44 protein-coding genes (2 of these 44 running past the window's edge) are annotated in these 57,671 nt (G+C 70.5%); 24 read left to right on the forward strand and 20 right to left on the reverse strand.

Going from position 1 to position 57,671, the window contains the following annotated elements:
- From ACX114_RS36220 to ACX114_RS36260, 9 genes are all read left to right on the forward strand, one after another.
- Positions 1-43 carry the end of a DUF2381 family protein gene (locus ACX114_RS36220; RefSeq protein ID WP_459292018.1) on the forward strand. 884 nt of this gene lie to the left of the window's left edge, so 43 of the gene's 927 nt are visible here — the last part of the coding sequence; its start codon lies off the left edge, out of view; the stop codon is at positions 41-43.
- A 104-nt stretch (positions 44-147) separates the two neighbouring features.
- The gene (locus ACX114_RS36225) at positions 148-1,977 is read left to right on the forward strand and encodes a serine/threonine protein kinase (protein WP_459292020.1); all 1,830 of its coding nucleotides are present in this window, start codon (positions 148-150) and stop codon (positions 1,975-1,977) included.
- A gap of 30 nt (positions 1,978-2,007) precedes the next feature.
- Positions 2,008-2,274 (forward strand): hypothetical protein, encoded by a 267-nt coding sequence (locus ACX114_RS36230; RefSeq protein ID WP_459292022.1) that lies wholly within the window; start codon positions 2,008-2,010, stop codon positions 2,272-2,274.
- 435 nt (positions 2,275-2,709) lie between these two features.
- The gene (locus tag ACX114_RS36235) at positions 2,710-3,408 is read left to right on the forward strand and encodes an RNA polymerase sigma factor (protein ID WP_459292024.1); all 699 of its coding nucleotides are present in this window, start codon (positions 2,710-2,712) and stop codon (positions 3,406-3,408) included.
- On the forward strand, positions 3,405-4,214 hold the full coding sequence (locus tag ACX114_RS36240; RefSeq protein ID WP_459292026.1) for a hypothetical protein: 810 nt from the start codon (positions 3,405-3,407) through the stop codon (positions 4,212-4,214). Before ACX114_RS36235 ends, ACX114_RS36240 begins: the two co-directional genes overlap by 4 nt.
- A complete protein-coding gene (locus tag ACX114_RS36245; RefSeq protein ID WP_459292028.1) occupies positions 4,211-5,941 on the forward strand; it encodes a caspase family protein in 1,731 nt (576 codons plus the stop codon). Before ACX114_RS36240 ends, ACX114_RS36245 begins: the two co-directional genes overlap by 4 nt.
- A 92-nt stretch (positions 5,942-6,033) precedes the next feature.
- Positions 6,034-7,365 (forward strand): hypothetical protein, encoded by a 1,332-nt coding sequence (locus tag ACX114_RS36250; protein ID WP_459292030.1) that lies wholly within the window; start codon positions 6,034-6,036, stop codon positions 7,363-7,365.
- 61 nt (positions 7,366-7,426) lie between these two features.
- On the forward strand, positions 7,427-9,124 hold the full coding sequence (locus ACX114_RS36255) for a DUF6311 domain-containing protein (protein ID WP_459292032.1): 1,698 nt from the start codon (positions 7,427-7,429) through the stop codon (positions 9,122-9,124).
- A 109-nt stretch (positions 9,125-9,233) separates the two neighbouring features.
- Entirely contained in the window at positions 9,234-10,001 is a 768-nt protein-coding gene (locus tag ACX114_RS36260; protein ID WP_459292034.1) for a VOC family protein, read from the forward strand.
- Here the strand turns inward: ACX114_RS36260 and larC are convergent.
- From larC to thiL, 8 genes are all read right to left on the reverse strand, one after another.
- Positions 9,979-11,157 (reverse strand): nickel pincer cofactor biosynthesis protein LarC, encoded by a 1,179-nt coding sequence (larC, locus tag ACX114_RS36265; protein ID WP_459292036.1) that lies wholly within the window; start codon positions 11,155-11,157, stop codon positions 9,979-9,981. The two genes, ACX114_RS36260 and larC, sit on opposite strands and share 23 nt — an antisense overlap.
- Before the next feature lie 6 nt (positions 11,158-11,163).
- Positions 11,164-11,916, reverse strand: coding sequence for a nickel pincer cofactor biosynthesis protein LarB (larB, locus tag ACX114_RS36270; RefSeq protein ID WP_459292038.1), 753 nt, complete (start codon positions 11,914-11,916; stop codon positions 11,164-11,166).
- Between the two features lie 44 nt (positions 11,917-11,960).
- The gene (locus tag ACX114_RS36275; protein ID WP_459292040.1) at positions 11,961-12,551 is read right to left on the reverse strand and encodes a chemotaxis protein CheC; all 591 of its coding nucleotides are present in this window, start codon (positions 12,549-12,551) and stop codon (positions 11,961-11,963) included.
- A complete protein-coding gene (locus ACX114_RS36280) occupies positions 12,548-14,935 on the reverse strand; it encodes a chemotaxis protein CheW (RefSeq protein ID WP_459292042.1) in 2,388 nt (795 codons plus the stop codon). The genes ACX114_RS36275 and ACX114_RS36280 overlap by 4 nt, the downstream gene beginning before the upstream one ends.
- 68 nt (positions 14,936-15,003) lie before the next feature.
- Positions 15,004-15,372 (reverse strand): response regulator, encoded by a 369-nt coding sequence (locus ACX114_RS36285; RefSeq protein ID WP_014400067.1) that lies wholly within the window; start codon positions 15,370-15,372, stop codon positions 15,004-15,006.
- Between the two features lie 71 nt (positions 15,373-15,443).
- Positions 15,444-15,866: a chemotaxis protein CheW gene (locus tag ACX114_RS36290; RefSeq protein ID WP_014400068.1), complete on the reverse strand. Its 423-nt coding sequence runs from the start codon at positions 15,864-15,866 to the stop codon at positions 15,444-15,446.
- A gap of 48 nt (positions 15,867-15,914) precedes the next feature.
- The gene (locus ACX114_RS36295) at positions 15,915-17,288 is read right to left on the reverse strand and encodes a methyl-accepting chemotaxis protein (protein WP_459292045.1); all 1,374 of its coding nucleotides are present in this window, start codon (positions 17,286-17,288) and stop codon (positions 15,915-15,917) included.
- Positions 17,289-17,352: 64 nt separating this feature from the next.
- The gene (gene thiL, locus ACX114_RS36300; protein WP_459292047.1) at positions 17,353-18,324 is read right to left on the reverse strand and encodes a thiamine-phosphate kinase; all 972 of its coding nucleotides are present in this window, start codon (positions 18,322-18,324) and stop codon (positions 17,353-17,355) included.
- Positions 18,325-18,440: 116 nt separating this feature from the next.
- Here thiL and ACX114_RS36305 point away from each other — a divergent pair, with 116 nt between their 5' ends.
- Both ACX114_RS36305 and ACX114_RS36310 read left to right on the forward strand, forming a co-directional pair.
- Complete coding sequence (locus ACX114_RS36305) at positions 18,441-19,574, forward strand: aquaporin (RefSeq protein ID WP_237726461.1); 1,134 nt, start codon at positions 18,441-18,443, stop codon at positions 19,572-19,574.
- A gap of 409 nt (positions 19,575-19,983) precedes the next feature.
- Positions 19,984-21,309 carry an MgtC/SapB family protein gene (locus tag ACX114_RS36310; RefSeq protein ID WP_459292049.1) on the forward strand — a complete coding sequence of 442 codons (1,326 nt, stop codon included), beginning with the start codon at positions 19,984-19,986 and terminating at the stop codon, positions 21,307-21,309.
- 3 nt (positions 21,310-21,312) lie between these two features.
- On the opposite strand, the gene ACX114_RS36315 is transcribed toward ACX114_RS36310, so the two are convergent.
- Both ACX114_RS36315 and ACX114_RS36320 read right to left on the reverse strand, forming a co-directional pair.
- Positions 21,313-22,806 carry an ATP-binding protein gene (locus tag ACX114_RS36315; RefSeq protein WP_459292051.1) on the reverse strand — a complete coding sequence of 498 codons (1,494 nt, stop codon included), beginning with the start codon at positions 22,804-22,806 and terminating at the stop codon, positions 21,313-21,315.
- A complete protein-coding gene (locus tag ACX114_RS36320) occupies positions 22,803-23,528 on the reverse strand; it encodes a GTP-binding protein (RefSeq protein WP_459292053.1) in 726 nt (241 codons plus the stop codon). Before ACX114_RS36320 ends, ACX114_RS36315 begins: the two co-directional genes overlap by 4 nt.
- Before the next feature lie 270 nt (positions 23,529-23,798).
- Here ACX114_RS36320 and ACX114_RS36325 point away from each other — a divergent pair, with 270 nt between their 5' ends.
- From ACX114_RS36325 to ACX114_RS36345, 5 genes are all read left to right on the forward strand, one after another.
- Positions 23,799-24,338, forward strand: coding sequence for a GNAT family N-acetyltransferase (locus ACX114_RS36325; RefSeq protein WP_459292055.1), 540 nt, complete (start codon positions 23,799-23,801; stop codon positions 24,336-24,338).
- A gap of 179 nt (positions 24,339-24,517) precedes the next feature.
- Positions 24,518-26,416 carry a type IV pilus twitching motility protein PilT gene (locus ACX114_RS36330; RefSeq protein ID WP_459292057.1) on the forward strand — a complete coding sequence of 633 codons (1,899 nt, stop codon included), beginning with the start codon at positions 24,518-24,520 and terminating at the stop codon, positions 26,414-26,416.
- Between the two features lies 1 nt (position 26,417).
- Positions 26,418-27,524 (forward strand): type IV pilus twitching motility protein PilT, encoded by a 1,107-nt coding sequence (locus ACX114_RS36335; RefSeq protein WP_459292059.1) that lies wholly within the window; start codon positions 26,418-26,420, stop codon positions 27,522-27,524.
- A 116-nt stretch (positions 27,525-27,640) separates the two neighbouring features.
- Entirely contained in the window at positions 27,641-28,060 is a 420-nt protein-coding gene (locus tag ACX114_RS36340) for a DUF5684 domain-containing protein (RefSeq protein WP_459292061.1), read from the forward strand.
- Positions 28,061-28,189: 129 nt separating this feature from the next.
- Positions 28,190-30,337 carry a TonB-dependent receptor gene (locus ACX114_RS36345; RefSeq protein WP_459292063.1) on the forward strand — a complete coding sequence of 716 codons (2,148 nt, stop codon included), beginning with the start codon at positions 28,190-28,192 and terminating at the stop codon, positions 30,335-30,337.
- Here ACX114_RS36345 and ACX114_RS36350 read toward each other — a convergent pair.
- From ACX114_RS36350 to ACX114_RS36360, 3 genes are all read right to left on the reverse strand, one after another.
- A complete protein-coding gene (locus ACX114_RS36350) occupies positions 30,291-32,288 on the reverse strand; it encodes an ATP-dependent DNA helicase (protein ID WP_459292065.1) in 1,998 nt (665 codons plus the stop codon). The two genes, ACX114_RS36345 and ACX114_RS36350, sit on opposite strands and share 47 nt — an antisense overlap.
- Positions 32,289-32,438: 150 nt before the next feature.
- Entirely contained in the window at positions 32,439-33,206 is a 768-nt protein-coding gene (locus tag ACX114_RS36355; RefSeq protein ID WP_459292067.1) for a hypothetical protein, read from the reverse strand.
- Positions 33,203-34,204 (reverse strand): site-2 protease family protein, encoded by a 1,002-nt coding sequence (locus ACX114_RS36360; protein WP_459292069.1) that lies wholly within the window; start codon positions 34,202-34,204, stop codon positions 33,203-33,205. The genes ACX114_RS36355 and ACX114_RS36360 overlap by 4 nt, the downstream gene beginning before the upstream one ends.
- A gap of 215 nt (positions 34,205-34,419) precedes the next feature.
- Here ACX114_RS36360 and ACX114_RS36365 point away from each other — a divergent pair, with 215 nt between their 5' ends.
- From ACX114_RS36365 to ACX114_RS36375, 3 genes are all read left to right on the forward strand, one after another.
- Positions 34,420-34,767 carry a hypothetical protein gene (locus tag ACX114_RS36365; protein WP_120551649.1) on the forward strand — a complete coding sequence of 116 codons (348 nt, stop codon included), beginning with the start codon at positions 34,420-34,422 and terminating at the stop codon, positions 34,765-34,767.
- An 87-nt stretch (positions 34,768-34,854) separates the two neighbouring features.
- Positions 34,855-35,676, forward strand: coding sequence for a LolA family protein (locus ACX114_RS36370; RefSeq protein WP_459292071.1), 822 nt, complete (start codon positions 34,855-34,857; stop codon positions 35,674-35,676).
- 46 nt (positions 35,677-35,722) lie between these two features.
- Positions 35,723-36,436 carry an HAD family hydrolase gene (locus tag ACX114_RS36375; protein WP_459292073.1) on the forward strand — a complete coding sequence of 238 codons (714 nt, stop codon included), beginning with the start codon at positions 35,723-35,725 and terminating at the stop codon, positions 36,434-36,436.
- A 70-nt stretch (positions 36,437-36,506) separates the two neighbouring features.
- On the opposite strand, the gene ACX114_RS36380 is transcribed toward ACX114_RS36375, so the two are convergent.
- Complete coding sequence (locus ACX114_RS36380) at positions 36,507-36,959, reverse strand: transcriptional regulator (RefSeq protein WP_459292075.1); 453 nt, start codon at positions 36,957-36,959, stop codon at positions 36,507-36,509.
- Positions 36,960-37,244: 285 nt separating this feature from the next.
- Between ACX114_RS36380 and ACX114_RS36385 the strand changes: the two genes are divergently transcribed.
- Positions 37,245-38,177 carry a lipid kinase gene (locus ACX114_RS36385; RefSeq protein ID WP_459292077.1) on the forward strand — a complete coding sequence of 311 codons (933 nt, stop codon included), beginning with the start codon at positions 37,245-37,247 and terminating at the stop codon, positions 38,175-38,177.
- A 9-nt stretch (positions 38,178-38,186) separates the two neighbouring features.
- Here ACX114_RS36385 and hrcA read toward each other — a convergent pair whose 3' ends face one another.
- Positions 38,187-39,218, reverse strand: a complete 1,032-nt coding sequence (gene hrcA / locus ACX114_RS36390; RefSeq protein ID WP_459292079.1) for a heat-inducible transcriptional repressor HrcA — start codon at positions 39,216-39,218, stop codon at positions 38,187-38,189.
- Between the two features lie 207 nt (positions 39,219-39,425).
- Here hrcA and yedA point away from each other — a divergent pair, with 207 nt between their 5' ends.
- Entirely contained in the window at positions 39,426-40,325 is a 900-nt protein-coding gene (gene yedA, locus ACX114_RS36395) for a drug/metabolite exporter YedA (protein WP_459292081.1), read from the forward strand.
- A 6-nt stretch (positions 40,326-40,331) separates the two neighbouring features.
- On the opposite strand, the gene ACX114_RS36400 is transcribed toward yedA, so the two are convergent.
- Positions 40,332-42,089: an eCIS core domain-containing protein gene (locus tag ACX114_RS36400; protein ID WP_459292083.1), complete on the reverse strand. Its 1,758-nt coding sequence runs from the start codon at positions 42,087-42,089 to the stop codon at positions 40,332-40,334.
- Between the two features lie 332 nt (positions 42,090-42,421).
- Between ACX114_RS36400 and ACX114_RS36405 the strand changes: the two genes are divergently transcribed.
- A complete protein-coding gene (locus ACX114_RS36405; protein ID WP_459292085.1) occupies positions 42,422-43,057 on the forward strand; it encodes a hypothetical protein in 636 nt (211 codons plus the stop codon).
- On the forward strand, positions 43,054-43,980 hold the full coding sequence (locus ACX114_RS36410; RefSeq protein ID WP_459292087.1) for a type VI immunity family protein: 927 nt from the start codon (positions 43,054-43,056) through the stop codon (positions 43,978-43,980). Before ACX114_RS36405 ends, ACX114_RS36410 begins: the two co-directional genes overlap by 4 nt.
- Here the strand turns inward: ACX114_RS36410 and ACX114_RS36415 are convergent.
- The 4 genes from ACX114_RS36415 to ACX114_RS36430 all read right to left on the reverse strand — a co-directional run bounded on the left by ACX114_RS36415 (position 43,977) and on the right by ACX114_RS36430 (position 56,671).
- Entirely contained in the window at positions 43,977-45,902 is a 1,926-nt protein-coding gene (locus ACX114_RS36415; protein ID WP_459292089.1) for a sulfatase-like hydrolase/transferase, read from the reverse strand. The genes ACX114_RS36410 and ACX114_RS36415 overlap by 4 nt on opposite strands.
- Positions 45,903-46,030: 128 nt before the next feature.
- Positions 46,031-48,004 (reverse strand): hybrid sensor histidine kinase/response regulator, encoded by a 1,974-nt coding sequence (locus ACX114_RS36420; protein ID WP_459292091.1) that lies wholly within the window; start codon positions 48,002-48,004, stop codon positions 46,031-46,033.
- Between the two features lie 119 nt (positions 48,005-48,123).
- Positions 48,124-55,566: a HAMP domain-containing protein gene (locus ACX114_RS36425; protein WP_459292093.1), complete on the reverse strand. Its 7,443-nt coding sequence runs from the start codon at positions 55,564-55,566 to the stop codon at positions 48,124-48,126.
- A gap of 223 nt (positions 55,567-55,789) precedes the next feature.
- A complete protein-coding gene (locus tag ACX114_RS36430) occupies positions 55,790-56,671 on the reverse strand; it encodes a hypothetical protein (protein ID WP_459292095.1) in 882 nt (293 codons plus the stop codon).
- A 248-nt stretch (positions 56,672-56,919) separates the two neighbouring features.
- Here ACX114_RS36430 and ACX114_RS36435 point away from each other — a divergent pair, with 248 nt between their 5' ends.
- On the forward strand, positions 56,920-57,671 hold the 5' portion of the coding sequence (locus ACX114_RS36435; RefSeq protein ID WP_459292097.1) for a hypothetical protein. Its footprint extends 19 nt past the window's final position; the window shows 752 of its 771 coding nt (coding positions 1-752); it begins with the start codon at positions 56,920-56,922; its stop codon lies beyond the right edge, outside the window.

The raw sequence follows: 57,671 nt of genomic DNA on the forward strand, positions 1-57,671 counted from the left end.
GACGGGCGAACGCGGCGTCCGCTGGGAACAGGGGGTGCCATGAGTCCACATGAGACAACGTCCGGCGAGCACGCAGGGCTCATGCGTCACGCGTCCACGAGACCTGCCCGGAAGGCCCTCAGCCCTGCCCCTCCTTCAGTTCGGCTGATGGTGGTGGACGCGATCCCTGTCGGCACGCCTATCGGAGACTGGCGCGTCGTCCAGCGATTGGCGGCAGGCGGATACGGCACGGTCTATGTCGTGCACGCGAAGCATCGTCCACGCGGCAGGCGGTACGCCCTGAAGCTGGCACGCCAACCCGACAGCCCCTGGTTCTCACGCGAAGCGGAAGTGCTGTCCCGCTTGCGGCATCCGGGAGTGCCTCGCTTCGTGGCATCGGGAAGCTGGCGGCCGGGCTCCGGGAGCTACCCCTTCCTGGTCATGGAGCACGTGGAAGGCGAGTCGCTTTATGCGTGGGCCCGCGCTCGCAACCCCACGGCGCGGGAGATGGGCGCATTGTTCATGCAGGCCGCGGAGGTCCTGACCTTCGCGCACCGACGTGGCGTCCTGCACCGCGACTTCAAGGGAGACAACATCCGTGTCCAGCCCGGTGGACGGCTCACCCTGCTGGATTGGGGGGCGGGCTGGCATCCCGAGGCGGAGCCGCTGACCGGAACGGGCCAGCCTCCTCCCGGCACGGCGCTCTACGCCAGTCCACAACTCCATCGTTGGCGGATGGAAGCGCCTTCAAGACAAGCGCTGGAATCGCTTCGCTACAGCGTGACGGATGAACTGTATGCCGTGGGCGTCACCTTCCACCGGTTGCTGACCGACGCCTATCCAGCGCTCCCTCTGTCTGAAGAGGGATGGGTCCGTGAATGGCCAAACCCGCGCGTGCCGGAGGCGCTGGCATCGCTCGTCGCGCGTCTGCTCGCGTTCTCGCCCGAGGCGCGGCTTCCGAGCGCATCCACGCTGGCCTCCGAACTGCATCAAGTCCTGGCCCATGCGGATCCAACCTGGGACCTGCCCCTGTTCGATTGGGCCACTCCGACCTCTGCCTCTTCACGCACGACACAGGATGCGCCCGGGATGGCGGGGCCCATGGCTCCAGGCCAGGAGGCGCCGCTCCAGCACGCACGTCTCCAGCGCCTGGACCGGCTCCAACGCCTTCGCGAAGCACGCGAACTGCGTCGCCGGGTCCCCGGACAGGTCGCCCGGGTCGAAGCCCGGGCCATCCTCGCCGCGAACGGGGTACGCCGCTGGCGGACGCTGCGGCCCCTGTTGCGCTGGGCGGCCGCGGGGTTCGCTTGCGTGCTGGTCCTCGTATGGCTGGGCTGGAGCCTGGGGGGCTTCTCGAAGTCAGACATCCACGTGCCGGAGCGGCCCTCCACGCCTCTCGTGGCGCGAGTGCCCGGGCCCGACCAAGCTGCCGCGTCCGGAGCGGCCCTCTCCTTCCCCGCGCCGCTTCCGCTGGAGAAGGAAGCCATGAGCATTCCCTTGAAGCAGGACCGCCCGGTTCGCGACCGCGCGCTGGCGCGAGGCTGCACGTTGGCCGTCGGCGCGGCATCGACCCTCATCGCTTGCGCGGGCGCACAGGTGGTGCCCCAACCCCAACGCTGCCCCACGGGGACCCTGGAGGCGATGAAGGCGCTGAACGTGCGGCGGGATGGAAAGGCGGCCATCACACTCGACGTCCGCTATCCCTTCCGTCCGGACGCCATCCTGGCCACCGTGGGCGACGGGGACATCGTCAGCGTTCAAGAGGACAAGCATGGCGGGCTTCCGGAAGGGACCCTGCTTTATGGCCGGTTGTGGACGGGGGGCGAGGAGGTGGTGGGCCGCTACACACGAGCGGAGACGCCTGACGGTCGCACCTACCCGGTCTGCTTCGTCCTCGGGAACAGTGATGGCCGGTGGCCGAAGGTTCCGGGCTCCAAGCCTGGTGCCGTGCTCCTCCCAAGAAACGTGGGCTACACCGTGGTGGACGCGTTCCCATAACGGCCATGCGCCTGCGGTAAGACCTGGAGGATGAGCCACATCCTGGAGAACGAAGCGTTCCGCTCCGTCGTGCTCTACCACCCCAAGCCCACCGAGGGCTGGCGCTATGCCATCTACACCCAGGAAGGCGTCACGGATGGGAGGCTGCTCGACAGCACTCCCTCCACTTCCTTCGAGGAGGCCCGGGCCTGGATGGAGCAGACGCTGGTGGAGCTCTTCGGCCGCCGCTCCACGCTTCGCTGGAAGGAGACCTCTCCCGGATGGTGGACGGGCGAAGTGATAGACGGCGAAGCATGAGCGGCCCACGCCGCGCGACGCCAACAGCTCAAGCAGCGGCATCCGACGTGCCGCTCCCCACCAAGAGCCTCTCTTGCCTACGAGCACCGAGCGTCCTACTTTTCGAGCAGGTCGCTAGACCGCCCTCTATTCGGAGGCCGTCACCCGCCGGGAGTCGTTCATTCCCCTGGGTCGCGGCCTCCATTTTTTTGTCCGCGGACAGGGTGACGGCTTCCGCCTCCCCTGCTTCCGCGAACCTCCCCCGCGCTCGATGCAGGATTCGAACCCACGGCCTCTGGCTCCGGAGGCATAACCCTCGATTCGCAACCATCCCGGGGCCCGGGCTCAATAAAACGTGCGCCGTGCGTGTGGGGACGACCCGAATTTCGGGATCATTTCGTATCTCATTTTCAGAAGGGGCCCGGCCGGGCGCCTCCATGAGACGGAGCATTCCGCGTGCTGCCTGGAACCGAGCGGTCAGTCTTGGAGGCCTTCCGCCGGGGTGACACCGCCGTGCTCACCCAGGTCTACCGCACCTATTCGCCGGAAGTGCTGCGCTACCTGTCCCGGCGCTTCTCCGTCCACTCGGAGACCGGCACCCGCTCCGTCGCGCTCACGCCGCTGGACCTGGACGCCGCGCACCAGGAGACCTTCGTGCGGGCCTTCCGCCCCCACATGCGCCAGGCCTACGACGGCGTGCGCCCCTACCTGGGCTTCCTCCTCACCGTCGCCCGCTCCACCGCCATCGACCTGATGCGCGCCTCCGGCCGCGTGGCCCGGGAGGCCATCCCCCTGGATGACGCGCCGGAGCTCACCCATGCCCCCACCGAGGGCAAGAGCCCGGAAGAAGAGGCCCTGGGCGCCGAGGTCCGCTCCATCGTGCGCCGCTTCCTGGAGGCCCTGCCCGCCGAAGGACGCGCCCTGGCCCAGCTTCGCTTCATGGACGGCCTGTCCCAGGAGTCCGCCGCCGACCAGCTCAAGCTCACCCGCGGCGAGGTGCGGGTGCGCGAGCGCCGCCTGCGGTTGCAGTTCACCGAACACCTGAAGGACTCGGGCTGGCTGGACAGCGATGTCGTGCCGGGACGCCTGCAGTTGGGCGCCCTGCTCGCCACCCTGGCCCTGCTGTGCGCCATCCCATTCGGGAGCCTCCCATGAAGTGGTACGAGCGACATGTGGACGCGGGACTGACGCGCTGGTCCCTGGGGGAGCTGTCCGCCCCCGAATCCTCGCGGCTCCTGCGCCACGCCCACGCCTGCGCCCGCTGCGGCGCCCGCTACGACAAGTGGGCCCGCGCCCACCGCGTCTTCGAGTCCGGCCAGACGGACACCCCCACCTCCACGGAGCTGGAGACCCTCACCGCCGCGGGGCTCGAGGCCGCCCTCAACGCCGCCGCGCCCCCGGACGCCGCTCCCGCCCGGTGGCCCACGCTGGCGGTGCTCGGCGCCACGCTCGCGGCCCTGTTCCTCGCGGTGGTGGTGACGCCCGCGTCCGTCGGCCCCTCCACCTCCGCCTCCACCGAACCCACCGAGCCCGAGTTCAGCGTCCGGGGGGCCGTGCATGACCCGGCGGTCCTGCCCGCCGCCCCGGTGGCCCAGCCCGTCCTGCGCGTCTTCTGCGCCGCGCCGGGCCAGTCGCTGCGCGAGCTGCGCACCGGGGCCGCGTGCACCCCGGGCGCCACGCTGGCCTTCGCGGCGGGTGCCCGTCCGCCCTACACCCACGTCGCGGTGCGCGTGCGCACCGGCGGCCACGAGGAGGTCAACGGCCCCTTCCCGCTCAGCGGCAAGGCCGGCGAGGAGCGCCCGCTGGAGCTGACGGTCGCGCTGCCCGCGGGATCCGATATGGCGGAGGTCACCGCCACGTTCTCCGAGCACCCGGACGCCGCCCTGGCGGCCCTCCGTCAGGGCACGACGGAGGGGGTGGTGGTGCTCAGGCAGGAGGTCCGGGTAAAGGATTCTCCATGAAGAAGCTGGAAGTCCTCCTGGGGGCGGCGCTGCTGATGGCGGCGCCGGAGGCATTCGCGGACACCGTGCGGCGCGCGCTCGTCATTGCCCACAACGGCAGTGATGATCCCGCGCTCGCGCCGTTGCGCTACGCGGACGACGACGGCGTGCTGTGGGCGGAGACGCTCAAGCGGCTGGGCGTGGAGACCACGCTGCTCGTCGACCCTGACGAGCCCACGCGCAAGGGCGGCAGCCTGGTGCTGAAGTCCGCGCAGGTCCCCACGCGCGCCGCGGTGGAGCAGGCCGTGAAGCGGCTGCAGGCGTCGACGCTCGCGGACCGCGCGGCGGGACGCCAGACGGACGTGCTCATCGTCTACGTGGGCCACGGCAACACGGACGACGCGGGCCGCGCCTACTTCACGCTCGCCGACGCGCGGCTGGACCGCAGCAGCCTCTACTCGGAGGTCGTGGATCCGCTGGGCGCGGACTACGTGCACGTCATCGCGGATGCGTGCCGCGCCTCCGGTGTGGTGGGCAGCCGCGGCGGGACGCCGGACGCGGCGGTGCTGGCGGAGCTGCGCGGGGTGCTCGCGCGCGAACAACTGGCGTCGCGCCCCCACGTGGGCGCCCTCTTCGCGGAGAGCGAGGACGGCGAGACGCACGAGTGGTCCCGCATCCGCGCGGGCGTCTTCAGCCACGTGGCCCGCTCCGGCCTGCTGGGCGGCGCGGACATCAACGGCGATGGCCAGGTGGAGTACAGCGAGCTGGCGGCGTTCGTGGCCGCCTCGCTGCACGGAGTGAAGGGCATGCCCGCGCGCCTGTCCGTCAACGCCTTCGCGCCCACGGCCGAGCCCCGCCGCCCGCTGGTGGGCCCCGCGCCCGCGGGGCCCCGGGTCACCTTCCCCGCCGGCTTCGAGTACGCGCGCATCTCCGTGGAGGACGCGGACGGCCAGCGGCTGGTGGACGTGCGGCGCTCGAAGGAGCAGTGGACGCAGATCCTCCTGCCGCTGCGCGACGTGTACTGGGTGCGCACGCCGGACGCGGAGGCGCGCGTCACGCTGGCGCAGCTTTCCTCCGGCACGCCGGAGTTGCGTCCGCGCGAGCTCCAGGAAAGAGGGCCCGCGGAGGAGGCGCTCCGCCGGGACCTGTTCGCCGTTCCGTTGGACCGGTCGTTCTACGACGAGTACGTCGCCGCCGTGGGGCTGGTGCCGGTGGACTTCACGAACCCCTTCCAGCCGTCCGTCATCGGCGGGGCGCGCTCCCCGCTGGCGGTGGCGGCGCCGTCCGACTGGACGTCGCGGTTGGAGCTGGGCCTGGGCGCGGGGCGCTCGCCGTTGGGGCTGGCGAAGTTCGCCGCCGGGCCCAGCCTGTCGTGGCGCACGCCGTCCTCCGTGGACCTGCTTTATTACGGCGTGCGCGGGGCGTACGGCGTGACGCCGCTCGCGGCCCAGGACGGCATCCGGCTGCACCGCTTCACGGTGGAGGGGCTGGTGGGATTGGAGCGTCCCGCGAACACGCCGCTGTTCGCGGAGGTGGGGCTGGGCTGGGGGCTCCTGGGCCTCACGGCGCCGGGCTTCCGGCAGGCGGACCCCGCGATGCTCACCGGCCACGTGGCCGCGGGCGTGACGGGGCGGTTCGCGGGCATGCCGCTGCGGCTTTCGGCCCAGGTGGGCCTGGATCGCGTCACCGCCAATGGCCAGACCGTCATGGACGGGCAGTACGGCCTGGAAATTTCCCTGAGGCGCTAGCGGACGCGGGCTGCCGGGCCCGGCCGTGTCCGTGCGTGGGTGCGCCGCCGTGCGCACCCACCGCGCCAACCTCGAGCCCTGACGGTCCTCCCGTGTCCCGTTCCTTCCTCGTGCTCACCGCGCTGTCGAGCGCCGCCGTGGCCGCCGCCGTGCTGTCCGGCTGCGACCCCATCTGCACGAATGGGGTCTCCAAACCCGGGCAGGGCCCGGTGGCCCGGAACGCCTCCGGCACCTGCGTGCAGATCGTGGTGACCCGCCCCGATGCCGGGGAGGACGACGCCGGCTTCGATGGCGGTGACGGGGGCGAGCCGCCCGACGCGGGCGATGGCGGTGGAGGGCCGGTCCCGGACGGCGGCGCGTGCGGCGCCGGGCCGGGCTGGACGACGCGGGTGCTGGACGAGGAGAGCGACAACATCTCCGGCAGCTTCGTCTTCGACGCGCAGGGCGTGGGCCACTACGCCTATTCGAAGCACGAGCAGCTCTACATCGGCACCACCCGGCCGGGCGACGTGCCGGTGCGGGTGGAGGGCGTGACGCGCCCCTTCGACATGTCCATGGCGGTGGCCGCGGATGGCACGCGGCACCTGATGTACGAGCAGGGCACCGCGGTGGGCTACGCGCACGACACGGGCGGCGTCTGGCAGGCGCAGTTGCTGGTCACGGGGTGGACGGCGGCGCTCGCGCTCGATGCCGGGGGCGAGCCGTACCTGCTCATCGGCCTGCTGCCTCCCCAGGAGGGCTACGCGCTCGGAACCCGCAACGCCCAGGGGAACTGGGTCGTGACGCCGCTGGAGGGGCTGGGGCCCCGGGGGGACCGCGAGCGGATGGTGGTGGATGCCGCCGGGCACCTCCACGTCGTGCTGGTGCGCGCGTACGGCGCGGACAATCAGGTCGTGTACGCGAGCAACGCGTCGGGGACCTGGACCGAGGAGCCGCTGGACTTCTGGCTCCTCGCGAGCTCGCCGCGCTACCGGGTCGCGCTGGAGGTGGACGCGACGGGGCGGCCCTCCCTGGTGGGCGCCAGCAGCCAGGGCGCGTGGCTGTGGACGAAGGAGCCCAGCGGATGGAAGTCGTACGGGTTGGGGGCCTACATGAGCCGGGGCCCCGCGGTGGCGCGCAGCCCCCGCACCCCGAACGAACGCTACGTGCTGCTGGATGACGCGGACATGAACGCGTTCGAGAACGGGAGCACCAGCCAGGTGGTCGTGCGGAGGCTCTTCGGCACGTCCGCCTCCTACGCGACCCCGCCGCTCGTCCTGGAGACGCGGGACGGTGGCAACGCGTTCCCAGGTCCCTCCGCGCTCCACGTGGATGACCAGGACCGGCTGCAGGCGGGCTTCTTCTACGTGCACTACGAGAAGGACTCGGGCGGCGTCGCGCGGCCGACGACGCGTGGCCTGCGCTACGTGCAGTACTGCCCGTGAGCCTCGCGCGGGAAGCGCGCGGTTGCGGGGCACGGAAGCGGGCGCCTACAGTCGCCGCGCCTTGAGCGAGTCCGTCCCCCTGAGTCCCCCGCCCCCTTCGTCCACCTCCCACCGGGCCCTCGTCGTGGCGCGAGCGCTGGCGGTGCTCGGCGGGCTGGGCTGGTTCCTGTGGCTGGGCGGCGGGCCGGTGCTGCCGCCCACGCGCATCGACTGGATGATGCGCGAGGACTGGGCCGCGCACATCTTCGGCTGGTTCTTCTTCCGCAACGCGGACTGGACGCTGCCCCTGGGCGCGGCGCCCAACCACTTCTACCCCTACGGCTCGTCGGTGGCGCTCACGGACGGCAACCCGTGGGCGGCGCTGCTCTTCAAGCCGCTGTCTCCGCTGTTGCCCGTGGACTTCCAGTACACCGGGCCGTGGCTGGCCCTGTGCTACGCGCTGATGGGGTACTTCGGCGCGCGGCTGGTGGAGACGGTGTCCCCGCGTCCGGTGCCCATGGTGCTGGGCGGCACGCTGCTGGCGCTGTCGCCGGTGATGGCGGCGCGCTTCGGCCACCCCACGCTGTGCGCGCACTGGCTGCTGCTGGCCCTGCTGTGGCTCAACCTGCGGGACATCCCGGACGCGAGAGTCGCGACGCGGAGCCTGGGCCTGGCGGCCCTCTTCAACGCCATCGCGTCCGGCACCCATCCGTACTGGGTGGCCATGTTGATGCCGCTGACGTTGACGCTCGGGGTGCGGCTCGCCTGGAGCCGGAAGCTCGGCCCCGCGCGCGTCGCGGCGCTGTGCGCGGGCATCGCGGCGCTGGACGTGGGGCTGTTCGCCCTCTTCGGCTACTTCGGCGGCGGCGGGCTGGGCGCGGAGGGCTTCGGGGACTTCTCCGCGGACCTGGCCACGCTGGTGAACCCCATGGGTTGGGGGCGCCTGCTGCCGGACCTGCCCGCCGCGCCCCGGCAGGGCGAGGGCTTCGGCTACCTGGGCGCGGGGGCGCTGCTGCTCGGCGTCGTGGCGTGCGTGAGTCTGCTCGCGCGCATGCGGGAGGCGCGCACGCTGGACTGGCGCCGGGTGCTGCCCGCGGCGGTGGTGGTGCTGCTCATGGCCGTCTACGCGCTGTCGTCGCGCGTGACGTGGCTGGGCCAGCCGGTGGCGGACCTGGGCTCGCTGTACGCGCCGCTGGTGAAGGCGACGAACGCGTTCCGCGCCTCCGGCCGCTTCGTCTGGCCGCTGCACTACCTGCTCGTCGTGGGCGCGGTGCTGCTGGTGGCGCGGCTGTGGCGCGGCGTGCCCGCCGTGACCGTGGCCGCGCTGACGGTGGCGCTGGCGCTCCAGGCGTACGACGTGCGCGAGGAGAAGAGCGCCCTCTTCAAGCCCGTGCGCTTCCATCGCCTGAAGTCCGCGGAGTGGGACGCGCTGAAGGGCTCCTATCAACACCTGGCCCTCTTCCCGCCGCAGGTGCAGTGGGTGTGCCGCTATGACGAGCCGCTGGTGAACGCGCTGGCGTATCAGGCGTACCGGCTGAAGCTGACGTTCAACAGCGGCTACGCGTCGCGCACGCCGGAGGCGCTGGCCGCGGAGTGCCGCGCGCCGCTGCCTTCGGGCGGCCTGGACGCGAAGACCGCGTACGTGGTGCTGCCGCCGCACGTGCGGCCCTTCCTCGACGCGGGCGCGCTCTGCGGGCTCGTGGAGGACCTGCCGGTGTGCGTGGTGGGGAGCAACACGGATGCGTTCGCGCAGGGGCTCGCGCGTCAGCCCCGCCGCTGACGCGAAGCGACACTGAAAATCCTTTCAGTCCGCTTCGGATCCGCTGTTACCTTGCAGGTAGCCCCGGTCTCCCACCGGGCGCACTGCGAGGGGAGCGACGATGCCTGCGATGACGAAGCACGCTGCGGGGACGGTGTCCTGGGTGGACCTGATGGCCTGGGACCTGGCGAAGGCCCAGGACTTCTACGGGGCGCTGTTCGGCTGGACGTTCCAGGAGGGCTCGAAGGAGAACGGCCACTACACCATGGCCTTCAAGGGAGCCCACCCGGTGGCGGCGCTGATGCCGCGTCCCAGCGACGCGCCGTTCCCTCCCATCTGGAACACCTACTTCGCCGTGGAGAGCGTGGACCGCTCCGTCGCCCGCCTGAAGGAGCTGGGCGGCAACGTGATGATGGAGCCCATGGACGTCATGGACGCGGGGCGCATGGCCTTTGGCGCGGACAACACCGGCGCGCCCTTCGGCTTCTGGCAGCCCAATAAGTTCGCCGGCTCCGGGCTGGTGAACGAGCCCGGCGCCATGGCGTGGCACGAGGCTAAGACGCGCGACGGTGCGAAGGCCGTGGCCTTCTACAAGGACCTCTTCGGCATGACGGCGGACAAGATGCCGGACGACCGGATGCAGTACTGGGTCCTGAAGAAGGACGGCGGTGAGACGGCCGGCGTGATGCAGCTCGATGACAAGACGCCCGCCGAGGTGCCGGCCCACTGGATGGTCACCTTCGCCGTGGCCAACACCGACCAGGCCGCGGCCACCGTCACCGCCAAGGGCGGCAAGGTGATCATGCCGCCGTTCGATTCCCCCTACGGCCGCATCGCCATCGTGGCCGACCCCGGCGGCGCGGCCTTCGGCGTCATCACCCTGGCGAAACCGGCGTAAGGGCCGCCATCGCGGCGGCCATCACCTGCTTCACCGGCACGCCCGCGGCCCGGGCGAGCCGGACGCAGTCGTCGAACTCCGGGTGCGCGTTGAGCACCCGGCCGTCCCGCAGGCCACGCTTCACGCGGACCCGGCCCCACGGCGTCTCCACCTCCACGAAGTCGCGCTCCAGCGCGTGGCGCTCCACCCGGTGGTAGCGCACGCCCAGCGACGTGGACTCGTTCAGCATCGCGTCCACCACCGCCTCGCGCAGGCCGCCCTCCACCAGCGCGCCCAACAGGTGCGCCGGCCGGCCCTTCTTCATCACCACCGGGGACACCCACGCGTCCTTCGCGCCCACCTCCAGCAGCCGCTCCACCAGGTGCGCCAGGAGCTGCGGCGTGGCGTCATCCAGGTTCGCCTCCACCACCCACAGCCCTTCGGTGGCCTGCGTCTCCACGCGGCCCAGCGACGCGCGCAGCACGTTGGGCCGGTCGCGGAAGTCCTTCGTCCCCACGCCGTAGCCCACCTTCTCCACGATGAAGTCCGGCGGGTGGCCAATCCTCGTCAGCACCTTGAGCAGCGCCGCGCCCGTGGGCGTCGTCAATTCGCCCACGCCCTCGAAGCGCACGGGCACGTCGCGCAACAGCTCCAGCGTCGCGGGCACGGGGATGGGCATCTGGCCGTGCGCCACGCGGATGGTGCCGCTGCCCAGGGGCGGCGGCGCGGCGTGCACCTCCGGGTCACCCAACAGCTCCAGCACCACGGCGGCGCCGCAGATGTCCACGATGGAGTCCACCGCGCCCACTTCATGGAAGTGGATGGCGTCGATGGACACGCCGTGCACCTTCGCCTCGGCCTCGCCGATGGCGCGGAACACCGCCAGGGCCCGCGCCTTCGCGCGCTCCGGCAGCGTGGGCGCGGCTTCAATCAGCTGGCGGATGTCCGCGTAGGCGCGGTGCGGGTGCGCCTCCTTCGCGTCCAGCACCACGTCCAGGTGCGTGCCGCTGATGGCGTGGCGCACCGCGCGCGACACCGCCAGCTTCCAGCCCGGCACGTTGAGGCCGGACAGCGCCTGCGTGAGCGCATCCGGCGACACGCCCAGGTCGATGCCCGCCGCCAGGAACATGTCCCCGGCGATGCCGCCCACCGGCTCCAGGTAGAGGATGCGCCGCATGGCCTGTCAGCTCCGTCCCTTGGTGCGGGAGATGAGCGCCGCGTAGAAGCCGCCGCCAAACCCGTTGTCGATGTTCATCGTGGCCACGTTGGAGGCGCACGAGTTCACCATCGAGAGCAGCGCGGAGATGCCCTTGAGGTTCGCGCCGTAGCCCACCGACGTGGGCACCGCCACCACCGGGATGCCGACCAGGCCGCCCAGCGCGGACGCGAGCGCGCCCTCCATGCCCGCCACCGCCACGGCGACGTGGCACTCCTGAATCTCTTCACGCCGGCGCAGCAGCCGGTGGATGCCCGCCACGCCCACGTCGTAGACGCGCCGCACGTCCGCGCCCATGGCCTGCGCGGTGAGCGCGGCCTCCTCCGCCACGGGGATGTCGCTGGTGCCGCCCGTCACGATGGCCACGCGGCCCGCCTTCACCTTGCGCTGGGCCAGATGGAAGATGCGCGCCACCGGGTGGTACTCGCCCTTGGGGAAGCGCGCCACCAGGGCCTCCGCCTTGTCCGGCTGCAGCCGCGTCACCAGCACCGTCTGCTTGCGCTCCACCAGCGCGCCAACGATGCCCAGGAGCTGCTCCACCGTCTTGGGCTCGCCCAGCACCACCTCCGGGAAACCGAACCGGAGGTTGCGGTGCGTGTCCACCGTCGCGTAGCCCAGCTCCGCGTACGGCAGGTCCTTCAGCTTGCCCACCGCGTCGTCCAGGCTGACCTTGCCCGTCTTCACCTGGCCCAGCAGGGCCCTGAGCGCCTTCTCGTCCATGGGCGAGCGGTCTACCCCAGCCGCCCCCGCGCCTCCAGGCGGACCTAGAGGCCCAGCCGGGACAGGAGCGCCTGGGCGCTCCCGCGCTCCAGCACCAGCAGCATCTGGCCGCCCAGCGGCGTGGGGCCGGACGCCGAGAAGCGCGCCGCCAGCACCACGCCCGGCCCCGGCTCCACGTCGCCCAGCATCCCGGCCAGCACCGGGCGCACCGACCCGCGCTGGAGCTGGGGCACGGAGGGCAACAGCCGCCAGCCCGTCAGCCGCCCGATGGCGGACAGGCACGCGCTGGCGAGGATGTTCGCGGCCTCGGCCAGGGCGCTCTCGCGCTCCTCGGGGGACGCGGGGTGGCCTCGCAGCAGCGCGGACTCCAGCGCCTCGGCGTCCCCGGACGGCATCGCCAGCACCAGCGCGCCGCGCAGCTCGCCCGTCATGCCCAGGCGCACGGCGACGGCTGGCGCCTCGTCCGCGAAGAGCGCAGGGCCTTGGGCGGCGTCCGTGACGCGCACCTCGGGGACGGAGAGGTCCACGCGGCCACCCACCAGCCGGGCCAGCGCGTTGGCGCCGTGTCCACAGCCGATGTTGGCCACCTCGCGCAGGGCGTCGAGCTGCGCGTCACTGGGCAGGGGGGGGCTCACGCGGTCAGTAACCTCGGGACGTCCAGGATGAACACGGGACGACCGCTGCCCAGGATGGTCACGCCGGACAATCCCGGCAGCAAGTCCAGGGGGCGGGACAAGGGTTTGAGCACGACTTCCTCCTGCCCCAGGAGGCGATCCACCGCCAGCGCCACCTTGCCGGTGCCGGCGTCCCCCTCCATCACCACGAAGGGCCGGTAGCCGGGCTTCGGCGTCGCGGGCACGCCCAGGAGCGACTCCAGCGCGTGCACCGGCAACAGCCCGTTGCCGTGCGGAAGCAGCGCCGTCTCACGGCTCTTGCTCAGGGCTTCTGGGTCCGCCTCCGTGGCGCCCACCACCTTGGCGATGGGCAGGCCGAAGACCTCCTCGCCCACCTCGACGAGGAGCAGGTGCACCACGGCGACGGTGAGCGGCAGGCGCAGCGTGAAGGTCGTGCCCCGGCCGCGCTCGCTGTCGATTTCGAGCGTGCCGCCCACGCTCTCCACCACGCGCTTCACCGCGTCCATGCCCACGCCGCGGCCGGAGATGTCGGTGATGTCCTTGGCGGTGGAGACGCCCGGCAGGCACGACAGGAGGAACGCGTCGCGGTCCGCCATGCGCTGGGCGGCGTCCTCGGTGATGAGCCCGCGCTTGAGCGCGGAGGCCTTGAGCTTCGCGGGGTCCATGCCCCGGCCGTCGTCCTCGATGTCGATGATGACGCGGTCGCGGGCGCGGCGCACGGTGACGGTGACGCGGCCGCGCGCGGACTTCTTCGCGGCCACCCGCTCCTCCGGCGACTCCAGGCCGTGGTCGATGCAGTTGCGCAAGAGGTGCAGCAGCGGGTCCGCCAGCTCGTCGAGGATGGCGCGGTCGAGCTCGATTTCGGCGCCGGTGATGACCAGCTCCACCTCGCGCTCCTTGCGGCGGGCGAGGTCGCGCGCGGCGCGGGGCAGCCGGTCGGTGATGAGCGACAGCGGCGTCATGCGCGCGCTCATGACCTTGTCGTGCAGGTCCTTCACCAGCGTGTGCAGCCGGTAGACGCCCTCCTCCAGCGCGGGGCGCGTGTTCTCCGGCAGCACCTTGCCCACTTCGCGCAGGCGCGCGGTGGCGAGCATCAGCTCCCCCACCGTGTCGAGGAAGTAGTCGAGCAGCTCCGTGCGCACGCGCACCGTGCGGGAGCCCGCGTCCGCGGTGGCGCGCGCCGCGTCCGACGCGGGCGCGACGACGGGGAGCACGGGCGGCTCCGGGACGGAGGGAGCGACGGAGACGACCTCCACCTCGGCCACGTTGCGCAGGGCCGCCTGGATGCCGGCATCGCCCACGCCGGTCTCCACGTCCACCTGGATGTAGCCGTCCGGGATGCGGCCGGCCTTGAGCTCCTCCAGGGGCGGGCGCAGGTCCACCAGCGTGCCCAGGGAGGACAGCCGCTTGTGAACGAGGAACGCGCGCACGCCGGGCACCTGGCAGGTGGGGGAGATGCGCAGGCGCACCGACCAGCGGGGCGCGCCGGACTTGCCGTCCGCGACGCTGGTCACGGCCTTGAGCCCGGAGGCCAGCGCCACCACGGAGGCGGCGGGGTCGTTCTCCGGCAACACCGCCAGGGACCGCGCGCCCGGGGCGCCGTAGAGGGCATCCGGGCCGCTCAGGTCGCGAGGCGGCATCAGCGTGGCCGGCGGCATCACCGCCAGGGCGGAGGGCACCGCCGCGCTGGATGCGACCGGAGCGGCGGTTCCCGACTCGGAGGCCCCCGGAGTCGAAGGCCCGGCGCCACCTGACGCGGAAGCTTCCGAGGCCGTGGACCCACCCGGCGTCCCCGGACCCGAGGCACCGGCCGCGCTGCCCGGCGTCCCCGAACCCGACGCGGGCCCGGCGGAGCCACCCGGCGTCCCCGAACCCGAGGCACCCGCGGGGCCCTCGCCGCCTCCCGAGCCCTCATCGTCATCTCCGGACGGGGAGGGGGACGGGGTCGCGGGCTTGAGCGCGTTGACCTGGGCCACGCGGGTCGCGGCGGGGGCGTGGCCGGTGAGCGACTGCACGCGGGCGCTCAATTGCTTGAGCAACCCTTCCGCCTGCTCCGGCTCACGGTTCGAAGAGACGGCGCGCACCTGGGCGGTGAGCGTGTCCGTGGCGTTCAGCAGCAGGTCCACCAGGTCCCGGTCCAGGAGCTTGCGGTCCTGCCGCACCGCGTCCACCAAGTCCTCCACCCGGTGCGCCAGCATCGCGATGGGCTCGAAGCCCATGGACGACGCCATGCCCTTCACCGAGTGGGCGTGCCGGAACATCGAGTCCACGGTGCTGGCGGTGGCCTCGCGCTCCAGCTCCACGAGGTCCCGCCCGAGCGCCTCCAGGTGCTCGGTGGCCTCCGAGATGAAGAGGCCCAGGTACCGGGACATGTCCATCGTCATGACCCGGCACCTCCTTCACAGGCGGACAGGGCCGCGACCCGGGCGGCAGCGGCCCCGTGTGCGCCGATTCAGGCCTCGCCCAGCACCTTCTTCACGACCGCCAGCACGTCCTCCGCCCGGAACGGCTTGACGATGAAGTCCGAGGCACCCGCCTCGATGGCCTCCATCACCAGGCTCTCCTGCCCGAGCGCCGAGCACATGATGACGACCGCGCTGCTGTCGGCCTTGATGATTTCCCGCGTGGCCTCAATGCCACTCTTGAAGGGCATCACGATGTCCATCGTCGTGAGGTCCGGCTTCAACTCCTTGAACTTCTCCACGGCCTCCAGGCCGTTGGCCGCCTCACCGACGACCTCGAACCCTCCAGACGCAAAGATGTCCTTGATCATGTTGCGCATGAAGATGGCGTCGTCGACGACCAGCACCCGCTTAGCCATGTGAAGAACTCCGCCTCCGTTTCAGGCCTAGAGGGAGCGCACCCTATCACCGGCCGTTTCCGGGGGGCTACTCACTTGGAGGGAGTGAACAAGGCAACGACCGCCGCATCAAGTCCTTCCGGATCCAGCACGGTCACTCCCAGACCGCCCAGGCGGGCAACGCCGCGAACCGCGGGCATGACCTTGCCCGGCGCGGCGCTGACGCGCTCCACCGCCTCGATGCCATCCACGTCCGTCACCAGCAGTCCCAAATCCCTGCGACCCCGGTCCAGTAGCACGACACGGCACAGGGGCGTGGGACCTTCTGGCAGGTGGAGCAGCTGGCGCAGCTCCACCACCGTCACCACCCGGCCCCGCAGGTTCATCACCCCGGTGATGGCGGCGGGGGCGCGCGGTACACGGGTGTAGCGCTCCGGGGGCACGACGACCTCCCGGACGGCCGACAAGGGCAACCCGTAGCGTTCCTTCTCGACCCGGAAGATGACGTGCCGCACGGTGAAGGCCCTGGTGCCGGAAGGCGGCTGAAGGCGGGGGACGGGGGCTCAGGGCCCCAGGCGGAAGCTGCGCACCACGCTCTGCAGCTCCACGGAGAGGTTGGTCAGCTCGCTCGCCAGCGACGTCATCCGCGACACCGCGGCCGTCTGCTCCTGGATGACGGCCTGGATGGCCTCCGTGGAGCTGGCGTTGTTCTTCGCCACGAGCTTGATCTCCTCGATGGCCTTCACCATCTCCTCGCTGCCCTTCATCTGGTCGCGGGTGCTGTCGGAGATGAGCGTCACCTTCTCCGCGCCCTTGCGGGCGGTGTCGGTGATGGCCCCCATGGAGCGCATGATGTCGGTGAGGTCCTCACGGCCTTCCGCCAGCTCCGCGATGCCTTCCTTCATGGCGCTGACGACGGAGGTGGACTGGCCGGAGATGTCGCGCGCCAGGCGGGAAATCTGCTCCGCGGAGCGGCCGGCGCTCTCCGCCAGCTTGCGCACTTCATCCGCCACCACCGCGAAGCCGCGGCCGTACTCGCCCGCGCGCGCCGCTTCGATGGTGGCGTTGAGGGCCAGGAGGTTCGTCTGCTGCGCCACCTGGGTGATGGCGTCGACGATCTTCGAGATCTCCTGCGTCTTCTCGCCGAAGGCGAACACCTGCTGGCTGGCGGACTCGATGCGGTTGAAGACCTTCTTCACCTTGTCGCCCGCGAGCCGCGCCGCCTTGGAGCCGTCCTCCGCGCTGCTGCTCGTCTCCGCGGACGTGCGGGCCGCGTCCAGGGCGCTGGCCGCCGTGCGCTGGATGCTGCCGGCCATCTCCGTGATGACCTTGGAGGCCTGCGACACCAGCTGCGACTGGGTCTCCGCGCCGCTGGCGATCTTCTCCATCGACGAGCCCACTTCCTCCGTGGACCCGTTGACGTTCTCCGCGCTGCGCTGAAGGTCGATGGCGGTGTCCGCCACGCTCTTGGCGGTGTCTTGAATCTTGCCCACCAGCTCGCGCAGGTTCTCCTGCATGCGGGAGATGGCGCCCGTCAGCTCGTCGATTTCGTCGCGGGTGCTGTGCACCTCCGCGGCCACGGGCTTGGACAGGTCGCCCTGCGAGATTTCGAAGGCGGAGCGGCTGAGCACCTTCACGCGGGTGACGCGCGCCAGCAGCGACGGCAGGAACGTGGCGCCACCGAAGGTGATGAGCACGCCCACGCCCACGCGGATGATGAAGCTCCAGCGGCCCCAGGACGCGTCGAAGAGGCTCTCCGTGCAGAGCAGCCACGTGCCCAGCAGCAGGCCCAGCAGGATGTAGCCGGTGGTGATCTTCCGGTGCAGGGACTGCTCGCGAACCGCCTTGGGGCCCTCGACGGCGCGCAGCAGTCGCTGCACCGGCTCGCGTCGGGGGGTGAGGCCAGAGGAGGGGTCGTCGCGAAGGGGGCGGCGCACGGAGTGCTTTCAGCGGGAGGGGCGGAAAACAGCCCAGGGGTTTAGCCTTGCTGTCCGGTACGGGTCAATCATCCGGCCGGATCTGCCTGCCTGACCGGGCGAAGTGATCGAATCCCGCTGGAGGGGTCAGAACATGCCCCCCTGCGTCTCGGATTCGCAACGTCCGCTCCCGGGTGAGCACTCCCACGCGCGTCACCTCCTGCCCGGCGCGGGCGCACGCGCGCTCGAACGCCTGCATGCGTGAAGGTGGGACGGCGAGCAGCAGCTCGTAGTCCTCCCCTCCCCGCAGGGCACCCTCCGGGCCCAGCGCCGCGCGCACGGCGGGTGACAGGGGCAGCCGGTCCAGCTCCAGCGCCACGCCCACCCGGGACGCGGCGCACAGGTGGCCCAGGTCCTGCGCCAGTCCATCCGACACGTCCATCCCGGCGGAGGCGAAGCGCGCGGCCAGCCTCCCCAGGGCGACGCGGGGCTCGGGGCGGCGCTGGCGTCTCACGGCCGCGCTCCGATGGATACCGGGGACGCCGGCCTGGAGCTGCTGGAGCCCCAGGCGCGCGTCGCCCAGCGTGCCGGAGACATAGAGGAGGTCCCCGGGCCGTGCGCCCGCGCGGGTGATGGGCGCGTGGGACAGCTCGCCGGTGACGGTGAGGGTGAGGGACACCTCGCGCGCGGAGGTGAAGTTGCCGCCCACGAGCATGATGCGGTGGGCCTTCGCGAGCGCGGCCATGCCCCGGCCCAGGGCGGACACCTCGCGGGCGGGGAAGTCCCGGGGCAGCGCGAGCGCGCAGACGAACCAGCGCGGCGTGGCGCCCATGGCGGCCAGGTCCGACAGGTTCACCGCGAGCGCCTTGTGGCCGATGTCCGCCGCGGAGAACGTCGCGCGGGTGAAGTGCACGTCCTCCACCACGGCGTCGGTGGTGACGCACAGCGCGCCCCTGGACGGAGCGAGCACGGCGCAATCGTCTCCCGGGCCCACCGGCACCCGCGCGCGCGGGAAGCAGGCGAGGAAGCGTTGGATGAGGTCGAACTCGCCGGGCATGCGGCACTGAAGACCACGCTCGCGCCGGGGGACGCAATGACGACCCGCGAACGGGCGGGCGGGATGGGGGCTCGTGGCGTTGACGGTGTCGGACCGCCCAGGCATAGGACTGAGGAGTGCCCTCTTCCTCCACACCCATGGACCTGCGCCGCCGGCTGGTGACGGAAGCGCTGGGGTGTGGGCTGCTGGTGGTGGCGCTGGAGGGGTCGCACCATGTCGCGGAGCACCTGGGCGCGAGCGCCACGGAGGGACGCCTCTTCATGTCCCTGTCCTGCGGCGCGGTGCTGGCGTGCCTGTTGTGGGTGCTGCGGCCGCTGTCGGGCGCGCATCTGAATCCGGCGCTCACCTTCGCGGACGCGCTGGGAGACCGCACGCCCTGGCGCGAGGTGCCGCTGTACGCGCTGGCGCAGCTGTCCGGCAGCCTGGTGGGGCGGCTCGTCGCGCACCGCATGTGCAATGAGCCGCTGCTGCTGACGGCGAAGACGCCCGCGGCGGACGGGGCACGGTTCCTCACGGAGATGGTGGCCACGTTCGGGCTGCTGGTGGTGGTGCGGGGCTGCGTGCGCACGCGCCCGTCAGCGACGCCGTTGGCCATCGCGGGGTACGTGGCCGCGACGGTGTGGTTCACGGACTCGCGCTCGCTGGCGAACCCGGCACTGGTGCTGGCGCGAGCGGCCAGCGCCCACGTGGGAGTGATGAGCCCGTGGGAGGTGGAGTCCTTCGTCGCGGCGCAGCTGCTGGGCGCGGCGCTGGCGGTGTTCCTCTTCCGGTGGCTGCTGGGCGGCACGCCGAGGCCCGCTCCCACGGCCGTGGAGACCGTCGTCTTCGAGTGCGCGGAAGCAGGGCCCGCGCATCTGGCCGCCGCCCTCTTCAACACGCTGGCGCACCCGGACCGGGCGCGAGCGGTGGTGTCGCCGCCGCCGGGCTCGGGGCTGGATGACGGGCCGCCGCCGGCCGTGGAGGCGCTGATGCGGGAGGCGAACCTGCGCGCCGCGCCCCTGCGCGACCGGACCGTGCCCGCATCGCACTACGTCCTCATCGACGTCGCGGGCCATGCGCCAGGCATGGATGCACGCGTGCGCGAGCGATGGTCGCTGCCCTCGCTGTCGCTGACGGACGAGGCCGGAGTGAAGGCGTTGCAGGCGGCGCTGCGGCCCCGGCTGCATCAACTCCTGGCGCGCCAGGGCTGGGAACGGCTGCACGTCATCAGCGGCGGCCCCGCGCCCGAAGGCCCTCGCGCCCTCACCTGACGCAGTTCCAACAGGAAAGCCGCCGCTCCTCACTCGGGCGCCCTGTCGGCGACGCCCCTCAGAAACCTGTCCGACTGTCGGACAGGTTTTGAAAGTCCGCGCTGCTCCTCGGGCGGCGGACGCACAGCGGAAACCGGTCCGACTGTCCGACAGGTTTGGGAAGTCCGCGCTGCTCCTCGGGCGGCGGATGCACAGCAGAAACCGGTCCGACTGTCCGACAGGTTTGGGAAGTCCGCGCTGCTCCCGGGCAGCGGACGCACAGCGGAAACCGGTCCGACTGTCGGACAGGTTTTGTGCCACGTCGGGCCGGGAGGGGCGACGCAGGGTGGGCCGAGGGCTTCGTGCGTGACGGGGTGCGGCGTTGACGTCCGCCCGTCAGGCGAGCAGAGAGATGGGAGAGGGTTTTCGCATGATGGAAGGTCTTCCCCCCGTCGTCTCCTGGCCGCCGCTGCAGACGTTGATGCGGCTGACGCTCGCGCTCGCGGTGGGCCTGTTCGTCGGGCTGGAGCGTGAGTGGCGTGGCAAGGAGGCCGGCCTTCGCACCTTCGGCTTCGCGGCGCTGCTGGGCGGCATGGGCGGCCTGCTGGGCCCGAACTTCGCGCTGCTCAGTCTCGCGCTCCTGGGCGTGCTGCTGTGCTTCCTCAACTGGCAGTCCCTGCGCGCCAATGGCGGCGCGGAGCTGACCACGTCCGCCGCGCTGCTCGTCACGGGCTTCACCGGCGTGCTGTGCGGCCTGGGCCATACGGTGACGCCCGCGGCGGTGGGCGTGACGACGGCGGGCCTGCTCGCGTGGAAGGAGCGGATGGCCACCTTCAGCCACAAGATCACCGCCGAGGAGCTGCGCAGCGCCATCCTGCTGGCCATCCTCGCCTTCGCCATCTACCCGGTGCTGCCCTCGCAGCCGGTGGACCCGTGGGGCCTCATCGAGCCGCGCGCCGCGTGGGTGACCGTCATCCTCATCGCGGCCATCGGCTTCGTGAACTACCTGCTGTGGAAGATGTTCGGCACGCATGGCGTGGAGGTGACGGGGTTCCTGGGCGGGCTCGTCAACAGCACCGTCACCGTGGCGGAGCTGGCCAACCGCGTTCGCGAGACGTCCGGACGCCTGCTCGACGTGGCCTACCGGGGCGTGATGCTGGCCACCGCCGCCATGGCGCTGCGCAATGCCGTATTGCTGGGGCTGCTCTCCTTCCGCGCGCTGGTGGACTCCGCCATCCCGCTGGTCCTCATCCTCCTGTCCAGCACGGGCCTGGCGCTGGTGCGCTCGCGCGCGGAGGCCACGCCCGGCGCCGAGCCCCCCGCCCTGCCCCTCAAGTCGCCCTTCTCCCTGCCGTCCGCGCTGAAGTTCGGCCTCATCTTCCTGGCGCTCCAGGTGGTGGGCACCGTGGGCCAGACGCTGCTGGGCCGCTGGGGCTTCTACGCGGTGAGCGCCGTGGGCGGACTGGTGTCCAGCGCGTCCGCGGTGGCGTCCGCCGCGTCCCTGTGCGCCAACGGGACCATCTCCCCCACGACGGCCGGAGTGGGCGCCATCATCGCGTCGCTCGCCAGCGCCGCCATCAACTTCATCCTCGTGGCGCGCGTGTCGGAACAGCGCTCGCTCACGCTGCGGCTGGGCCGCGCGCTGGGCGTGGTGATGCTGCTGGGGCTCGTGGGCGCGCTCGTGCAGACGCGGCTGCCGGAGTTCCTTCCGAACACGCCGGGCAGCCCGGGGCTCATAGAGCCCCACCATCCCTGACCGCTAGAAGCGGTCTGGCTCCGGCATCGGCGGCGCCGCGGACAGCCCGCCCTGCATGGGCGGGTGCAGCGGCAGCTGGACGATGAAGCGCGAGCCGTGGCCGAACTCGCTCTCCACGCGCACCCGGCCGCCGTGGCCCTCCACCAGGCTCTTCACGATGGCCAGGCCCAGCCCCGCGCCGCCGAACTCACGCGTGGAGCTGCCGTCCACCTGGTAGAAGCTCTGGAAGATGCGCTCGAACTCCTCGGCGCGGATGCCCACGCCGGTGTCCTCCACGCTGATGCGGTAGCCGGGCACACCCAGCTCCTGCTGCATCGCCGCGTCCGACAGCGTCACCTTCACCCGGCCGCCCGCGGGCGTGAACTTCACCGCGTTGGCCAGCAGGTTCACCACCACCTGGCGCAGCTTGTCCAAATCCCCCGCGAGCCGGGGCTGCGGCGTGTGCGGCAGCCGCACCTCCAGTTCCAGGCCCTTGCGCTGCGCCTGCGGCAGCACGCTGGAGACCGCCGTCTGGATGACGTAGCCCGGATCCACCGGCGCCATGGACAGGCGCAGACGCCCGGCCTCAATCTGGCTCAGGTCCAGCAGCGAGGAGATCATCGAGAGGAGCGTCTCGCCCTTCTCCACGATGGTGCGCACATACTGGAGCTGCTCCGGGTTGAGCGGCCCCGCCAAGCCCTCCGCCATCATCTCCGAATACCCGAGGATGGACGCGAGCGGCGTGCGCAGCTCGTGGCTCACCGTGCCCAGGAAGGTGGACTTGAGCCGGTCCAGCTCCTTCAGCCGCGCGTTCGCCTGGAGCAACCGCGCGTTCTGCGCCTCCAGCTCGCGGTGCACCTCCAGCGTGGACTCCAGATGCAGGTGCGTGGCCAGGTACGCCTTCTGCCCGCTGGCCACGAGCGCGCCCAGCACCTGGCCGAAGTGGCCCAGCACCTGCGCGGCGGTGCGCTCCGGCACGCGGCGCACGCGGCCCAGGAGCTCCTGCGCGCGCTCCAGGTCCAGGCCATGGATGCTGGTGAGCGTCTCCGGGAAGTCCGTCAGCTCCTCCGGCGTGAAGGGCCCCAGGATGACGCGGCCCAGGAGGTCGCCATCCCAGCGCACCGGCATCACCACGTAGCGCAGGCCCGTGAAGCAGGTGAGCGCGATGAGGCCCGCCCCTTCGGAGACGTCTCCGTCCGCCACGCGCCCGCCGGCCTCCGGCAGCACGGGGCCATCCTTCACCCGGCCCACCATGGCGGTGCACGCGTGGCGTCCGTCCGGGAAGGAGAAGACGTAGGCGCAGAAGTCGCCGTGGCCCACCTTCACGTCCGCCAGCTTGTTGCCGCGCGTGTCCAGCACCTTGATGCCCACGCGGTACAGGTCGCTGAAGCCCTTCACCACCTCCGTGAAGGACGGCAGGTCCAGCAGGTCCCCGAGCGACAACCGCCGCTGGAGCGCGGACTCGCGCCGGGGCGCGCTCGCGGTGTTCCGGGGTCCTCCGCCTGACGCGCCGTTCATGGCGCCCTCCCGCTCTCCCTGCCGCCAGGCATGGCGCCGGGGCCGTACCGCCCCTCCAGCGCCGTGCCGCTCAGGTCGATGTGACGGAAGATCTGCGCCAGGAATTCTTCCTCGCTCAGCCCCACGTTGCGCGACAGCTGCGCCCTGCCCTCCAGCGCGCGCCAGGCGGTCTGCACCACGGCGTGGAAGGTCTCCACCACGCCCTCGCCTCGCACGGCCACGGAGCCCACCACCGGCTGGCTGCCCCGGCGCTGCACCTCCGCCAGCTCCTCGTCCGTCAGGCTGTCGGGCAGGTCGCGCTTGTTGAACTGGATGACCACCGGCACCTGCGTGGGGTCCAGCTCCATCTCCCGCAGGTTCTCCTGCAGGTTGCGCCAGTAGGCGTTGTTCTCCTGGGTCGCCCCACGCCGGCTGTCCGCGATGAAGACCACCGCGTCCGCGCCCTGGAGCACCACCCGCCGCGTGGCGTTGTGGATGACCTGACCGGGCACGGTGAAGAGCTTCACCTTCACCTTGAAGCCCGTGGAGGTGGAGAAGAAGACGGGCAAGAGGTCGAAGAAGAGCGTCCGGTCGTCGTGGGTATCCACCGACAGGAGGCGCCCACGCACGTCCGGCCGCGCTCGCGCATGCAGCTTGCGCAAGTTCGTCGTCTTCCCGCTCAACCCGGGGCCGTAATAGACGATCTTGAGCGTCAGCTCGCGCTGGGCGTGGTTGAGTTGCAAGGGGCAGAACTCGGACCGAGGGGGACCCGGACAGGGGTTTTATAATGGCCCCACGCTCCGCGCGGAAGGCCGCTCGCAGTCCAGACAGTGGAGCGGGACGCGTCTTCCCGGAATGATGCTCCCGCCGACGGGGGTTCGAGTAATTCCTGCTCCCCGCCTGGGAGGAGGACGTCTCCCCACACGGAAAACAGGACAATGCGCGCGGAATGATCGCGTGCATGGGTACGGGGGGACCGGTTAGGATCGCGGACGCGACGGAGGAGCAAGGCGATGACGATGAAGCAGGTGGACCCTGGCGTCGAGGTGGCGGCCCCCACGCCGGTGCTGGACGGAGCGACGCTCCCCAACGATCTGGTGAACGGGGTCAAATTCGGTCCGCCCACCGACGAGGACCTGACCACGGTGTCGGCCCTGCGCGCCAACTCCGAGCCCTGGAAGGGGCGGGGTGAGACGCAGGAGGAGAGCCTCAAGGCCCTGACCCAGCTGAAGCCCTTCCTCCACGTGGCGCGGATCCAGAACCAGGTGGTGGGCTACGTGACGGTGGAGCGCGACGGTCCGGTGCCGGGCGCGGCCTACCTGCGCAACATCGTGGTGAAGCCGGAGCTGCGGCGCCACGGCGTGGGCGCCATGCTGCTGGACAAGGCGCTGGACGCGGCGCGCGACATGTACCGCAAGACCATCGCGCTGCGCGTGGATCCGGCGAACGCGCCGGCGGTGGGCTTCTACCGCAAGGCGGGCTTCACCACGGTGGCCACGGTGGTCTCCAAGAAGTCCGGCAAGCTGCGGCTCCTGATGTCGCGCGAGCTGTAGTCCCCGGCACCCCAAAGCAATGGGTTGGACCCGACGGGAGGGGCCCTCGCACGGCCGCTCCCGTCGTGCGTTTGGGCTCATGCCCCCAGGGTGACCTGGAGCGTGGCGGTCGACTATCCTCGCGGGAGTTTCCACCCCGCCGGGCCTGACGCACGGCAGCGGTGGGGCCTCCCCCCTGAATGAAACCGCTCGCGGAACTGCTGCGTCATCTCTCGCGTCCTGGAATCACCGAGCTGGCCCTGGCCAGCGGCCGTCCTCCGATGGTGCGCGGCGCCAACGGCTACGAGCCCATCGATCCAGGCGCCCTCTCCACCGATGATCTCGTGAAGGCCCTCCAGGCGATGGTGGGCATGGCGCGCGCATCCACGGTGTCGGAGACGCCGGTGCAGTGGCAGGTGAACGCCACGGGCCTGGGTTCCCTCAACATCGCGGCGGTGCGCCGGGGCGAGCTGATGAACGTGCGCCTCACGCGAGGCACGGAAGGCGCGGTGGCGGCAGCGGCTCCAGCAGCCGCCGCGGCTCCGGCGGCCCCTGCCGCGCCCACGCGGACGCCCTACGCGGGAGTGCCCGCCGTCTCCGCGCAGGCCCCCACGCGCACGCCCTACGCGGGAGTGCCCGCCGTCTCCGCGCCCGCCGCGCAGTCGGGTGGCATGGGTGCCGGAGCCGTGCAGTCCGGTGGCATGGGTGCGGGAGCCGCCGCGCGCGGAGTTCCCGGCGGCGCGGCCCACGCGGGCGCCGCTTCACACGCGGGCTCCGCCCCGTCCCACGCGGGCGCGGGCGGGTACGCGGGTGCGGCGCCCCACTCGGGCGCCGCGGCCCATGCGGGCGCTCCGGCCCACTCGGGCGCCGTGGCCCACTCCAGCGCCAGCGCGAATCCCCCCGCGCGGGTCATCCCCATCTCTCGCGCGACCTCCGCACCGGGCCGCGACCTGACGGTGCTGCTGGAGCAGGCGCGCAGCATGGCCGCCAGCGACCTGCACCTGGTGGCCGGACGGCCTCCGCTGATGCGCCTGGCCGGAGAGCTGCTCCCCCAGGACACGCCGCTGTCCCCGGAGACGGTGGAGCGGCTGCTGCTCCCCATCATCCCGGAGCGGCTGCGGCACGTGCTGGAGAAGGACGGCAGCGTGGACTTCGCGCTGGACTCCGAGGAGACCGGCCGCTTCCGCGTCAACGTGTGCCGCCAGCGCACGGGCCTCAAGGGCACCTTCCGCGTCATCCCCCGCGAAATCCCCACCCTGGAGTCGCTGGGCCTGCCCCCGGACATCGCCAAGGCCACGCACCACCACCAGGGCCTCATCGTGCTCACCGGCCCGTCCGGTCACGGCAAGACGAGCACGCTCGCCGCGCTGGTGGACATCATCAACCGCGAGACCACGCACCACGTGCTCACCGTCGAAGACCCGGTGGAGTACGTGCACCCACGCAAGCGCGCCCTCATCAGCCAGCGCGAGGTGGGCACCAGCACCCGCACCTTCGCCAGCGCCCTCAAGGGCAGCCTCCGCGAGGACCCGGACGTCATCGTCGTGGGCGAACTGCGCGACACGGAGACCGTGCGCATGGCGCTCGCCGCCAGCGAAACGGGCCACCTGCTCATCAGCACCATGAACACGCCCAGCGCGGCGAAGACCATCGACCGGCTCATCGACCTCTTCCCGCCGGCGGACCAGCAGCAGGTGCGGCTGTCGCTCTCCAGCGGCCTGCGCCTCATCGTCAGCCAGCGGCTGATGCCGTCCACGGACGGCAAGTCCCTGGTCGCCGCCGCCGAGGTGCTCACCGGCTCCGTGGCCCTGGGCAACCTCATCCGCGACAACAAGACGTATCAAATCCCCTCCCTCCAGCAGCGCGGCAAGTCGCTGGGCATCATCCGCTTCGAGGACTCGCTCGCGGACCTGGTCCGCTCCGGCAAGGCGTCGCTGGAGACGGTGAAGGGCTTCGCGGAGAACCCGGACGAAATCGAAGCCATGGTGACGGGCAAGCGGCCCGGCGCCGCCCCCACCGTGCCCCCGCCCGCCTCCGCCCAGGAGGGCGCGCGGATGCTGTCCAAGGTGGGCTCACTGCTTGGCAAGAAGGGCGCCTGACATGACGGACACCCCCCGCATCGCCGCCTGGTTCGACATCCTGCTCGACAAGAAGGGCAGCGACCTGCACCTGGGCGTGGGCTACCCGCCCCTGGGCCGCATCCGCGGCGAGCTCGTGCCCCTGCGCGAGGAGGCCCTCACCACCGAGGAGCTGGAGTCGCTGCTCTTTGAAATCTGCTCGCCCGAACAGAAGCGGCAGATCACGGAGGAGCTGGACCTGGACTTCGCCTACGGCTACGGCACCAAGGCCCGCTTCCGCGCGAACTACTTCTACCGGATGACCGGCATTGGCGCCGTGTTCCGCACCATCCCCAGCAAGGTCCTGTCGCTGGAGGACCTGAAGACGCCGGAGGTGGTGCGCAAGATGGCGGACCGCCGCAGCGGGCTGGTGCTGGTCACGGGCCCCACGGGCTCCGGCAAGTCCACGACGCTCGCGGGGATGATCAACCACATCAACAAGACGCGCCCGGCGCACGTGCTCACCGTGGAGGACCCGGTGGAGTTCGTGCACGAATCGCTCAAGTCCCAGGTCACCCACCGCGAGGTGGGCCCGCACGCCTCCAGCTTCGCCACCGCCATCCGCTCCGCCGGCCGCGAGGACCCCAACGTCATCCTCATCGGCGAGCTGCGCACCAACGAGACGATGAAGCTGGCGCTCCAGCTGGCGAGCTTCGGGGTGCTCGTCTTCGCCACGGTGCACACCAACAGCGCCCCCGCCACCATCGACCGCATCATCAACTCCTTCCCCGCGGACGAGCAGGGCCAGGTGCGCGGCATGCTCGCGGAGTCGCTGGCCGGCATCGTCGCCCAGCAGCTCATCAAGACCGCGGACGGCAAGGGCCGCGTCGCCGCGCTCGAAATCCTGGTGGGCAGCGCCGCCATCGCCGCCATGATTCGCGAGGGCAAGGTGTTCCAGATCGCCTCCAAGATGCAGGCCGGGCAGGGCCAGGGCATGCAGACCCTGGACATGCACCTGGAGCGGCTGGTGAAGGACGACGTCATCCTCCCCGAGGCCGCCCTGGAGAAAGCCCAGGACAAGGAGAATTTCGTGAAGGTCATCCAGCGCCTGAAGCCGGACTGGCAGGTGCCGGAGACGCTGAAGGCCTAGGGGGGCGCCCTTCCGGTGGGGAAGGAATTTGCTTTCTCCCCCCGACTTCGCCTTTGTTCGGGAATGAACGTGGACCCGCCCACCGAGGTGGGTCCCAAACTTCCGAGGGGGAAGTCATGGATCAGCAGCAGCTTGAGATGATGCAGCAGATGCAGGACCAGCAGGCGGCGGGCCCGGGCCCGCTGTTCTGGATCATCTACCTGGCCTTCATCGGTGTGACGATCGCCGGCCTGTGGAAGACGTTCGCCAAGGCGGGCCAGCCGGGCTGGGCGGCCATCGTGCCGTTCTACAACATCTATGTGATGACCCAGATCGTCGGCCGTCCGGCGTGGTGGGTGGTGCTGGCGCTGCTGCCGTGCGTGAACATCATCGCTCTCTTCATCATCGGCATCGACATGGCGAAGTCGTTCGGCAAGGGCACGGGCTTCGGCATCGGCCTGGCGCTGCTCGGCCCGGTCTTCTACGCCATCCTCGGCTTCGGCGACGCGCAGTACCAGGACCCGGCCGCCTCCGGCGGTGGCATGGCCGCGGCGTAGTTCCCCCACGGCCTTCGCGGCCGTGAACGGCGGCGGTGGAGTGGCCTTCCGGTCGCTTCACCGCCGTTCGTGTTTCTGGCGCCCGCCATTGCTCGCCCGTGAGCGCGACATCCAGTAGAGCGAAGCGCGATGCCTGGACCGCGCGCCTCTTCCCGACTGTCGCTCCCCTGCCGCCTTGGACTGGCATTGCTGCTGCCCGGAGTGGCCAGCGCGCAGGCCGTGGACGAGGACACGGTCCCCGAACCCGAGTCTCCTCGCGACACCCGCACCGTCGTCACCGCCACGCGGCTGCCGCGTCCCTTGCGCGACGTGCCCGCCACCACGGTGGTGATTCCCCGCGCGGAGATGGAGCGCAGCCCCACGCTCACGCAGGACGCGCTCATCCGCACGCTGCCGTCCGCGGCCACGTTCCGCCGCACGCCGTCGCTGGTCGCGGACCCCACCGCGCAGGGGCTCAACCTGCGCGGGCTCGCGCCGTCCGGCGTGGCTCGCGGGCTCGTGCTCTTGGACGGGCTTCCCTTCAACGACCCCTACGGGGGCTGGGTCTTCTGGCGCGCCCTGCCCCGCCAGGGCCTGGACCGCATCGAGGTCGTCCCCACCGGCGGCTCCGCGCTCTACGGCAGCGCCGCGCTGGGCGGCGTGGTGCAGTTGTTCTCCCGGCCCATCACCGGTCCGGTGCTCGACGCCGACCTGTCCGTGGGCAACCTGGGCACCGGCTTCGCCGCCGCTCGCATCGCGGACCGCTGGGGCCGCGTGGGCGCATCCCTGGAGGTCGAGGGCCTCACCAGCGACGGCTACCGCATCGTCCCGGAGAGCCAGCGCGGCCGCATCGACGGCGACACGCCCTCCAACCACGTCAGCGCGCAGGCGCGCATCGAAGCAGAGGCCACCGACCACCTCTCCCTCTCCGCCCGCGCGGGCGTGTTCCGCGAGACGCAGAACGGTGGCACCCAGTACACCGTCGCCAGCGTGGACCTGGCGTGGTTCGCCGCGAACGCGCGCCTGCGCACGGACTCCGCCGGCACCTTCGAGCTGGGCCTCTTCGGCCGCACCCAGCACTTCGCCCAGGACCGCGCCCGCGTCACCCCGGACCGTAACTTCGAGGTCCGCTCCGCCCTCCAGGACGTGCCCGCGAACGACCAGGGCGGCTCGCTCGTCTGGACCGGTCCGGAGCTGACGCTGGGAGGAAGCCACGTGCTCGCCGCGGGAGTGGACGTGCGCCGCTCCCACGGCAGGGCCGACGAGGTGCTCTTCCCCGCCAGCTACACCGCCACGACGCTCTACGCGCGCAACACGCGGGGCACGCAGCTGTCCGGCGGCGTCTTCGTGCAGGACCTCTACACCGTGTCCCCCGCGCTGGAGTTCGCCGGCACGCTGCGCTGGGACACGTGGCGCAACTTCGACGGCAACCAGTTGGAGAGCTTCGCGAACGGCACCACCACCGCCACCGACTTCGAGGCCCGCACCGCCAGCCAGCTCAGCCCGCGCCTGGCCGCGCGCGTGCGCCCGCTGGAGTGGCTCACCCTGCGCGCCTCCGCGTACCGCGCCTTCCGCGCCCCCACGCTCAACGAGCTCTACCGCCCCTTCCAGGTGGGCACCGTCCTCACCGCCGCGAACCCGGACCTGGGCGCCGAGCGCCTCTGGGGCACCGAGGCGGGCGTGGAGGCCACCGGCCCGCGCGGGCTCACCGGCCGCGTCACCGGCTTCTGGAACGTGCTGGACGCGCCCGTCACCAACGTCACCCTCGCCACGCCCCTGCCGGGCGGCGCCACCCGCCAGCGCCAGAACCTGGGCAGGGCCCGCGTGCGAGGCGTGGAGCTGGGCGCGGACTGGCGCGTGTCACGGCAGTGGACCGCGCTCGCCGCCTACACCTTCGTGGACCCCGTCGTCACGCGAGCCCCCGGCCAGCCCGACCTCGTGGGCCGCCAGCTTCCGCAGGACCCCAGGCATCGCGGCTCGCTCGCGGTGACCTTCGACGACCCGTCCATCGTCTCCGTCACCGCGCAGCTGCGCGTGTTCGGCCCGCAGTACGAGGACGACCTCAACACGCGCGGCATGGGCGGCGCGGCGGTGGTGGACCTGTTCGTGAGCCGCCACCTCTTCTGGAAGGTGGACGCCTTCGGCGCGGTGGAGAACCTCTTCGACCGTCAGTACCTCGCGGGCCGCGCGGGCGTGGACACGCTGGCCCCGCCCTTCCAGGCGCGCGTGGGCCTGCGCCTGCGCGACGTGTTCAGCGAATCGAGCGCACGGGCGGCACGGGGCGCACCGGGCCGTTGAACCAGCGGCTCAGCTCCGTCGTGTCCTCCATCCGCTTCGCGGGCGGCAGGCTGGAGAGGAACACGCGGCCGTAGCCCTTGGTCACGATGCGGCGGTCCAGCATCGCCACGATGCCCCGGTCCGCCTGCGTGCGGATGAGCCGCCCGAAGCCCTGGCGCAGCGCCAGCGCCGCCTGCGGCAGCTGGTACTGGTCGAAGGGCTCCTCCCCGCGCGCCTGGATCTGACGGATGCGCGCGGCCACCAGCGGGTCGCCAGGAGACGCGAAGGGAAGCCGGTCGATGATGACCAGGCTCAGCGCGTCCCCGGGCACGTCCACGCCCTCCCAGAAGCTGTGCGCGGCGAAGAGCACGCTGGGCGTCTGCCGGAAGGCATCCAACAGCTGCTGCTTGGGCCGCTCTCCCTGGAGCAGCGCCTGGTAGGGCAGCCGCGTCGCCGTCAGCTCGTACGCGCGCACCATGTTGCGCAGCGACGTGAAGAGCACGAACGCGCGCCCGCCCGTCACCTCGCACAGCTGGATGATTTCTTCCGCCGCCGCCTCGATGAAGCCCGGGGCGCTGGGGTCCGGCAGGTGCGTGGGCAGGTACAGCGCGGACTGGCGGGGGAAGTCGAACGGGCTGGGCACCGCCAGCGTGCGCACGCGCGTCACGGGCTGGCCCTCGTCGTCGTACATGCCCATGCGCTTGGCGAAGAAGTCGAAGCGGCTGTCCGCCGCCAGCGTCGCGGAGGTGAACACCACCGTGTCCAGCGCGCCGTAGAGCCGGTCGCGCAGCTCCTTCGCCACGTCGATGGGGTTCGCGCGCAGGAACAGCCCCTTGCCGCGCGCCTCCGCCCAGTACACGTGGTCCGCGGACTCGGACTTCTCCAGGAAGGTGAGCTGCTCCGCCATCTCCTCCGCGCGGCGGTGGATGGCGGCCAGCTCCGGCTCGCGCTCGCTGCCCGCGAAGGACGCCAGCGCGGCCAGGCCCTCGCGCACCTGCTCCAGCGCGCCGGACAGCTTGCCCATCGTCTCCGGGCGCAGGGCCACGGTGGACTCCTGGCTGGACAGCCCCAGCGCGCGCGGCGCCTGGAGGAACAGCGCGTCCGCGTGCGAGCGCACCCGCTGGGCCAGCGCGGAGAGCGTCGCGTGCCGCTCGTCCTTCGCCGGCAGGGCCGCCACCGCGTCGCGCGACAGCTCCTCCAACCGGTAGTTGGACACGCTGCATCCGAAGTGGCTGCTGGCCGCGTCCTCCAGCGCGTGCGCCTCGTCGAAGATGACCGCGTCGTAGAAGGGCAGCACCCCTTCCGTGCGCTTGCCGGAGCTGCGCAGCGCCAGGTCCGCGAAGAACAGGTGGTGGTTCACCACCAGCAGGTCCGCGGCCTCCGCGCGCTTGCGCATCCGCGTGACGAAGCACGTCTCATACTGAGAGCAGCGCGAGCCCAGGCACGTCTCCGACGTGGTGGACAGCCGCGACCACGCGGCGAAGGACTCCGGCAGGTCCAGCTCCGCCCGGTCCCCCGTCTCCGTCTGCGTCACCCACTTCTTGAGCAGCGGCCACTGCTTCGCCTCTTCCTTCGAGACGAACTGCGGGTCCTTCTCGAAGGAGTCGTAGCGGTGCAGGCACAGGTAGTTGCCGCGCCCCTTGAGGTACGCCGCCTCGAAGCGCAGCCCCAGCTTCTCGCTGAGCAGCGGCAGGTCCTTGAAGAACACCTGGTCCTGCAATGTCTTCGTGGCCGTGGACACCACCACCTTGCGCCCCGACAGGAGCGCGGGCACCAGGTACGCCAACGTCTTGCCCGTGCCGGTGCCGGCCTCCGCCAGCAGGTAGCTGCCCTCGGAGAAGGCCCGCTCCACCGCGCGCGCCATCTGGAGCTGCTCCGGGCGGTGCTCGTACGCGGGCAGCGCCTCTTCCAGCGCGCCACCAGGTCCCAGCAGGCTGTCGACAGAGAGAGGACGGGGCGCGGGCGCGGACATGCGGCGGTTCGGGGGCAGGAGGACGGAAAAGGCGGCCCCGCAGGATAACAGCGCCCGTCGCCCCCCGCGCGTTCCCTGTCGCGCCCTTGAGGCCCCGTCCCCCGCCCGCCCACCCAGCGGGCCGGCCAGCGCTCCGACTTTGCCTGCCGCCTAGTAGGAGCCACGCATCATGTGGAAGAGCACCAGCAGCAGCACCAGGGACACCACCAGCACGGTGCCCATCACCGCGGTCTTCACCCTGCGCCCCAGCTCCGGTGACGGTCCGTCGGAGGTGAGCGCCGTCGCCGTCGTCACGCGGCGGACCACCTCATCCCTCCCGCGCAGCGCCTGGGCGTCATTCGGCGCCCGGGCGAGCCGCATGCGGTACAGCCGGCCCACCATGGCCATCTCGCCCCGCAGCATCGCCTGGGACAGCACGCGGTCATGCGCGTCCGGGTCGTGCCAGGTCGCCATCAGCTCGCGCCACTCCTGGGCCAGGACTTCGGAGGGCTGGTGCTCTTCCGGGATGAAGTTCGCGTAGACCAGTCCGCACGCCGAACAGGCCCCGGCGTCCTCGCGCATGGGCGCCACGCACTTGGGGCAGCGGCCCGGCGGCGCATGGAAGGGGTCCTCGTCCAGCGCGAGCGGGGCCGCGGCGGGCGCGTCCGGACGCACCACCCGCAGCGCGGTGACGCTGGGCCGCGAGGGGGGCGGAGGAAGAGGGCCCGCGTAGGGCGCCGCCACCGCGACCTCCTCCACGCTGTCACCCTCCGGAGCGGGCGGAGCGGGCGTGGGCCGGGGGGAGGCCGGCTTGGAGATCGAGGGCGCCGCCCGCGTCCACGCCCCACACACCGGGCACCCCACGGCCAGCGCGTGGTCCTCCAGGACGTAGGTCTCCACCTTGACGAGACGGTCGCAGCTTTCGCACTGGTACTTCATGACCACACCTCTCGCAGCGGGATGGGCATCGCGCACCCTACCAGCGCCAGCAGGCACAGCGCGCAAATGACCTTGCGCGAGGCGCTCAGGGGCTCCTCCGGCCGCAACACCTCCGGGTGGCCGAAGCCCACGACCTTGCTCGCCACCACCAGCCACAGGCCCCACGACGCGGTGACGAACACGGTGAGGAAGAGCAGCACCACCGCCACGCCCTGCCCCACCCAGCGGGCCCTGAGGCCCAGCACCGCGAACGTCAGGTGCCCGCCGTCCAACTGCCCCACCGGCAGCAGGTTGAGCAGCGTCACCAGCAGGCCGAACCACGCCGCCATCACCACCGGGTGCACCACCACGTCCTTGCCCTCCGGCAGGGGGCCCAGCGCCAGCCACGTCAGCGCCTTCATGAAGAGGTTGTCGCCAAAGAGCGTCTGGTGGCTCGTGTAGACGGGCGCCATCGCGGGCGGCGCCTGCGTCACCTTCTCCATCACCCAGCGCAGCAGGTCCTGCCCCAGCACCCACAGCGACGACTCCCCAGGGAACGTGGACGGCACCGGCGGCGAGTCCACCACCGTGGAGTGCAACAGCCCCCAGTAGAGCAGGGGCAGCGCCACCACCAGGCCCGCCAGCGGCCCCGCGGCGCCAATGTCCACCAGCGCGTTGCGCGTGGGGATGCGCCCGCGCAGCCGGATGACCGCGCCCAGCGTGCCCAGGCTCCCCGGCACCGGCAGCGGGATGAAGTACGGCAGGGACGTGTCCACCCGGTGCCACCGCGCGAGCACGTAGTGCCCCATCTCGTGGGAGCCCAGGATGGCCAGCAGCGACCCGCTGAAGAACAGCGCCTGGGTCCGGTCCTCGTCGAGAAGCCCGCCCCCGCTGAACGGGAACGAGCGGCCAAAGAGCAGCAGGTACGCGAGGAACGTCGTCCCCAGCGTCACCACGAACAGCAGCAGGTGCAGCCAGACGCGGTTCGGGGCGGGACGGGGAACGGAAACCGGGTGCATGCGCGAAGATGCCTCATGTCCGCGGGAGGGGCGACCGGTTCCGCGCCGCCCGGCGGATGAAGTGTCCAACAGAACTCGGAATAACCCGCCCCGGGTCCTTGACTTGAAAAAGCCTTCTGCTACGACCCCGGCCGCTTGAGGCCTTACTGAACGGCGGAGTGCCCGCCAGGGCCGCTCCGTCACCATCCAAGCCACCATCCGTTGGGGAGATAACCATGAAGAAGTTCATCCTGTCCGCCGTCGCTGCCGCCTCCCTCGTGGGCTGCACCAGCGTTGAGTCCGCCGTCGTCTCCGGCTCCGAGATCGCCGCCAACGGCGAGGCCGTGGCCGTCATCCAGGGCAGCTCGCTGGGCCTGACCGCGATCTTCCACATCATCGACATCGTTCAGAGCGACCTGGACACGGTGGTGAACAAGCTCCTCATCACCGAGGCGAAGGCCATGGGCGCCTCCAAGGTGGACCTGAAGTCGGCCTCCACCACGCCCCGTCACGGCATCTTCGCCCTGTTCGGCACCATCATCGGCATCACCAGCTCCTCCGCGACCGGCGTGGCGGTGAAGTAGTCCCAAGCTGCCTCCTCACCGAGGCAGTCCGAAGGCCCCCTGGAAACAGCGGGGCCTTTTCCATTTCCAGTCCCCTGGAGTCTCACCATGCGCGCCCTCCTGCTCGTGCCCCTCGTGTGCCTCGTCGCGTGCCGCTCGTCCTCGTCCGGAGGCGCGAACGACGCGGAGCTGATGGCCCAGGTGCGCGAGAAGCTGGCCGCGCGCGACGCGAAGCTCCAGGCCTACCAGCTGGAGGGCACCCAGACCGAAGGGGACACCGCCTCCGCGGGCTTCACCTTCGCGTACCGCGCGCCCCAGAAGATGCGCGGCACCGTGTCCGCGCCCCAGGCCCGGCAGGTGTGGTGGGACGGCAAGCACCTGTACGAGCAGGTGGAGGCGACGAAGCAGTTCACCACCTTCACCTCCCAGGTCTCCGCGGAGAAGCTGTCCGCGTTCCTCACCGAAATCTTCACCCCCTTCGTGCCGGACGGCTTCCGCGCGCCGCTGCTTTTGCGCAGCACGAAGGCGAAGCGGGTCACCGGCCTGCCCCAGGCGAAGGAGGCCGTGGAGCTGACCATGGCGCTGGAGGGCGAGGCGGGCGGCGGCGTGGAGGTGACGTACGTGCTGCGCTGGCCCTCGCTGGACTTCCTGGCCAAGAAGACGCGCGCGCCGGACGGCACCCGGGCGGAGGTGCGGATGGAGGAGGAGCACTGCGACGCGGCCCTGGGGCTGTGCGTGCCCCGGAAGCTCACCCGCTGGCTGGGGGACGCGAAGCAGGGGGAGACGGTGCTGTCGAAGGTGGACCTGAAGACGCCGCTGCCCAACGACGCCTTCACCCCCGCCGCTCCGGACGGATACAGCGTGCAGACCCGGACACTCGTGGACAGCGAAGCGCAGGAGAGTGGACCGAAGTCACCCACGGGCGGTTGACCGGCCCGCTGCCCATCGCCACCTTGGCGGCGGAGGTTTGCCGCGCATGGTCGAGAACGTCATCTTCGACGTGGATGGGACGCTGGTGGATTCCGTGGACGAGCACGCCGAGGCCTGGCGCCGGTCGTTCATCGAGTTCGGGCGGGACATCCCGTTCGCCCACGTGCGAAGCCAGATCGGCAAGGGCGCCGACCAGCTGCTGCCCGTCTTCTTCAACGACGAGGAGCTGGAGCGCTTCGGCAAGGACCTGGAGGAGGACCGCTCCGCGCGCTTCAAGCGCGAGTTCCTGCCCAAGGTGCGCGCCTTCCCGCGCGTGAAGGAATTGTTCCAGCTTTTGCGCAAGCGCGGCCGAAAGATCGCCCTGGCCTCCAGCGCCAAGGACGACGAGCTCAAGCGCTACGTGGAGCTGTGCGGCATCGACGGCCTGTTCGAGGCGAAGACGGCCAAGGACGAGGTCGACAAGAGCAAGCCGCACCCGGACATCTTCGAGGCCGCGCTCGCGAAGCTGGGCAAGCCGGACCCCGCCACGGTGGTGGTGGTGGGCGACACGCCCTACGACGCGCTGGCCGCGGGCAAGCTGCACCTGGCGTCCGTGGGCGTGCTGTGCGGCGGCTTCCGCGCGGAGGACCTGCGCACGGCCGGCTGCCGCACGCTGGTGAAGGACCCCGCGGAGCTGCTGCGCCGCCTGGAGACGGATCCCGACATCTGGCCCTGGGACGCGGCGTCGCGGGACACCTCCAAGGACGAGGAGTCGCGCTGAAGCCCCTGACGGGGTGAAGGCGTCCCCGGCGGCCACGAACCCGTGGCCACCGGTGGAGCCCTTGCCGCTGCTACTTGCGCGAACCGCCCCGCTTCGCGCGTGAACGGGACGCCGTGCTCTTGCGAGCCGTCCCGCGGCGCGCGGTGCTCTTGCGGGCCGTGGAGCGCTTGCCGGCGGTGCCGGTGCGCGAGGTGGCCTTGCGGCCGGTGGTGGTGCGCCGGGCCCGGGTGGGCGCGGCCTTCCTGCGGCTGGAGGTGGTCTTCTTCGCCGTCGCGGCGCGGCGCTTGCCGCCCACGCGTCCGGCCTTGCGCGCGTTCTTGCGGGCCGTGGGGCGCCGGCGGGCCGCCTTCGCCTTGCTGCCGGAGCCCCCCTTCATCCCGCCACCGGTGAGCTTGTTCACGGTGGCGTAGGCGCGGGCCGCGGCGGTCTTCTCGCTGACGCCCTTGTCCTCGTAGCCCTTCTCGATGTGCTCGGCCATGCGCTTCTGTTTCGCCGAGTACTTGGTCTTGCTTCCTCGTGCCATTCAATACCCTCCTGGAGAACGTCCCGGCGCGGGTCCGTGGCACGGAGTCCGCGTCGCCTGGAAGGTGAACACGACGACCCAGGGAGGGAACCCGCGGGCCCCCTACCCCTGTCCACCCGTGGAAGCTCTCGAGGCGCGGGCGGTGGGGAATGGACAGAGCCCCTGCCCTTTGCGCATGGGTCCCGCTGGTGTCCTGGGACGATCGTGCGCAGCTTGGAGGCGCTGAATCGAAAGCCGAGGTTTCATCTGGAACCCGCACTCAACGCGCCTCCGCGCCTTCGTCACATGGATGAAGGGCCCGCGGTCCTGGTGGTGAACACGCGCTCGCGCTCCGGGCGCGATGCCTTCGAACATGCCCGTGAGTTGCTGGCCGCCCACGGCATCCCGCTGATGGCGGCGCACGCGCTCACGCGGCCCAAGCGCCTGCGCAAGGTCGTGGAGGAGGCCATCGCCCAGGGGGCCCGCCGCGTCCTCGTAGGGGGAGGCGACGGCACCATCAGCTGCGCGGCGCAGGCCCTGATGGGGCGCGACGTGACGCTGGGCGTGGTGCCGCTAGGCACCGGCAACGACTTCGCCCGCTCGCTGGGCATCCCGGACACGCTGGAGGCCGCGTGTGACGTCATCGCGGGCGGCTACACGGCGCGCGTGGACGTGGGGCTCGTCAACGGGCGGCCCTTCCTCAACGCCGCCAGCCTGGGGCTCACCACCGCCATCGCGAAGCGGCTCACGCAGGAATTGAAGCAGCGCGCCGGCAAGCTGGCCTACCCCATGGCCGCCGCCGCGGAGATGCGCACGCTGCAGCCCTTCCACGTCCGGATCCAGGCGGACTCCCAGACGCTGGAGGTGGACGCGCTCCAACTGGTGGTGGGCAACGGCCGCTACCACGGCGCGGGCAACATGGTGGCGCCGGACGCCACGCTGGATGACCGCAAGTTCCACGTCTACGCCATCACCGCGCCCTCCATGGCGGACGGCGGCGAGCGCACGGGGCTGGGCCACCTGCAGGACGTGGCCACGCTGGCGCGCGTGGCGCTGGGCATGCGCAGCGGCGGGCACCTGGAGCACGAGTCCGTCGTGCACCTGCATGCGTCCCGGCTCGTCGTGGAGACGGACCCGCCCATGGAGGTGAACGCGGACGGGGAGAACGTGGGCATGACGCCCATGCGCTTCGAGGTGGCCCCCGCGGCGCTGCGCGTCTACGCGCCCGCGCCGCAGTAGGGCCTGGCGCTACACCTTCTCCAGCACGCTGGAGAGCACCTGGGCGGTGAAGTTCACCAGGGGAATCACGCGCCGGTAGTCCATGCGCGTGGGCCCGATGACGCCGACGGTGCCCAGCACCGCCTCCGCCGTGCCGTAGGGGCTGGCGATGACGGTGACGTCACCGGCGGCGGAGAACTCGCTCTCCGCGCCGATGAAGACGTGCATCTCCTTCGTGCGCTGCACGCGGTCCAGCAGGTGCAGCAGCTTGTGCTTCTCATCCAGGGCGCGGAAGAGCGCGCGGATGCGCTCCACGTCCGCGAACTCCGGCTGCTCCAGGAAGGAGCCGGTGCCTTCGATGAGCACGCGCTCCGGCGTCTGCAGGTCGGTGGCGGCGGCGCCCAGGCGCAGGGCCTTGGCGGTGAGCGCGTTGTAGAGGGCCTGCTCCTGGTCCATCTCCGCGCGGATGCGCTCGCGCGCCTCCTCCAGGGGCACCTGGTGCAGCAGCTCGGAGAGGTAGTTGCTGGCCTTGATGAGCTCGTCGGACGTCACCGGGAAGTCCACGGTGAGGGCCTTGTTGTGCACCTGGCCGTTCTGGCCCACGAGGATGGCGAGCACGCGGTTCTCGCGCAGGCGCAGGAACTCGATGCGCTGGAACCGGGCGGCGTCGGGGCGGGGCGTGAGGACGACGCCCGCGTGGCGCGTGAGCGAGTGCAGCACGCGGCTGGCCTCCGACAGCACGTCGTCCAGGCTGGACTCGTGGACGAGACCGGCGTGGATGAGCTCGCGGTCGCGGGGGGCGGGGTCGCGCAGCTTCACCAGGGTGTCCACGTAGAAGCGGTAGCCCCGGTCGGTGGGCACGCGGCCGGCGGACGTGTGGGGCTTCTCCAGGAAGCCCAGGGCCTCCAGGTCGGCGAGCACGTTGCGCATGGTCGCGGAGGACACTTCGAACTCTCCTCTGCGAGTCAGCTGCTGGCTGCCGACCGGGCCGCCGGTGGTGATGTACTCCTGCACCACGGCCCGGAGGACTTCCTTCTCGCGCTCACCCAATTCGTCGGGCATTCCCGCTCACGCTCCGGAGGGTGTCGGCCCGACCTCCGGGTCTCCATGCCTCCTGTAGAATTCTAAAAGGGACGCCCGGGGCATTCAATTGGGAGGGGCCTCTTCGGAGGGCAGGCAGGCGGGGCGCTGGTCCGCCGGCCTGCGTGGCACGGGTACGGCAAAGCGCACATCGCACGGGAGGGAGGTGGGGGTTAGAAGGCCGCCGCCGTGACGACCGCGACCGCGACCCCCGACGTAGCCGAGCCCGTGCCCCACCGGGGCCGCCTGCTGTTCAGCCTCTTCGCGCTCTACGTCATCTGGGGGTCGACCTACCTGGCGATGCGGTTCGCGCTGACGGGCTTTCCGCCGTTCCGGATGGCGGGGATGCGCTTCCTCCTGGCGGGCGGGGTGTTGTTCGCGGGGTTGCGGCTGAGGGGGCAGCCGGGGCCGGGCCTGCGGCAGTGGGGCGCGGGCGTGGTGACGGGCTTCCTGTTGCTGGTGCTGGGCAACGGGGGCATCGCGGTGGCGCAGAACCTGGGGGTGCCTTCCGGGGTGGCGGCGCTGGTGGTGGGGAGCATGCCGCTGTGGGCGGCCATCTTCGGGGCGGCGTTCGGGCAGAGGCCGGGTCGCGCGGAGCTGGCGGGGTTGGTGTTGGGGTTCGCGGGGGTGGCGCTGCTCAACCTGGGCGGTGACATGAGCGGCGGAGGCGTGGCGGCGCTGGCGGTGGTGGTGGCGCCGGCGGCGTGGGCCTTCGGGTCGGTGTGGAGCCGGCGGTTGCCGATGCCCGCGGGGTTGATGACGCCGGCGACACAGATGTTGAGCGCGGGCGTGATGATGATGGCGCTGAGCTTCGTGTTGGGCGAGCGGATGGCGGACACGGTGCCCCCGCGAGCGATGGTGTCGTTCGTGTATCTGGTGGTGTTCGGTTCGCTGGTGGCGTTCAGCGCGTATGCCTATCTGCTGAAGCACGCGAGGCCGGCGCTCGCGACGAGCTACGCGTACGTGAACCCGGCGGTGGCGGTGCTGCTGGGCGTGGTGTTCGCGGGAGAGACGCTGGGCCCCATGACCTGGGGAGCGATGAGCGCCATCCTGGTCGCGGTGATGCTGCTGGCCCGCGGGAAGCGGTGAGCCGGTTCAGCGCCCACAGCGGCTGATCTTGGAGACGCACATCGTCAGGGCGTTGGCGAAGCCGTGGGCGTAACAGCTCTCATGCCAGGACTGGGCGATGAGCGGATCATTGACCCCGGTGGGCACGCGGGTCATCTGGAAGAACGCGCGGAACTCGCCGCCCTGGAGCTGGGGGCCATTGCGATCCTCGTAGTTGCGGGCGTAGTTCTCGAAGGTGATGCGGTCCGCGCCGCTCTCCGCGACCACGCCGCCCCAGTGATACTCCCACACCGGCTCGCAGTAGACGGGCGGAGGGATGGGCGCCACCGCGCGGGGAGCGACCTCGTCCCGCATCCGCATCCAGTTGCGGTTCTGGGCGTCCTGGTAGCGCTCCATCGCGCCCACGGAGTACGTCTGGAACGCGTCACCCACGCGCGGATCCGCGTAGGCGTTGAGGCCCAGCCGGTAGAGGAGCTGCTCGTAGCGTGCCTGGAGCGTCTGTCCGTTGAGGTTGACGCCGTTGAGCGTCATGCCGGCGTTGGCGCGGACCCGGTTCACCAGCCGGCCATAGTTGCGGCCAATGGGGCCGTAGTAGCCCGCGAGCGCCGCCATCTGGGCATTGGGTGTATTGGCGCCCGCCAGCGCGTTCTGCAGTCCCACCTGGTAATCGTTGACCGCGCGTTGCCGGGCCGCGGCGGCGTTGGGGCCCTCTCCCTGTCCATGGAAGAGGAACGTGGTGAGGAGCACCGCCAGCCGGAAGGGGATGTCGCCGTGGGCGGGGAAGACGGGGGCCCATCCTCCGAGCTGCCAGCGCGGCAGGTTGAGGAAGAGCTGATTGCCGGACTGCGAGAGCCTCACGGTGCGCTGCGAGTCCTGCTGCTCCCCCATGACCTTGCCGGAGATTTCGTTGCAGTTCTGCGACACGGCGGGCTCGAGGTGCCCGTCCTCGGACATGGCCACCTGGAACAGCCGCTTGGGTCCCGGGCCGCGCAGGAAGGGCAGACAGCCCGGCTGCGCGGGAGGGCCGATTTCCAGGTAGCGCGGCCCGGGGACCTTGGCGATGCGATAGCTGGAGCCCACGGACCTCAACGCGCGGTTGCACCGGTCGATGGCGCGGTCCGTGGCGAAGAAGTGCCTGGCCTGCTCGTGGCGGGGATCGGTGTCCTCGATGGCGAGTTCGTTGTCATCCGAGAACCGGAGCGCGACCTGGTTGTGCGCCCGCACCATGACGTTCGCGGTCCCCGCGTCGATGAGGAAGCTGTCCGCGTGCGTCTTCGGGTAGGGCTGGGGCCGCAGTCCGTCCCGCTGGGTCTCGAAGGTGGCGTTGTGGAGGTGGACGTCCTGGGCGCCGAGCTGGGCGTTCTGGATGACGTGGTACGCCTGAAGCGCTGGGGTGGGCGAGGTCCCCGCCCGGGAACCCGCGAGCTCCGCACGCTCACCGGAGAGGGCCTGAGCCGCCAGGGCCTCGGCCTCTGCTTCCAGGGCCTCGTCCACGAGCAATCCGGCGCCGCCGTTCCCGTGAGGGACGCGCCCCGCGCGCTGTTGGAGCACATGCACCAGCTCATGCGCGAGGATCCGGGTCCCGCGAGACAGGTCGAGCGCCAATGCACCCGGAGCGAAGAGGATCTGCTCTCCCCAGCACAGGGCCTGTGCCCCCAGGCTCGCGACCAGGGGATGCTCGTGCAGGCGCACAGCGCTCAGGTCGGCTCCGAAGGCGCGCTCGAACCGGACACGCAACCGCCGTGGGAGCGCCTGGCCCCGAGCGCGGACCTGCTCCAGGAGCAAGGGGGAGATCCAACGGTGCCGAGCATCCAATATCCGTGCTCCCAATGTATCGGGGCGTGTCCCGTGAAACATCTACTACACCAGGGTTCCCAGCTCACCGCGAGCCCCTGAAGACAGGCCGCACCTCGAAGCCCGAGGAGGCAATAGAGTCCGGAACGTGCGTCCCGTGATGAGCCTCTGGGTGTTGTGTGTGTTGCTCACGGCATGTGCCGGTGGCTCACGGCATTCCCGGCATGGGGACCTGCGGTTCGTGGATTCGGAGACCGCAGGGAAGGCACGGCACGCGGCGTATGTGGCGGAGCAGGCCACTGCGTCCGCCACCCGGGCCGCGGGTGCCTCCCCTGGTCCGGGCAATCCCTCCGGCCGTGCTCGCGCTGATGCAGGAAGACCACCACGACGCGGATGAACTTGAGGAGCAACTCGCCGCGTGCGCTGTCCAGGCGGAGCAGTTGGGCAATGCGCGCTACTTCCGCGACCGGCCTCCGACGCGCCAGGAATGCGCCGAAGTGGTCGAACGGGACCACTGTGGCAAGCCCGTGACGCGGGCCATGCAACTCGGCAAGCAGAAGCACGTGCTCGCGCTTCAGTGCGCGGAAGCGGTGCTGAAGGAACTATGGCCCGCGCCCTTCAGCATCGAGCAGCGCTACCGCTACTACCCGAACGCCCGCTTCCTGGAGACCCTCAGCCGGGCGAAAGAAGCGCAACTCATCGCCGACGGCTGCACCGAGGAACTCCGAGGCACCATCAAGCCGGACATCGTCCTGCACGCAGACCGCAACCTGCTGAAGTCCGCGCTCACCCTGGACTTCAAGTTCCCGTGCCCGGACACCAACCCGCCACGATGGACGGAGTATGGGAGCAACAGTCCCTATGCGGACCAGTCCCAATGGACCATCTACGAGAAAGCCCTGGGAGGGCAGGTTCCGCTCATTTCGCCCCGCACTGGGGTAACGAAGGGAAGGCCATGACCAGGGAGTACCCCATCATCCGCCTGTGGTCGAAAGGTTCGCCCCCGCTCCCCGCCGCACGCGATGGCGTCATCCTCAGCTTCTTCATCCACCGCAACCACAAGGAGATTGCAGTCGCGGTATGGCGCGCATTGCAGCTCTATCTTCGCGCCATCCCTCCAGGCTCGCTGGGTTGGTACGACACAGATGACGGCGACATTCTCGAACTTGATGACAAGAGTTGGGAGGTCGTTCGCCAACAGATGCTCGAAAGGCCCTGGGACCACAGCGGGAGTGCAGGGCTATCGGAAAGTCCAGGCGGAGGCGAGGTCTCCAGCGGATTCTTTTTTGAGTACAGAGGCCGGCCACTCGACAACCCGTTCGAGAAAGATCCCGTCAGCACGGTGTCGTTCGCATTTCCCACGAGCTACCTCCAGGGAAGTGGGGCGGCCCATCTCCGCACATTGGCCCTGGAGCTCGCTCGCGAGCTGCCCTTCAATTTCGGGTACACCAGCTTCGCCATCATCTCGTCACATGGCATGTGGAGCGCGGCGAGGTGGGACCTTGTCGAGGACCTCCTCGCGCGCTACCCAGGCCTGGATCTTCACGGGATCGAGAGCTTCGGCTCCATCCTTGGAACCCGCGCCCTGAGCCCCGCCTGGCTCACCTTCCTCGGTCAGCCCCTGCTGGGACAACTGGGCGGCATCACCGCGCTCCGGAACGCGCTCCCCTTCCCAGAAGTCTCCCTGCTCCCCATGGACGGTGACCGCGTCCTCGTCACGCTGGACAAATGGCCTGACCCCATCGACACGCAGGCGAAGGCCATTCCCCCCCAGTACCGCGCGCTGGCCCGCCTGATGGAGCCCTTCCTCTTCCAGTACGAAGGCGAAGAGCTCCTCCCCTTCCAACACGACACGAACCAGTGGCTCCGGCGGTTCCTCTAGCCCTGCGGCCAGGGCGACAGCTTCTCCGCCTCGTAGCGCTCCAGCAGCGCATGCGTCGTACGCGCCGCCTCCTCCACCTCCACGCGGGACAGACCTCGCGGCAGTGACGGAATCAGCGTCGGGAACGGCTGGTCGAAGACGAGCAGGTTCTCCATTTCCAGCGGATCCGTCTCCAGGTCGTACAGCTCCCACTGGTCCGCGTGCGCTCCGGACGGGTCGAACGTCCTCGCCAGCTTCCAGCGGGGCGTGCGCACGCAGCGGACATGGTTCGGCTGGCAGACCGCTCCGGGCCTCAACCCGGGCACCTTGCCCTGCTCCCGCAGCCTGTCCACCGCTCGCGTGTACACGGTGTACAGCGCGTCGTCGTGCAGTTGGTGCGGGTCCCCCGTGCGCGGCAGCGGCTCCGTGATTTCGTCGTCCGTGATGAAGAGGACGCCTTCTCGCGGCGTGCCGTTGGGCTCCAGCACCGTGGTGGACTCGCCCCTCGCCAGCGGGCTCAGGTCCGCGCCCACGAAGGGCGGCACCGGGCGGTGGAGCCGCAGGTCCGTGCGGATCGCCACCTGCTCCTCGCGCGGGATGCCCGCCAGCCCCAGCACCGTGGGCACGATGTCCGCGTGGCTCGTCAGCGCGTCGATGTGCCGCGTCGGCTGCTCCTTCGGGAACTGCACCACCAGCGGCACGTGCAGCGCCTCCTGGTAGGACGCGTGCCACTTCTCCATCAGGTAGCCGTGCGCCGCGCCGTACTCACCGTGGTCGGAGAGGAACACCACCACCGTGTTCTCCCGGAGCCCCGTCTCATCCAGCGTCCGCAGCACCCGCTCGATGTGCCCGTCCACCAGGTGGATGAGCCACGCGTAGTACTGCTGGAAGCGCTCCGCCGCCTTCTCCGGGTCGTGCGTCAGCTGGAACGGGATGCCCGAGTTCAACGTCACCGTCACCGGGTCGATGTTCTCGTTCGCCTGGTGCAGCGTCAGCCCCGTCTTCGACGACAGGGCGAGCCCCATCTTGTACGCATAGTCCCGCTGGCAGTCCGGCTTGTTCTTCAGCGTGTCGCGCAGGTTCGACGGCACGCTCGCGTTCTCCTGCGGGAACCCCAGCGGGTTCAGCGGCACCGTGAGCGTCCCCGCCGTGGGCGTCACCGACCGCGCCCCTTGCGCCGGCACTGGCAACGGCCCCAGCTTGGGCGCCCCCGGGTCCAACTGCCTCGGCAGGATGGGATACGTCGCGATGTCGTGCGGATTGGTGAACGACGCCACCGCCAGCCACGGCTGGGCCTCGCCCTCCGGCGCGGCGGCCCTCGGCGCCGCGTACGACTGCTCCGCCAGCGCCCGGTTGTACGGCTCACCCAACGCCATCCGCCGCAGGAAGCCGCACGTCAGGTCCGCGAAGCCCTCGTCACGGAACGCGCCCAGGTTGTTGATGGAGGCCCCGTGCGGCTCCGGATACGACAACTCCCAGTCGTCAAAGCCATACTCCTTCAACGAGTGGTCCGGCGGATTGCTCACGTGCCACTTGCCGAAGTAGTGCGTGTGGTAGCCCGCCTTCTGGAACCAGTGCCCCAGCGTCGGAATCCCCTGCGCCGACAGCCACGGGAAGGCCGCCGCGTCACCGCTCTTGAACAGGCCGTCCGTCTGCGTGACGCCCGTGCGCGTGCCGTACTGTCCCGTGTAGATGACCGCGCGGCTGGGCGTGCACGCCGACGCCGCGATGGTGTGGTTGCGGAACACCGCCGCGTTCCTGCGCAGCGCCGCGAAGCCGGGGAAGAACTTCCGGAACGGGTTGTCCTCCCCTCCCTCTTCCACGAAGCCCAGGATGTCCTTGATGGCCGGCAGGAAGCCGCCCTCGGGCCCATAGGCGAAGCGGGGGAACTGAAGCTGATCGACCGTCAGGACGAGGATGTTGGGCCGCGAGGACGTGGACATGCCCCGTCCCTGAGCACGCCCCATACCAACGGCGCTCCAGAGCCACGGGCAGAGACACCGGCCTCACGGGCCGCGTCGCCGTGGGACGCAAACGGCCGCCCGCCGCGTCCTCAATCAACGCGGAAGGCTCAGCTCGGCGTGCGCGAGGACTCCGTCGGCGTCGCCGCCTGGGCCTCCGTGCGCCGGGGCAGCCAGACGTTGAAGGTGGAGCCCTGACCCGCCATGCCCGTGGACTCGGCCCAGATGCGGCCGCCGTGCTGCTCCACGATGCCCTGGCTGATGGTGAGCCCCAGCCCCAGCCCGCCGTACTTGCTGCCGTGCGCGCGGCCGAAGCGCTCGAAGATGAGGCGCTGCTTCTCGCTGGGGATGCCCACGCCCTGGTCCTTCACGGACAGGTGCACGCCGCTGTCGCCCTCGGCCACCAGGCGCACCAGCACCTGGCCACCCTCCGGCGAATAGCGGATGGCGTTGGACAGGAGGTTCGTCAGCACCTGGTCCAACCGCCCCCGGTCCCACGTGCCCTCCAGGTGCTCGGGGACCTCCACCTTCAGCTCGTGCGTCTGCGACAGCACCGCCATGCGGTCCCGCGTCTCCAGCACCAGCTGCGACAAATCAAACGGCTCCAGCTCCAATGACAGCCGCCCCGCCTGCAGCCGGCTGATGTCCAGCAGGTCCTCCACCAGCTTCGCCATGCGGTCGATCTGCCGGTTGATGATCTGCAGCGACTTGCCGGGGCCGGCCTCCGTCTGGCCGCCCAGCTTGAGCAGCGCCAGGTGCGCGTGGCCCTTCGCCGCGGCCAGCGGCGTGCGCAGCTCATGGCTCGCGGCGGCGAGGAACGCGTCCTTCGCCTCGCTCGCCAGCCGCAGCGCCGTCTCCGCGCGCTGGCGCTCGGTGATGTCGCGCGCCACGGAGATGAAGCGGCCGGGACCTTCCCCTTCCGCCACGTACTGGAGCACCACCTCCACCGGCACCTCCGACCCGTCGCGGCGGCGGTGGTTGGTGGAGTACGTCTGCGACGGGAGCGTGCCGGACATCAGCGGCGCCAGCAGCTTGCGGAAGCCCGTCTCGTCGAAGGCGCTCTCCACCTCCAGCACCGACAGGCCCACCAGCTCCTCCACGGAGGAGGACAGCTGCTTGGCCGCGCCCGCGTTCGCGTACGCGAGCGTGAGCGTGTCCGGGGTGAACATCAGGACGCAGTCCAGCGTGGCGTCCAGCGTCGTCTTGAAGCGGGCCAGCGCCTCCTCCGCGCGCCGCTTGTCGTCGATGTCCGTGGCGATGGCCAGCCAGCCCACCAGCTGCCCGTGCTCGTCGTGCTCGGGCACCGCGCGCGCCAGGTGCCAGCGATAGACGCCGTCCTTGCGCCGCAGCCGGAACTCCTGCGTGCTGCTCTGCACCTGCACCACCCCGTCACTCCACACGGCGCGCATCCGCTCGCGGTCCGCCGGGTGCACGTCCATGAGGAACGAGGAGAGCGACAGCTCATACCCCTCGTGGTGGCCGCTGTACTCCCGCCAGGCCCGGTTGGCGTACGTCAGCGACCCGTCCGCGCGGGCCGCCCACATGGGCTCCGGCAGGGCCTCCGTGAGCCGGCGGTAGCGCAGCGCGCTCTGGCGCTCCAGGGCCTCGCGGTCGCGCTGGCGCAAGAGGGCCGCCTGGCGCTGGAGCTGCTGCTCCTTGAGGAACAGGTCCACGAAGACGCTGACCTTCGAGCGGAGGATTTCCGGGTCGAAGGGCTTGAGCAGGTAGTCCACCGCGCCGTGCGCGTAGCCCTTGAAGACATGCGCCGCGTCACGGCTGAGCGCGGTGAGGAAGATGATGGGGATGGTGCGCGTGCGCTCGCGCTGCTTGATGAGCGCCGCCGTCTGGAACCCGTCCAGCCCCGGCATCTGCACGTCCATCAGGATGACCGCGAAGTCGCGCTGCAACAGCTGCTTGAGCGCCTCCTCGCCGCTGGTCGCCTTCACCAGGTCCTGGCCCAATGGCTCGAGGATGGCTTCCAGCGCCAGCAGGTTGGCCGGATGGTCGTCCACCATCAGGATGGCCGCGCGAGGACTCGCCGTGGCTTCCTGGGAACGTTCCGGAGTGTGCTCAGTGGAGTTCATGTGCGCGGTGGGGGAGCGCGTGGGTCAGGGGACCCGAGACACGGCGAACAAGGCTAGGGCCGCCCCCTTCCAGACGGAAGTGCAAAGGGGGCACGAGGATGGATCGTCCTCGTTGAGTATCAAGCACTCACCCACAGCCGGACCAGTTCCAAGAGCTTGTCGGTATCCACCGGCTTGGGCAGGTAGTCACTCGCACCGGCGGCCATGCACTTCTCACGGTCGTCCTTCAGCGCCTTCGCGGTGACGGCGATGATGGGGAGGCTGGCGTACTTGGGGTCCTTGCGGATGGCACGCATGGTCTCGTAGCCATCCATCTCCGGCATCATCACGTCCATCAGCACGACATCCACGTCGGGGTTCTGGCCGAGCATCTCGATGGCAGCCCGCCCGTTCTCCGCGAAGACGACCTGCATGCTGTGATTTTCCAGCACGCTGGTGAGCGCGAAGATGTTTCGCATGTCGTCATCCACCAGCAGGACCTTCTTGCCGGCCAGCGGTGCGTCCTGGTCGTTGCGCTGCGCCAGGGCCGCGCGCGCGCGCGCCGGAAGATTCTCGTCCAGGCGGTGCAGGAAGAGCGCCGTGTCGCTGAGCAGCTGGTCCGGGCTCTTCGCACCGCTCTTCAGGATGACGCTGCCGGTGTAACGCCGCAGACGGGCCTCGTCCTTGGGCGTCAATTCACGGCCGGTGTAGACGACGATGGGCAGGTCGCGGAAGCGCTGCTGCGTCTTCACCTCCTCCACCAGCTTGATGCCGTCCATGTCGGGCAACAGGAGGTCGATGACGAGGCAGTCGTACTCGTTCTCCTCCAGCTTCTGGAGGGCCTCCTGGCCGGACGCCACCGCGGTGACGACGACGTCTCCGCCGTCGCTGAGCAGTTGGGTGAGGCTGCTGCGCTGCACGTCGTCGTCTTCAATGACGAGCAGGCGGCGCTCGCGGCGCTCCAGGAAGCGCGACAGCTGGCCGAAGACGCGCTCCAGCCCCTCCTTGCTCACGGGCTTGGTCAGGTAGCCGAACGCGCCCTGGGTGTTGCCCAGGTGCTTGTCCATCACGCTGATGATGTGGACGGGGATGTGGCGCGTGCGCGGGTTGCGCTTGAGGCGGTCCAGCACGCTCCAGCCGTCCACCACGGGCAGCTGGATGTCCAGGGTGATGGCGTCCGGCTGGTACTCGTGCGCCATGGACAGGCCGCTGTCACCGCGCGTGGCGACCAGGGCCTTGAAGCCCTTCTCGCGCGCCATCTGCACCATGATGCGGGCGAACTTCAGGTCGTCCTCGATGATGAGCAAGGTGCGATCGCCCTCGCGGATGTACTCGCGGTCGTCCTCCACCACGACAGGCGTGTGCGCCCCCTCCACCTGCGGAGGCAGCGCGGCGTCCAGCACGTGGGCCTGCGGCTCCACCACCGACACCGGTGCCGGCTGGGCGAGCGCCGGCTGCGGCGTCGTCGCGGGAGTACCGGACGTGGACGGGGTGACGAGCGTCTCCGGCAGCATCCCCACCGCACGGCCGGCCGACTCCCCGCCCTGCGACACGTCCTCGTCCGCGCCCTGGTACTCCGGAGGCAGGTAGAGGGTGAAGGTGCTGCCCTTGCCCGGCTCGCTCTCCAGGCGGATTTCGCCACCCAGCAGCTTGGCGATTTCGCGGCTGATGGACAGGCCCAGGCCGGTGCCGCCGTACTTGCGCGCGGTGGAGCCGTCCGCCTGCTGGAACGCCTCGAAGATGATGCGCTGCTTGTCCTTGGCGATGCCGATGCCGGTGTCCTTCACCGCGAAGGCCAGCACGTGGCGCGAGCGGCGCAGCGCCTCGTGGTCGAAGCGGATGCCCTTGTCCGCCAGGCGCACGGAGAGCTTCACGCCGCCTTCGTCGGTGAACTTGAAGGCGTTGGAGAGCAGGTTCTTGAGCACCTGCTGCAACCGCTGCGGGTCGGTGCGCACGTGGCGCGGCGTGCCCGCGAGCACCTCCACCTGGAAGGTGAGGCCCTTCTGGTCCGCCACCGGGCGGAAGCTGCGCTCGATGAACTGGTTGAGCTCCGTGAGGACGATGTCCCGGGGCTCCACCTGCATCTTGCCCGCCTCCACCTTGGACAGGTCGAGGATCTCGTTGATGAGGCTGAGCAGGTCCCCGCCGGACGCGTAGATGGTGTTGGCGTACTCCACCTGCTTGTTGGAGAGGTTGCCGTCCTTGTTGTCCGACAGGAGCTTCGCGAGGATGAGCAGCGAGTTGAGCGGCGTGCGCAGCTCGTGGCTCATGTTGGCCAGGAACTCGCTCTTGTACTTGGAGATGATGGTGAGCTGCTCCGCCTTCTCCTCCAGGCTGACGCGCGCCAGCTCCACCTCGCGGTTCTTCTCCTCCACGCGGGTGTTCTGGTCCGCCAGCTCCTTCGCCTTGTCCTCCAGCTCGATGTTGGTGCGCTTGAGCTCGTCCTGCTGCTGGGTGAGCTCGCGCGACTGGCTCTGGAGCTCCTGGGTCAGGCGCTGCGACTCGGAGAGCAGCGTCTCCGTGCGCATGTTCGCCATGATCATGTTGAGCACCACGCCGATGCTCTCCGTCAGCTGATCCAGGAAGATCTGGTGGATGGCGCTGAACGGGTGGAACGAGGCCAGCTCGATGACGGCCTTCACCTCGCCCTCGAAGAGGACGGGCAGGACGATGATGTTGAGCGGCGCGGCCTCACCCAGTCCGGAGGAGATGGTGATGTAGTCCGACGGCACGCGCGTCAGCAGGATGGTCTTCTTCTCCAGCGCGCACTGGCCGACCAGCCCCTCGCCCAGGCGGAAGCGGTTCGCCAGGTGCTTGCGCTCCCGGTACGCGTAGGTGCTGGTGAGCTTGAGGGACGGCATGCCGCCCTCGGGGTCGGAGAGGAAGAAGGCGCCGTGGTGCGCGGACACCAGCGGGGTCAGCTCGCTCATGATGAGGCGGCTGACGGCGTCCAGGGACTTCTGGCCCTGCATCATGCCGCTGAACTTCGCCAGGTTCGTCTTGAGCCAGTCCTGCTCCTGGTTCTTCTGCGTGGTCTCACGCAGGTTGACGATCATCTGGTTGATGTTGTCCTTCAGCGCCGCGACCTCGCCCTCGGCGACGACCGTGATGCTGCGGGTCAGGTCGCCCTTGGTCACGGCGGTGGCCACGTCGGAGATGGCGCGCAGCTGGCTGGTGAGCGTACCGGCCAGCTGGTTCACGTTGTCCGTCAGCTGCCGCCACGTGCCGCGCGCGCCGGGCACGCGGGCCTGGCCGCCCAGCTTTCCTTCGATACCCACCTCGCGGGCCACCGTGGAGACCTGCTCCGCGAAGGTGCCCAGCGTGTCGGTCATGTTGTTGATGGTGTCCGCGAGCGCGGCCACTTCGCCCTTCGCGTCCACGATGAGCTTCTGGGTCAGGTCGCCGTTGGCCACCGCCGTCACCACGCGCACGATGCCGCGCACCTGGGTGGTGAGGTTGGAGGCCATGAAGTTCACGTTGTCCGTGAGGTCCTTCCACGTGCCGGCCACACCGGGCACGCGGGCCTGGCCGCCCAGCTTCCCTTCCACGCCCACCTCGCGGGCCACCGTGGAGACCTGCTCCGCGAAGATGCCCAGCGTGTCGGTCATGTTGTTGATGGTCTCCGCCAGGGCGGCCACTTCGCCCTTCGCGTCCACCACCAGCTTCTGCTTGAGGTCACCATTCGCGACCGCGGTCACCACCTTCACGATGCCGCGCACCTGGGTGGTGAGGTTGCGGGCCATGAAGTTCACGTTGTCCGTGAGGTCCTTCCACGTGCCGGACACGCCCTTCACTTCCGCCTGACCGCCCAGCTTTCCTTCCGCGCCCACTTCGCGGGCCACGCGGGTCACTTCGGAGGCGAAGCTGTTGAGCTGGTCCACCATCGTGTTGATGGTGTTCTTCAGCTCCAGGATTTCGCCCTTCGCGTCGACGGTGATCTTCTTGGACAGGTCACCGTTCGCGACGGCCGTCGTCACCAGCGCGATGTTTCGCACCTGGCTGGTGAGGTTGGACGCCATGCTGTTCACGTTGTCCGTGAGGTCCTTCCACGTGCCGGCGACGCCGGGCACCGCGGCCTGACCGCCCAGCTTGCCGTCCGTACCCACTTCCTTCGCGACGCGGGTCACTTCGGAAGCGAAGGCGCGGAGCTGGTCCACCATCGTGTTGATGGTGCTCTTCAGCTCCAGGATCTCGCCCTTCGCCTCCACGGAGATCTTCTGCGACAGGTCACCGTAGGCCACCGCGGTGGTGACCTTCGCGATGTTGCGCACCTGGTCCGTGAGGTTCGCGGCGAGGACGTTCACGTTGTCCGTGAGGTCCTTCCACACGCCCGCGACACCGGGCACCGCGGCCTGGCCGCCCAGCTTGCCCTCCGTACCCACTTCCTTGCCGACGCGCGTGACCTCCGAAGCGAACGCGCGGAGCTGGTCCACCATCGTGTTGATGGTGTTCTTCAGCTCCAGCACCTCGCCCTTCACGCTCACGGTGATCTTCTGGGACAGGTCGCCGTTGGCCACCGCCGTCGTCACCTTGGCGATGTTTCGCACCTGGTCCGTCAGGTTGCCGGCGAGGACGTTCACGTTGTCCGTGAGGTCCTTCCACACGCCGGACACGCCCTTCACGTCCGCCTGACCGCCCAGCTTGCCTTCCGTACCCACTTCCTTCGCGACGCGCGTCACTTCGGCGGCGAACGCGCGGAGCTGGTCCACCATCGTGTTGATGGTGCTCTTGAGCTCCAGCACCTCGCCCTTCGCGTCGACGGTGATCTTCTTGGACAGGTCGCCGTTCGCGACCGCCGTCGTGACCTCCGCGATGTTTCGCACCTGGGCCGTGAGGTTGTTGGCCAGCAGGTTCACGTTGTTCGTGAGGTCCTTCCACGTGCCGGCCACACCCGGCACTTCGGCCTGGGCGCCCAGCTTGCCCTCCACGCCCACCGTGCGCGCCACGTCCGTCACCTGCTGCGCGAAGACGGACAGCGTCTGGGTCATCGCGTTGATGGTGTCCGCGAGCGCGGCGATCTCACCCTTGGCCTCCATCACCAGCTTCTGGGACAGGTCGCCGTCGGCCACCGCCGTCACCACCTTGACGATGCCGCGCACCTGGGTGGTGAGGTTGAAGGCCATGCTGTTCACGTTGTCCGTGAGGTCCTTCCACACGCCGGACACGCCCTTCACGTCGGCCTGACCGCCCAGCTTGCCGTCCGTGCCCACTTCCTTCGCGACGCGCGTCACTTCCGCGGCGAACGCGCGGAGCTGGTCCACCATCGTGTTGATGGTGCTCTTGAGCTCCAGGACCTCACCCTTCGCGTCGACGGTGATCTTCCGGGACAGGTCGCCCTTCGCGACCGCCGTGGTCACCTCGGCGATGTTACGGACCTGGTCGGTGAGGTTGTTCGCGAGGAGGTTCACGTTGTTCGTGAGGTCCTTCCACGTGCCCGCGACGCCCGGCACCACGGCCTGGGCGCCCAGCTTGCCTTCCACGCCCACCGTGCGCGCGACGTCCGTCACCTGCTGCGCGAAGATGGAGAGCGTCTGGGTCATCGCGTTGATGGTGTCCGCGAGCTCCGCCACCTCGCCCTTGGCCTCCATCTTCAGGCGCTGGGTGAGGTCGCCGTTGGCGACCGCGGTCACGACCTTGGCGATGCCTCGCACCTGGGTGGTGAGGTTGGACGCCATGAAGTTCACGTTGTCCGTGAGGTCCTTCCACGTACCGGACACGCCCTTCACTTCCGCCTGACCGCCCAGCTTGCCGTGCGTGCCCACCTCGCGGGCCACGCGGGTCACTTCCGAGGCGAAGCTGTTGAGCTGGTCCACCATCGTGTTGATGGTGTTCTTCAGCTCCAGGATTTCGCCGCGCGCGTCGACGGTGATCTTCTTGGACAGGTCACCGGTGGCCACCGCCGTCGTCACCAGGGCGATGTTGCGCACCTGGGTGGTGAGGTTGGAGGCCATGCTGTTCACGTTGTCCGTGAGGTCCTTCCACGTGCCGCCGACACCGGGCACCGCGGCCTGACCGCCCAGCTTGCCGTCCGTACCCACTTCCTTCGCGACGCGGGTCACTTCGGCGGCGAACGCGCGGAGCTGGTCCACCATCGTGTTGATGGTGCTCTTGAGCTCCAGCACCTCGCCCTTCACGTCCACGGTGATCTTCCGCGACAGGTCGCCATTGGCGACGGCGGTGGAGACCTCCGCGATGTTGCGCACCTGGCTGGTGAGGTTGGACGCCATCAGGTTCACGTTGTCCGTGAGGTCCTTCCACGTCCCCGCGGCGCCGGGCACCTGGGCCTGGGCGCCCAGCTTGCCCTCCACGCCCACCGTGCGCGCGACGCTGGTCACCTGCTGCGCGAACACGTTGAGCGTGTCCGTCATGTTGTTCAGCGTGGCGCCCAGCGCGGCGATCTCACCCTGCGACGGCACCATCAGCTTCTGGGTGAGGTCGCCGTTGGCGACCGCCGTCACCACCTTCACGATGCCGCGCACCTGCGTCGTGAGGTTGGACGCCATGAAGTTCACGTTGTCCGTGAGGTCCTTCCACGTGCCGGACACGCCGGACACCGCGGCCTGACCGCCCAGCTTTCCTTCCGTACCCACTTCGCGCGCGACGCGCGTCACTTCGGAGGCGAAGCTGTTGAGCTGGTCCACCATCGTGTTGATGGTGCTCTTGAGCTCAAGGACCTCGCCCTTCACGTCCACCGTGATCTTGCGGGACAGGTCGCCGCGGGCCACCGCCGTGGTGACCTCCGCGATGTTTCGCACCTGCGCGGTGAGGTTGCCGGCGAGGACGTTCACGTTGTCCGTGAGGTCCTTCCACACGCCGGACACGCCCTTCACGTCCGCCTGGCCGCCCAGCTTTCCTTCGGTGCCCACCTCCTTCGCGACGCGCGTCACTTCGGCGGCGAAGCTGTTGAGCTGATCCACCATCGCGTTCACGGTGGTGCCGATGCGGAGGAACTCGCCCTTCACGGGCTGGCCGTCGATTTCGAGGGCCATCTTCTGGGTGAGGTCGCCTTCGGCCACCGCCACCAGCACGCGGGCGACTTCCGTGGTGGGCTGCACCAGGTCGCCGATGAGGGCGTTGATGGACTGGACGCTGGTGGCCCAGTCGCCGCGCACGTCGCCCAGGGTGACGCGCTCGCCCATGCGGCCCTCGCGGCCGACGACGCGCTCCACGCGAACGATTTCGTGGGTGAGCGTGGAGTTGAGCGTCACCACCGCGTTGAACGCGCGGGCGATCTCATCCATCACCACGTCCTGCGCGCCGGACGGCAGCCGCACGGAGAAGTCACCGCCCTGCACGGCCCGGAGCGCCGCCAGCAACTGCTGGAGCGGAGGCGGGCCGCCGGGGCGCAGGCCTTCATCGGCGGCCGGGCGGTTGTTGCCGTTACGACCGCGTGCGGGGGCGCGGCGGGCGGGCGCGGGCTCGGCTCGCGAGGCCTCCGGGCTGCTCAGCCGGTTGGCCGCGACGTTGCCCTGCGACCGGGCGCCTGGAGGGCCAGCGTCCTGGCCTGCGGCGCTGGCGGCCGTCTTTCGGCCGTTGGCGCGCTTGCGGGGAGCGGAGGAGCTGGAAACCTTGGTGTCGTCCACGAGTGAAACCCCTGATCGGCGAAAGCGTTGCAACCGGTCCTGCGAACCCGGCCCGCGATCCCAGGAACGTCCAATGAGTTCGCGGGTTTGTCGAATGTAAAGCCGGGTTGGAAAGCCCCTGTGTGTCGGGCACTGAACGCAGTGCCTGGACAAGAGGCCCCGATCCCCGGAAGCCCCGGGTCAGCGAGTCACCGGCCCGGAGCGGAACCTCCCCATAACAGCTTCAGGGAGGTGAGGCCGTACACGGGAAGCCATCGCACCCCTGCACATACAGCGCTCGCCCCGAGAGCCTTCGGGCAGGCGCGCGCGTGCGTGCCGGCACCTCTTCACGCGCGCCGGTGCGGACGTCGAAGCGGAGGGTGCCCGGTGCGGGCGCACCACAGGCCAGCAGGACCTGATCCGCAGTGTCCAGCCACCACAGGAACTCCACGTTGCACGGAGCCTCCGCCCGCACCAGCTCCAGGGTGCGGGCGTCGTAGACGATGACGCCGCCGCCCCACTCCACCGCCGCGAGCACGCCGCCAGGGCCAATGGACAGCCGGCCACCCGGCCCCGGCACCTGCGCCTGGCCCAGCACCTTGCCATCCGTTGCTACCGAGACGAGCAGTCCGCTGGCATCCAGCGCGAGGACACCGCCCGCGTGGCCGATCAGCCATTCCGGCGGGGTGATGTCGCCCACCGGCAGGAGCGCACCGTTCCGCTCGCGCAGCAGATGGCCTCCAGCGGCGGCCCACAGGCGGCGCTCGCCATCGAACGCGAGCGCGGTGGCGCCAGCAATCTCCAGGCGCGAGTGCGAGCCATCCTCGCCGCAGACCGCGACGACGCGGGGCCCGAACACCGCCGCGCGCGAAGCATCCGGAGCCACGGCCCAGCCCAGCCGCGTGGCGCCGTCGAGCTGCCGCGCCAGACAGTCATTGAGCGTGCCCAGGTGCGCGTCCCCGGCGGGTGAGGCGATGAGGTACGGCAGGCTGGTGGTGGCGACGTAGAGCAGCAGGCCCAGGCCCGCGGCGATGACGAGCGTGAGCGGCCATGCACGGGCGCTCACGCTTCGCGCGAGGCGCGCGCTCTTGCGGCCCGCCGCCAGATGCCCTTCCCGTCCGCTCACGCACGCCCCTTTCCTGGACCGGAGGACAGCACAGAAACGGCGAGAAGACCTCCCGCCGCGATACGGAAGCGCGGGTGTTGGACATCACCGTGCCGGGCGCGCGTGCGTGCAACCCCTGTCCCGCGTGCTTCGTCCCATGAGTGACCTGCGAGCTGCCGTCCTGCCATGTGCCGGCTGGTTCCAACGGGTTGCCCTGTCCGGTGAAGCACACACCTTTACGCCACCTGCGACGGGAAAGGATTCCACACATGCGACGCTCCATTGGCACCGCGGCACTGGCCTTCAGCTTCCTGCTCTCCACCAGCGCGCTCGCCCAACAGGTAGGCGACGGGTCGAGCCCCGGGACGACTCCCGGCTCCTCGGGTGCTTCGCCGGAGATGATCAACAGCGGCCAGACCGGCAGCGCCGGCTCCACGGGCACGGTCACGCCCGGCACCACCAACTCCACGGGCGTGCAGACCGGCAACACCGCCACCGGCACGGGTGGCTCTGGCACCGGCGTGAACCCGACTCCGGGCACCACCGGCACCGGAACCACCGGCGGTAGCACTTCCGGCACGGGCGGCACCGGGACCAGCGGCATCGGCACGGGCACCGGCACCACCGGCTCCAGCACGGACACCTACGGCACCGGGGCCACCGCGCCCTCCACCGGCACGGGCTCGTACACGTCGCCCTCCACGGGCACGAGCACCGGCACCTATGGCGGTTCGGGCACCAGCACCACCGGCGTCGACAGCTCCGGCACCACCGGCACCATTGGTGGCTCCGGCAGCACCGGCACCATTGGCGGCACGGGCACCGGCACCACCGGCGCCACCGAGCCCGGCACCGAGTCCAACGGCTCGACCGTCATCAACCCGGGCGGCACCGGTACGGGCGGCACCAGCGGCACGACTGGCACGGGCGGCGTCGGCGGCACTGGCACCAGCGGCTCCGGCGGTACCATGGGCGGCGTGGGCGGCACCGGCACCAGCGGCTCCAATGGCACCACGGGCGG

Source organism: Corallococcus sp. M7 (assembly GCF_054512695.1).

Excerpts from the sequence above, each read along its gene's own strand:
- ACX114_RS36350 (WP_459292065.1), bottom strand. The coding sequence starts at position 32,288 with ATGTCCGCGCCCGCGCCCCGTCCTCTCTCTGTCGACAGCCTGCTGGGA.
- ACX114_RS36245 (WP_459292028.1), top strand. The coding sequence starts at position 4,211 with ATGAAGAAGCTGGAAGTCCTCCTGGGGGCGGCGCTGCTGATGGCGGCG.
- ACX114_RS36380 (WP_459292075.1), bottom strand. The coding sequence starts at position 36,959 with ATGGCACGAGGAAGCAAGACCAAGTACTCGGCGAAACAGAAGCGCATG.
- larB (WP_459292038.1), bottom strand. The coding sequence starts at position 11,916 with ATGGACGAGAAGGCGCTCAGGGCCCTGCTGGGCCAGGTGAAGACGGGC.
- ACX114_RS36385 (WP_459292077.1), top strand. The coding sequence starts at position 37,245 with ATGGATGAAGGGCCCGCGGTCCTGGTGGTGAACACGCGCTCGCGCTCC.
- ACX114_RS36345 (WP_459292063.1), top strand. The coding sequence starts at position 28,190 with ATGCCTGGACCGCGCGCCTCTTCCCGACTGTCGCTCCCCTGCCGCCTT.
- ACX114_RS36420 (WP_459292091.1), bottom strand. The coding sequence starts at position 48,004 with ATGAACTCCACTGAGCACACTCCGGAACGTTCCCAGGAAGCCACGGCG.
- ACX114_RS36415 (WP_459292089.1), bottom strand. The coding sequence starts at position 45,902 with ATGTCCACGTCCTCGCGGCCCAACATCCTCGTCCTGACGGTCGATCAG.
- ACX114_RS36335 (WP_459292059.1), top strand. The coding sequence starts at position 26,418 with ATGACGGACACCCCCCGCATCGCCGCCTGGTTCGACATCCTGCTCGAC.
- ACX114_RS36410 (WP_459292087.1), top strand. The coding sequence starts at position 43,054 with ATGACCAGGGAGTACCCCATCATCCGCCTGTGGTCGAAAGGTTCGCCC.
- ACX114_RS36360 (WP_459292069.1), bottom strand. The coding sequence starts at position 34,204 with ATGCACCCGGTTTCCGTTCCCCGTCCCGCCCCGAACCGCGTCTGGCTG.
- ACX114_RS36280 (WP_459292042.1), bottom strand. The coding sequence starts at position 14,935 with ATGACGATGGACATGTCCCGGTACCTGGGCCTCTTCATCTCGGAGGCC.
- ACX114_RS36230 (WP_459292022.1), top strand. The coding sequence starts at position 2,008 with ATGAGCCACATCCTGGAGAACGAAGCGTTCCGCTCCGTCGTGCTCTAC.
- thiL (WP_459292047.1), bottom strand. The coding sequence starts at position 18,324 with ATGCCCGGCGAGTTCGACCTCATCCAACGCTTCCTCGCCTGCTTCCCG.
- ACX114_RS36285 (WP_014400067.1), bottom strand. The coding sequence starts at position 15,372 with ATGGCTAAGCGGGTGCTGGTCGTCGACGACGCCATCTTCATGCGCAAC.
- ACX114_RS36330 (WP_459292057.1), top strand. The coding sequence starts at position 24,518 with ATGAAACCGCTCGCGGAACTGCTGCGTCATCTCTCGCGTCCTGGAATC.
- ACX114_RS36340 (WP_459292061.1), top strand. The coding sequence starts at position 27,641 with ATGGATCAGCAGCAGCTTGAGATGATGCAGCAGATGCAGGACCAGCAG.
- ACX114_RS36365 (WP_120551649.1), top strand. The coding sequence starts at position 34,420 with ATGAAGAAGTTCATCCTGTCCGCCGTCGCTGCCGCCTCCCTCGTGGGC.
- hrcA (WP_459292079.1), bottom strand. The coding sequence starts at position 39,218 with ATGCCCGACGAATTGGGTGAGCGCGAGAAGGAAGTCCTCCGGGCCGTG.
- ACX114_RS36315 (WP_459292051.1), bottom strand. The coding sequence starts at position 22,806 with ATGAACGGCGCGTCAGGCGGAGGACCCCGGAACACCGCGAGCGCGCCC.
- ACX114_RS36225 (WP_459292020.1), top strand. The coding sequence starts at position 148 with ATGGTGGTGGACGCGATCCCTGTCGGCACGCCTATCGGAGACTGGCGC.
- ACX114_RS36325 (WP_459292055.1), top strand. The coding sequence starts at position 23,799 with ATGACGATGAAGCAGGTGGACCCTGGCGTCGAGGTGGCGGCCCCCACG.
- larC (WP_459292036.1), bottom strand. The coding sequence starts at position 11,157 with ATGCGGCGCATCCTCTACCTGGAGCCGGTGGGCGGCATCGCCGGGGAC.
- ACX114_RS36375 (WP_459292073.1), top strand. The coding sequence starts at position 35,723 with ATGGTCGAGAACGTCATCTTCGACGTGGATGGGACGCTGGTGGATTCC.
- ACX114_RS36260 (WP_459292034.1), top strand. The coding sequence starts at position 9,234 with ATGACGAAGCACGCTGCGGGGACGGTGTCCTGGGTGGACCTGATGGCC.
- ACX114_RS36310 (WP_459292049.1), top strand. The coding sequence starts at position 19,984 with ATGATGGAAGGTCTTCCCCCCGTCGTCTCCTGGCCGCCGCTGCAGACG.
- ACX114_RS36355 (WP_459292067.1), bottom strand. The coding sequence starts at position 33,206 with ATGAAGTACCAGTGCGAAAGCTGCGACCGTCTCGTCAAGGTGGAGACC.
- ACX114_RS36240 (WP_459292026.1), top strand. The coding sequence starts at position 3,405 with ATGAAGTGGTACGAGCGACATGTGGACGCGGGACTGACGCGCTGGTCC.
- ACX114_RS36370 (WP_459292071.1), top strand. The coding sequence starts at position 34,855 with ATGCGCGCCCTCCTGCTCGTGCCCCTCGTGTGCCTCGTCGCGTGCCGC.